Raw genomic sequence first — 56,548 nt, 5'->3', positions numbered from 1 at the left:
GCACCAGGTCAGCAGGGCAATTTCGATCAAAAAGCAGATACCCAAATAAACGCTTCCCCAGATAATCTGCTCGGATAAGGTCACCGGCGCCCATCCCCTCTGTTTTTAAGTCTCGTCACAATCGCTTCAAATGCAGGATTGGGCAACCCTGCGTCTGCGACGAATGGAAACGATAGCGCCATTGAACTGGACACCGCTTCGGTCGGCTGCAAATTGTGAGTGGCAGAATACAGGGCGCCTATGAATGCTGCTTAAAATAACTGATGTCCATAAATCATATGCAAACGGTCGACCGATTTTGAACGGAGTATCTCTGTCGTTGGACCATGGCCAAACGCTTGCCCTAACCGGGGAAAGTGGCAGTGGCAAAAGCACGCTTCTAAATCTCGCAGGTGCGCTGGACATATTCGATGCGGGCGAAATCTCACTGGGCGGAACCAACCTGTCCAAACTAGACGATACCGGGCGCGCAGCCCTTCGGCGCGAGCGTGTGGCGCTGGTATTCCAACAGTTCAATCTGATCCCGTCGTTGACGGTCGGCCAAAACCTGTCCTTCCATGCCCGGCTTGCCAGTAAACATGATCCGGACTGGTGCGATCATCTTGCTGACAAACTGGGATTGCGGGACCTGCTGGACCGCTTTCCCGAGAACCTGTCAGGCGGCCAGCAGCAACGCGTTGCCATCGGACGCGCCCTTGCGCCGCGCCCCAGTCTTTTGCTCGCGGATGAACCAACAGGAAATCTGGATGAGGTCGCAAGTACCAATGTATTGGATTTGATGCTTGCGCTGGTCGCCGAAACCAGCGCAGCCCTGCTTTTGGTGACACATTCGCAGGACATAGCAGCCCGTCTGGACCAACAGGTCCGCCTGTCCGGCGGTCATATCTCGTGACTTTGGCCGTCATACAGGCGTTGGTGTCGCACTGGCGTGCCCATTGGCTTCAGCTGTTAACCTTGTTGAGCGGCATTGCGCTTGCGACCGGGCTATGGTCGGCAGTTCAAGCCATAAATTCCGAGGCCCGGGCAAGCTATCAACGGGCCAATGATCAACTCTCATTTGGTCAATACGATGAATTGCACGCCACCTCGGGGAATTTGACGATCGACCATTATGTCAGCTTGCGTCGGGCTGGCTGGCAGGTCGCTGCGGTGCTTGAGGGTCGTTGGCGCCATAGCGGGCGCAATCTGCAGGTCATGGGGGTCGACATGGTCGCCTTTCCACCCCTACCGGCCCTCAGCCGTTTGGAACAAAGCGATACGCCGCCCGATCCCGCAGACATGCTGACCGCGCCCGGCAGGATACTGGTCGCGCCGAAACTGGCCCAGATTCTGCAGCAGGCCAGCGACCTGCCTCCGATCCTGTCCAGCGACGCTTTGCCGCCTGATCTGGTCTTTACCGATATTGGCGTCGCCGAACAGCTGCTTGACAAAAAGGGCCAGATTTCACGTCTGGTCATTTTGCCCGGTCAGCCCCGGGCGATCCCGCCGCTTGAGCAGATCGCCCCCGATCTGACACGCGTTGCAGCCTCGACCAGATTGGACACGGCGCAACTGACAGAGAGCTTCCACCTCAACCTGTCTGCCTTTGCTCTTTTGTCCTTTGCCGTCGGGCTGTTCATCGTCCATGGCACCGTCGGGCTGGCCTTTGCACAGCGCCGAGCAATTATCAGAACAATACGTGCGCTGGGCGTTCCGATGCGTCAGATCGTATGGATCATTCTGGGCGAACTTTCGCTGCTGGCCCTGATTGGAGGGGGCGCCGGTCTGGTACTGGGTTTCCTGCTGGCCGGGGCCTTGCTGCCCGACGTGGCATCGACCCTACGCGGGTTGTATGGTGCACCAGTTGAAGGTCAGCTTTCGCTTCAACTGCACTGGGTTCTCGCGGGCTTGGCCATGGCCCTGTTTGGAACGCTGTTGGCCAGCTCTCAGGCTTTGTTCCGATTGGCTCGGCTGCCGCTGTTATCCAGCCCGGGTCCGCAGGCCTGGCGGGGGGATGACACTGCAACCAAAAGATTGGCTCTGATCGGAGTATTCCTGATTGGGTTGGGGATCGTTTCAATCTTTGTGGCCGACGGTTTGGTCGCAGGGTTCGTGCTGGTTGCCGGAATCCTGACGGGTTCTGCGTTGATTTTACCGTTTCTCTTGCTGATCGCAGTAACCGGACTTCAGAAGCTACAGAACGGTCCGGTCAGACAATGGGTATTCGCCGACATGCAGGCGCAACTGCCCGGTCTCTCTTTGGCCCTGATGGCATTGATGTTGGCATTGGCCGCAAATATCGGCGTTGGAACCATGGTGTCGAGTTTCCGGCTGACATTTACTGGGTGGCTTGACCAACGACTGACATCAGAACTGTACATAACCGCAGCCGACGAACAACAGGCGCAGGACATCAAGAAATGGCTGCTGCCTCAGGTCGACGCCGTTTTGCCGATCCGCAGCGTCGAGCTGGCGCACGGAAGCGGCCCCTTGTTTCTTTACGGGGTGGTGAACAATCCGGTTTATCAAGAAAACTGGCCGCTGATCGCCTCAGTGCCCGGAGTATGGGATCAGGTGATGTCCGGAACCGCCGTTCTGATCAACGAACAGCTTGCGCGCAGATCCAGTCTGTGGCCCGGAGATCAAATCACGCTCCGCCCGGGTCACAAGCTGGTCATTGCAGGGGTCTATTCTGATTATGGCAATCCAACCGGACAGGCCATCGTGTCGATGGAGCTTTTGGAAGATATCGCACCCAATACCGAGGAACGGCGATATGGCGTTCGCATGCCCCCTGATCAGGCCAGCGATGTTGCCGAAAGGCTTCGGGCGGAATTTGACCTTCCTCCGCAGGCAGTCGTTCATCAAGCAGACATGAAGGCCCGATCCACGGAAATCTTCGAAGACACATTTGTGGTGACCTCTGCGCTGAATATCCTGACGCTCGGGGTTGCTGGATTTGCAATTCTGACCAGCCTGCTGACGCTTTGGACACAACGGCTGCCTCAGATCGCACCGGTCTGGGCGCTTGGCCTGACGCGGGCGCAACTGGCGCGGTTTGAACTGACGCAGAGCGTGCTTCTCGCCTCTCTGACCGCCGCGCTGGCCTTGCCGCTTGGGTTAGTTCTGGCCTGGACGTTGCTGACGGTCATCAATGTCGAGGCGTTTGGCTGGCGGTTACCAATGTACCTATTCCCAAGCGACTGGTTCTATCTATTTCTTCTGACCTTACTGGCCGCTGTTATCGCCGCTGCGGTTCCAGCCCTTCGGTTGCTGAGCATCCCGCCTGCCGAGTTGTTAAGAGTGTTTGCCAATGAACGCTAAAGTCTGGTTCCTAATTCTGGCCCTGCTATTGCCCGCCCAACTTCGGGCGCAGGGCTTTGCCGGTCTTGGAGGTGAGGCCGACGGGTTCGACGTCCCCCAGCTTGGGTATCAGTTGAGCTTTCCGCAGGATCACGGTCCCCATCCCACTTTCAAGATCGAATGGTGGTATCTGACCGCGAACCTGAAAGGAGAAGACGGGCGCGATTACGGAGTACAATGGACTTTGTTCCGCTCGGCGCTGAAACCCTATGAAGAGCAATCCTGGCAAAGTCCGCAGTTGTGGTTGGGCCATGCCGCCTTGACCACCCCTGATGCCCATTACTTTGCTGAACGCCTGTCGCGGGGCGGTATCGGTCAGGCCGGGGTAACCGCCACCCCATTCGAAGCCTGGATCGACGAATGGTACATGCGCGGACCCGACTTTAATGCGCTGAAGATTAGGGCCAACGGTTCTGAGTTCGGATACGATCTGTCAATGCGCGCAACGGGGCCTTTGGTCTTTCACGGGGATGCCGGGTATTCGGTCAAGTCTACGCAGGGGCAGGCAAGTCATTACTATTCACAGCCGTTTTTCGACCTGACAGGCACAGTGCATCTGCCGGATGGGGATGTTGCTGTAACCGGACAGGGTTGGCTGGATCGGGAATGGTCCTCTCAGCCCTTGGCCGAGGATCAAAGCGGATGGGATTGGTTCTCGCTCAGCTTTGAAGGCGGCGATAAGTTAATGGCCTTTCGCCTGCGCGGAGAGGCTGAGGATTTCACCTCTGCCACGTGGATCGGCAAGGATGGCGAAACCACCGCGCTTGCCGATGGCTCTGTTTCTTTTGAACCGCTTCAGACCGCCCATGTCGCTGACCGGGATATCCCGATTGAATGGCGTGTCACACTCCCCGCCCGCGGGGTGGATGTTGTCGTCAGCGCCCTGACACCCAAAGCCTGGATGGCAACGCGCTTTGCCTATTGGGAGGGGCCCGTTACGGCCTCAGGCACCCATTCAGGCCGTGGCTATCTTGAAATGACCGGGTATTAGATCATCGCACCACGTAGACCGAGACTGTCGAATGCCGCACGACGCGCGCAGCATTCGGACCCAGCAGGTAATCCTTGAAGTCCGGCTTATGTGCGCCGATGACGATCAGGTCGGACCCTGCGCCTTCTGCCGTCTTCAGGATCTCTTGGTAGGCCGTGCCCGTGGCCACCACATGGCGGATCTTTTCATTGCGCTCACTGCCCAATGTTGATGCGCACAGCTCGGTCAGTTGTTTCTGCGCCTCAGCCAAAGCCTTTTCATGGAAATCCGCCTGGAAAAAGCCGGACACCCAGCTTTCTCCAAAATCCGGCAGAACGCTGACCACATCCAGCTGCGCCCCCTCCAAATCGGCCAATGCAGCGGCCTTTTGAAGGACCGGGCCATCAATTTTGCCATTGCTGATATCAACAGCACACAGAACAGAACGTGTCATGCAGGCACCCCTTGTCTGGCGGCACGGCCGCGTTGCAGGAAGGCGATCAGACCCAACAGGATCATCGCCGGGATATAGACCAGCTGCTTAGGTGGCTGGCTTGACGGCAGGCTGACCGAGGTCAGGCGCACGGCCTCATCCCCGTAATAGTCGAAGATGCTCAGATCATCGGCAACAGGCGCGCCGAACAGCGGCTCTTCCAGCTTGATCAGACCGTCCTCTTCGATCAGCAGTAGACCCATCGCATCAACCCGTGCAGGACCGCCGTCTTCGTCGCCGACAGAGACGACAACCGTGGTATCCACCATCTCAAGCGTGTCGAAATCCGGGCCGCTGATGACCAGACGCACCTCGGTTCCGGGCGGTGTTTCCCCGATCGTTTCGGTGAAAGCTGCCGGTTCAACGGTCTGATATGGGGGTGAAATCCTGTCCATAAAGTAATCCGGACGGAATAGTGCGAAAGCAACCGCGACCAAGGCAACGCTTTCATAGATCCGGCTGCGGGTCAGGAAGTAGCCCATCGTGCCCGCCGTAAAGACAAGGATCGCTATCGTCGCAAATATCGCAACGATTATCCCTTCGACCCAGGTCACATCAATCAACAGAAGGTCTGTGTTGAAGATGAAGACAAACGGCAACGCGACCGTGCGCAGGCTATAGAAGAAGGCGATGAATCCGGTCTTGATCGCATCGCCCCCCGATACAGCCGCAGCCGCGAAACTGGCCAGCCCCACGGGCGGTGTCACATCCGCCATGATGCCAAAGTAGAAGACGAACAGATGCACCGCGATCAGCGGCACAATCAGCCCGCTCTGCGCGCCCAGCTCCACGACCACACCGGCCATCAAAGAACTGACGACGATATAGTTCGCAGTGGTCGGCAGGCCCATGCCCAGGATCAGGCTGAGGATACCGACCATGATCAGCATCAGGATCAGATTGCCACCCGACAGGAACTCGACCAGATCGGCCATCACCTGGCCCACACCGGTCAGGGTCACGGTACCAACGATCACACCCGCCGTGGCCGTCGCCAGCGCGATACCGATCATGTTGCGCGCGCCGTCGATCATGCCCTGCCACAGATCCGCGACACCGTCGATGAACGCGTTGTAGAGGTTGCTTTGCCCCCGGAACATCGCCTTCAGCGGTTTCTGCGTCAGCAGGATCACAAACAGCAAGGACGTGGCCCAAAAGGCCGAAAGACCGGGCGATTTCTGTTCAATCATCAGGAAATAGACCAGCACGATGATCGGCAGAAGGTAGTGCAGGCCCGCCTTGTAGATCTCGCTAATGACCGGCAGCGTCACCTCTTTGGCATTCGGGTCATCGGGTTCCAGATCGGGCACCTGTGCGGCCAGGTACAGCAGCGCCACGTAAATTGCGCAGATGATCAGGCTGAGGACCAGACCGGCCGAGTTCGGCATCCAATTTGTCACTGCTTCCACAGGGAATTGAGAGCCATAGCAGAGCCCAGCAAAGACAATGAAGAACGAGAACATACCAACCACGGTACGTGCCAGTTTCACTTCGCGGTCGCCCAACGTGGGCATGTTCCGCTTTACGGCTTCGAGATGCACGATATAGACCAAAGCAATGTACGAGATCGCCGCTGGCAGGAAGGCGTGGGTGATCACCTCGACATAGGAAATTCCCACATATTCTACCATCAAGAAGGCTGCAGCGCCCATGACGGGTGGCATGATCTGCCCGTTCACCGAAGAGGCAACCTCGACCGAACCTGCCTGTTCGCTGCTGAACCCAACGCGTTTCATCAATGGAATGGTGAAGGTACCAGTGGTCACAACGTTTGCGATGGACGAGCCCGAGATCAGGCCGGTCGCAGCTGAGCCCACAACCGCCGCCTTGGCGGGGCCGCCGCGCAGGTGACCCAGCGCGCCAAAGGCCATCTTGATGAAATAGTTCCCTGCCCCGGCCTTATCCAGCAAGGCGCCAAACAGAACGAACAGGAATACAAACTTGGTCGAAACACCCAAGGCGATTCCGAACACGCCCTCGGAGGTGATCCACATATGGCTCATCGCCTTTTTCAGGCTGGCGCCCTTCCAGCGGATGACTTCGGGCACCCATTCGGATGATCCAAAGAAGACATAGGCCAAAAAGATCGTCGCAATAATCGCCATCGCCGGGCCAAGCGCGCGGCGCGCGGCCTCGAACAACAGTAATAGCCCACCCAGGGCGATCCATTTGTCTGTATCGTCTGCCAGCCCTCCGGCATCAACGATCTTGGTGTAGAAGAAATATCCGTACAGCGCCACAAACGCGCCCAGCAGCCCCATGATCCAATCATGCACAGGGATATAATCCCGTGGGCTGGATTTCAGCGCCGGATAGGCTGCAAAGGCCAGAAACATCGCAAAGGCCAGGTGAAACTGACGCGAATTGTTAACCACGCTGCCGGGCAACACATAGTTCGCCAGAGGCGAAGCAAGTACGACCTGAAAGATCGACCAGATCGCCGCCACGATCGCAAGGAAAACGCCTACATTCCCAACCGGATTACGCCCTCCGGCATCTGAAGATGCGACCAGATCCTGTAGTTCTTCTTCGGATAGCGGGCGGTTCGATTGTGTCTCGGAACTCATGAAAATGTCTCCCCGTCGTGGCCATTTGCGGCCTTCTGAATCACCCGCTTGATACGGGTTTTGTGCGGGGCGCCCGACGGGCACCCCGCGTCAGGTCTGGCTTATTGAATCCAGCCTTTTTCTTTATAGTACTTCTCGGCACCCGGATGCAGCGGAGCTGACAAGCCGTCCGCGATCATCTCTTCGGGCTTGAGGTTGGCAAATGCCGGGTGAAGCTTTTTGAAGTCATCAAAGTTCTCGAAAACCGAGCTGACAACCGCATAAACCGCATCATCCGACACGTCCGCCGAAGTCACGAAGGTCGCGCCAACGCCGAATGTCGCGGTATCACCATCCGACCCGCGGTACATGCCGCCGGGAATAGTAGCTGTACGGTAGAACGAGTTGTCGTTGACCAGCTTGTCCACGGCCTCGCCGCTGACATTGACCAGAACCGAGTCGCAAGCCGTGGTGGCTTCTTGAATCGAGCCCGAGGGGTGACCCACGGTATAGACCATTGCGTCAATCTGGTTGTCGCAAAGCGCCGCAGACTGTTCCGCCGCCTTCAACTCGGTCGCCAGTTCGAAATCGTCAGTGGACCAGCCCATTTCGCCCAGCAGAACCTCCATGGTGCCACGCTGACCGGAACCGGGGTTACCGATATTTACGCGCTTGCCTTTCAGGTCTTCGAAATTGGTCACACCGGAATCGGCACGGGCCACAACGGTAAACGGTTCGGGGTGAACCGAGAAGACGGCGCGCAGGTTTTCAAACGGGCCCGCCTCTTCGAATTTCGAGCTGCCGTTATAGGCATGGTACTGCCAGTCGGACTGCGCAACACCAAACTCCAGCTCGCCTTCGCGAATGGTGTTGATGTTGTACACGGAACCGCCGGTCGATTCGACCGAGCAGCGCACACCATGTTCCTTACGCCCTTTGTTGACCAGACGACAGATTGCACCGCCAGTTGGGTAATACACCCCGGTCACGCCACCTGTGCCGATCGTGATAAACTCTTCGGCATAGGCCGCAGGCGCCATCAGAGCCGCCGTGACAACCGCGCCGAGGCTAAGCTTGCTGCTGTTTTTCATAAGTGAACTCCCATTATTTTTCTGGTGGGAGACACATCAAAGCGCCGGATAAATGGCCCTGCGATATGCAACAACGCCCGCTATGCAGCAGGCATATCTTTGATTTTTCAGAATCTCCCAACCCGTAAGAGGTTTCATTCTGAGCATTAGCTTGTCAAGGCCAGCAGGTCACCAAAGCAGGCGTATCCTCAGATTTGACAAGCCCTCCTGAATTTTCCCCGCCTTTGACGCTTTTCTTGCGCATCTGCCCCGCAGTGACCGCAAACAAATCCAATTATGCGCTTTTGACATCGGGAATTCTGACCAGAACGCGAACGTGTGAGTTGGGAATGCGAGCAATTAGAACTGCCGGAAAGAAAAAACAGAAGGCAGGTTCCCCTAACCCTCTGTTTTTACTTTGGTACCCAAGGCCGGACTCGAACCGGCACGGTATCACTACCGGGGGATTTTGAATCCCCTGCGTCTACCATTCCGCCACTTGGGCCACGGACACTGAATTAGCGTTCAAAATCGAGAAGGTCCAGAGGCAAAAAACACCCTGATTGAGGAATGTTCCAGCCTGCAAGGTTGACGGCCTGCGGGGCGCATGATTTGGCTTACCCAACACATGTACAGGGAAATTGCACCTGATGCTGCGACCTCTTTATGACTGGACCATTCGCCTGGCAGAACACCCGAATGCCTTGTGGGCGCTGGCTATTGTTTCCTTCATCGAAAGCTCTTTCTTTCCGATACCGCCGGACGTTCTGATGATTCCCATGATCCTTGCCCGACCCTCCCGGGCCTGGCTGATTGCTTCTGTTGCACTGGTAGCTTCGGTTTTGGGCGGAATGTTAGGCTATGCAATCGGCGCGTTCTTTTATGAAAGCCTCGGCCAGCCCATCCTTGAATCCATGGGCAAAGCCCACGCCATGGAAGAGTTCAACACACGGTTCAATGACTTTGGTTTCTGGGCTGTTCTGGCCGCTGGGGTTACGCCTTTTCCCTATAAGGTCATCACCATCATGTCCGGCTGGACAGGGATGCCCCTGGGCACCTTCATTGCCACCTCGATTCTGGCCCGAGCGATCCGGTTCTTCATCGTCGCAGGTTTGCTTTGGGGCTTCGGAGAGCCGATCCGCAGCTTTATAGAAAAGCGGCTGGGCCTTATGTTTACCCTGTTCATCATCCTTCTGTTCGGCGGGTTCCTAGCGGTGAGATTCCTATGACAAGACGAAATTTACTGGTCCTGGTTGCCACGTTTGGATCTGTAGCATTGCTGCTTGGGGCCTTTGCGTTTCAGTATCTCGGCGGGCTTCCACCCTGCAAAATGTGCATCTGGCAACGCTATCCGCATGCTGTCGCCATCCTGATCGGTGCTGCGGCGCTTGCGCTACCTCGGCTGGCGATCCTCCCTCTTTTAGGCGTCATGGCGGCGCTGACCACTGCGGTCATTGGTGTCTATCACGCTGGTGTAGAACGCGGTTTGTGGGAAGGTCCGTCAAGCTGCACATCAAGCAGCATCGGCGGTCTGTCGGCAGAAGAACTGCTGGATCAGATCATGTCGGCACCACTGGTACGCTGTGATGATATTCCATGGGAGTTATTTGGTGTTTCCATGGCCGGATGGAATGCCGCTTTGTCTTTCGTTCTGGTTCTGCTCTGGTTCGCCGCGTGGCGTGAAGGCCGTTAGAGCTCGTCCAGTTCCGCATCCCAATAGAGAAAGTCGATCCAACTGTCATGCAGGTGGTTCGGTGGGAATTTTCGTCCAACGTTGCGCAAAGCCTCGGCATCTGGCTGCCGCGGAGGCTTGCGCAATGTCATTCCTGCTTGCCGCAGTGATTTAGACCCTTTGCGCAAGTTACATGGGCTACAGGCCGCAACAACGTTCTGCCAGCTTGTCACCCCGCCCGCCGCGCGCGGGATCACGTGATCAAAGGTCAGATCCCCACGGCTGCCACAGTATTGGCAGCGGAATTCATCCCTCAGAAATAAATTAAAGCGCGTGAAGGCCACGCGCTTTCTGGGTTTTACATAATCTTTCAGCACAACGACCGAGGGTATTCGTATTTCGGTGCTCGGGCTTCGGACAACTTCGTCATATTCGGCGACGATATCCACCCTGTCCAGCCAGGCAGCTTTTATGGCCTCCTGCCACGGCCAGAGCGATAGTGGATAGTAGGACAAGGGGCGGTAATCGGCGTTCAAAACCAATGCCGGATGATGCTTGAGCGCACCGGGTTCCCTGACAAATTCGGTCCTGAAGTCTCCGTCCATATCAGAATCGCTCCACGCTCTGCTCTGCCTATTTTGACATCAGAGCGGAGAACCCCCGCCCCGGCCTTAGCTTTACTATATATCGTGTTAAAGCTCTGACAAGCCCTGAGTTTCCACAATATCTCGGGGATTGAGTATTCCGAATCCGTAACAGGCCGATGACAGTTATCCACAGGTTGCACCAATTCGATCGCCGGGCTATGGCGGGTAATGTCCTGGTTCATCCGCTTCAATAAACCATTCGATGTATTGCCACAGTTCACGGATCGCGCGAATGCGGAGTCTCCACGCAGGACGCTGTCGGATTTCATTGATCTGCCGGATGTGTATCCGGCCGGGCGATTGGACCGCGATAGCGAAGGTTTGATGCTGTTGACCGACAATGGTCGCCTTCAGGCGCAGATAGCCGATCCCAAGCATAAAATGGCTAAGACCTATTGGGTGCAGGTCGAAGGAGAGCCAGACGCCTCCGCCCTAAAAGCCCTGCGCGATGGTGTTGAGCTGAAGGAGGGCTTGACCCGCCCTGCCAAGGCGCGATTGATGGATCAGCCCGAGGCATTATGGCCGCGCGACCCGCCGATCAGAGTGCGGCAGACGGTGTCGGATTGTTGGGTCGAACTGGTCCTTCGAGAAGGTCGAAACAGGCAAGTGCGCCGGATGACGGCGGCCGTTGGGCACCCGACCCTTCGACTGATCCGCGCCCGGATTGGCGACTGGACATTGGACGGGCTTGAGCCGGGGCAATGGGATAGCCTATCTATGCCTGCCCTTGCGCCATCTTCTTCGCGCAAACGGGACCGGCGCCCACGTCGGTGACCGAAACGCCTATTTGTGATAGGATAGAGGAATGAAGGTATCACCTGACATTCCGCAGCCAACCGGCCTTTTAGAAGCGTCACTTTATGTCGACGACCTGGATGCTGCAGAGCATTTCTATGGGGACGTTCTGGCGCTTGAGCAAATCCAGCGTGCCGCCAACCGGCATGTGTTCTACAAGGTGGGTGGTTCAGTGTTGCTGCTATTCAATGCGGCAGAGACCGAAAAACCTCCGGACAACCCGCGCCTGCCTGTTCCCGCCCATGGCGCCCAAGGTCCGGGTCATGCCTGCTTTGGCATGGCGCGCGCGCAAATCGCGGTGATGCGAAAACATCTTATAGACTGGAACGTGCCCGTAGACGCTGAATTTGAATGGCCGAACGGAGTACTGTCTTTATACGTTCGCGACCCGTCCGGGAATTCCATCGAATTCGCCGAGCCTTCCTTATGGGACTAGGATCACCGCAGCGGTTTCTTGTCACCTCCCGTGATCCGATAGATTAGACTTTCAGTCACTCCGACCTTGCCTAGCACCGCCTGAAATGTTGCCATGTGCGGTGTGGCAAAATGCGCCTCGAGCGCGGCCTGACTTTCCCATTCTTCGTAGATCCGAAACCGATTGGCATGACCCAGAATCTGGCTGAATTCATAGACCGTGCAGCCTGCTTCCTTCACCGTCTCGGCAACCATTTCCTGCGCAGCTTTTCTGGCAGCCTCGACACCTTCCGACGTAATTTCGATAGTTCCGGTTACGATCAGCATGGTATCTCCAATCTCAGATCAATCCGTTTGGTAATCCTATCGACCGGCGTGCCGTCACGAAGGGGCACACCAAAATCAACCGAGTAATCTTGGAATCCCATCTTCTCGTAATAGTTCAGGCCCATCCGGTTATCAGCCCTTATTGTCGCGCTGATGGAACCGAGCCCAACCCCTACGGCAAATTTGGCGGTTTCTTCAAACAAGGCACGCCCTGCCCCCTTCAAAACCGGTTCGCGGCGGGTGAAGGTCGCAATGTCAGCACAATCGTCGGGCAGTGCGTCATTCACCCCAAGCCATTGAAACCCGGCAACCTCACCTTGCGCGTCCATCGCCACATGGCTGCAAATCTTATCGAGACCCAATAGATAACTCTGCGCAAACTGCGCCTCGGAGAAAGGGGTTTCGAACGCAGTCGTACCACCAATGGCGATGATCTGGTTGAGCAAATCGCAAGCTGCTGCGACATCCTCGGGCATCATGGGGCGGACCGCAATCATCGCTTAAAGGCTCAGCTTGTCACGCATGAAAGCCAGTGCGACGCTAAGACCATCCGGGGCAATACCGTGGCCGGTGCCCTTCATGACATGGGCATAGACCTCTTTGAACTCAGCCGCTTGCAGGGCCTCGGCGGCTTCGGGCAAGGATTGTGGCGGCACGACGTCATCGGCGTCGCCATGTACCAGTAGGACCGGCATGCGGCTGACTGTTTCATCCGGCAGCAGATCGGGTTCCAGAAGGCGTCCTGAAATGGCTACTATCCCGGCCACTGGGTCCTCGCGGCGCGGGGCGACATGCAGGCTCATCATCGTGCCTTGCGAAAATCCGAACAGAACAACCTGCTCGGGCAGAACGTCTTCGTCCACCATCAACGCATCGAGGAAAGCGTCGAAGTCATCCGCCGCCATTTCCATCCCGCGGCGCGATTCTTCTTCGGAAGAGCCATCAATCCACGGGATCGGAAACCATTGAAACCCGTTGGGCATACCCGGGATCTGCTCGGGCGCGTCAGGGGCAACGAACAGAGTGTCCGGTAGATGCTCACCTAACACATCGGCCAGCCCCAGCAAGTCGGCCCCGTTGGCGCCATAGCCATGCACGAACACCACGACCGAGCGCGTATCGCCCGAAACCGGCTCTTTTCGGAGCGCATTCAAAACCCGTGTCATCTGATCCCTTCTCGTTCTTTTGCGACCCGGTAATAGGCCCACAACACCCGCGCTGCAACCGACCGCCAGGGTGACCACGCTTCGGCCATCTGGCGCAGTTCTTTATCCGTAGGTCGCTTGGGTAAATCATAGAGGATGCGCGCGGCCTCTTGCAGCGCAAGGTCGCCCGGCGCAATCACATCGGCACGACCCAGAGAAAACATCGCGTAAATCTCGGCAGTCCAGACGCCTATGCCTGATACTTCGGTCAGGATCGCCACAACATCCTCATCAGGTGCGTCGCGTAACGCTTTGTAATCAATACGAGCCTCCGCAAGCGCCCGGGCATATCTGATCTTTTGGCGGCTTAGGCCCACCGCGCGCAAATCCTCATCCATGGCCCACATGATTTTGCGTGGACCGGTCAACTTTGCATCCTGCAGGCGTTTCCATATGGCATTGGCCGAGGCCACGCTGACCTGTTGGCTGACGATCGCGCTGAGCAGCTGGGCAAACCCGTCAGGTTTACGGCGCAGCGGCAAAGGCCCGGTCTGGTCCATCGCATAGGCCATGCGCGGACAGGTCTCGGCCAGCCACTTGGCCCCCTCGGCCACGCAATCGGGGGTTTCAATGATACGTCCGACGGACATGCGCGCTCCGGCAAATTGGTCAGCAGCACGTTAGGGTGCTTTGTCGCAGATGCAACCGTCTTGTATGACCCTGCTTTCATCGCTACGCATTGGCGCATGACAATGACACCCACGATCCCGGATAACAGTCAGGCCAAGCGTAATGTCGCTGTTCTGGTCGCAGCTCAGGCCATTCTGGGATCGCAGATGCCGATGATCTTTATTGTTGGCGGTCTGGCCGGGCAGTCGCTGGCCACCAATGCCTGTCTAGCAACCCTGCCCATCTCGCTGATCGTGCTGGGGTCAATGCTGGCGGCAACACCGATTTCGGCCATAATGCAACGCTGGGGACGGCGCGCAGGGTTTCTGGTTGGGGCAACGGCAGGTGCCTGCGGGGGGCTGGTTGGGGCCTACGGTTTGTATCTGGCCTCGTTCCCGGTCTTCCTGGCGGGCAGTCTGCTGACCGGCATCTATATGAGCGCGCACGGATTCTATCGCTTTGCCGCCGCGGACACAGCCTCGGACGCCTTTCGCCCTAAGGCAATCTCATACGTCATGGCCGGCGGTCTGGCCGCCGCGCTCATTGGCCCCCAAATCGTTAAGCTGACCTCAACCGCCTATGTGATCCCATTCCTGGGCACCTATCTGGCGGTGATTGTGCTCAACATTCTGGGTTCGGTCTTGTTTTTCTTTCTGGACATCCCCACGCCTGCAAAAGCCGCTGAGGGGGGCCCGACCGGACGCACCCGGCTTGAGATGCTAAAGACGCCGCGCATCGCCGTGGCCATCATCTGCGCAATGGTTTCTTATGCGTTGATGAATCTGGTCATGACATCCACTCCGCTGGCAGTGGTTGGTTGTGGCTACACAGCCAATGACGCGGCAGATGTGGTCTCTTTTCACGTTCTCGCCATGTACATCCCCAGTTTCTTCACCGGCCAGTTGATTGCCCGTTTCGGCGTCGAAAAGATCGTAGCTCTTGGTCTGGCAATCCTTGCCGGTGCTGGCGTTGTCGCCTTGCAAGGGGTTGAGCTCGAAAACTTCTTCATCGCTCTGATCTTGCTGGGCGTCGGTTGGAATTTTGGCTTTATTGGCGCGACCACCATGTTGGCGGCATCGCATGACATCAACGAGCGTGGCCGTATGCAGGGTCTGAACGACCTGCTGGTATTCGGTGGCGTCACACTGGCTTCACTTGCTTCGGGTGGGTTAATGAACTGCTCTGGCGGCTCACCGGTTGAAGGCTGGACCGCGGTAAACCTTGCCATGGTTCCATTGTTGACTCTGGCCGGGGGCGCATTGCTTTGGTTGGTTCTGCGCCCGTCCGATCCCGAAACGGTCTGAGGTCTACCAGCGACCCCGGACCACCTTCCACATCAGGGAAACCCGGCGCCGAACCTCACCCTGCATCAAATTCCCTGCGGCCACGCGATCTGGCTGAGCAATCGCCTTGCGCAACACCCATTCAGATTGCCAACCCGCCAAAAGCGCCGGGCGCGCCTCTGGTGAAATCGCCAGACGCTGTCCCTGTGCGCGCCGCAACCGGTTCAGAGCCTTTTGCGCCAGATCGCGCACTGCATCGGGTGTTCCATCCAACAAAGGAATACGCCCGCGCGCCTCAAGATCCGGGATTGCGCGCAACCAGTTCGCCACGCCAACGGCATAGCCGAACTCTCGTAACACAGGCTCATCGGCCTCACCCAAAGATTGCGCCGACGCCACCATCAAACTGGCCGAGCTGTGATTTAGGTAGGCCTCGAAATGGGCCTCGTCCTCAAAAGGATCGCGATAGATATCCCAGCGCCTTACGGCCACGTATTCATCCAGCATCACCGCCAGATGTGGGGAAAGAACCTGCGATAACGGCGTCACGACCTCATGTCGACGCACAGTCGGACCTTCAGCAATTTCCTGCAATGCATCGCGCCACCATTGCAGGCGCATTTCGGCAATCATCGCCTCTTGCGTGACCCAGGGCGCTCGGGCGACCTCGACATTCAGGGCATAGATCGGAAACAGAACCGAACGTGCGGCAACCGGCGCGGCCATCGCCGCCATGAACCGGTCCGGATCGGCGCGATGCACCAATGCAGCACAAGCCTTCAGATCGTCATTGAACTGCACCGTCACTCGGCCACCACCGCCCGAGGACGGCAATCCCGTACAAGCTTCCATTGGATCGCATCCAATAGGGCCTCAAACGACGCATCCACTATGTTCGCGCTGACCCCGACAGTTGACCAGCGCCGCCCCTGCCCATCTTCGCTGTCGATGATGACCCGCGTCACGGCCTCGGTTCCGCCTTGGGTGATCCGCACCTTGAAATCGACCAGATGCATGTCGTCCAATATCCGCGAATATTGCCCCAGATCCTTGGCCAGAGCCTTGGCCAAAGCGTTCACCGGACCCCGGTCGCTGCCATCTTCGTCCAGAGATTCACTGACCGACAGCTTCTTTTCCCCGTCGACCTTCACCACGACAACCGCCTCGGACAGGCTGACCATCTTGTCATACTTGTTCTTCCGCCGCTCAACCGTGACCTTATAGCGTTTGACCTCGAAAAAAGCGGGCAACTGGCCCAGCTCATCGCGCGCCAACAGCTCAAAACTGGCCTGGGCGGTGTCATAAGAATAGCCTTCGGCCTCGCGCTGCTTGATCCGGTCAAGAATGCGCCCCAGCGCCGGATCACCACTTTCCACGCTCAGGCCGGCCTCAGTCAGGCGTTTACGCAGATTCGACTGCCCCGCCTGGTTCGACATCGGGATGATCCGTGCATTGCCGACAGTCGCCGGATCGACATGTTCGTATGTCGACGGATCCTTCAGGATCGCGCTGGCATGCAGCCCCGCCTTATGCGCAAAAGCAGACGCCCCCACATAGGCCGCCTGCTTGCTGGGCACCCGGTTCAGGATTTCGTCCAACATACGGCTGACCCGAGTCAGACCCGCCAAGGCCTCGACGCTGACCCCAATATCAAACTGCGACACATAAGGTTCTTTCAGCAGCAAAGTGGGGATCAAAGCCGTCAGATTTGCATTCCCGCAGCGTTCGCCCAACCCGTTCAGGGTTCCCTGAACCTGACGCACGCCCGCATCCACAGCAGCGAGCGAGCACGCAATCGCGTTTTCCGTGTCATTATGAGTATGAATGCCCAAACGATCACCTGGCAAACCTGCGGCAATCACCTCGGATACAACCCGCGACACTTCACCGGGCAATGCGCCCCCATTGGTGTCACACAGAACAACCCAGCGAGCTCCGGCCTCTAAAGCGGCCTTGCAAACCTGGACCGCATATCCGGGATTGTCTCTGTAGCCGTCAAAGAAATGCTCAGCGTCAAAAAGCGCCTCACGCCCCTGCGCCACGATATGCGCAACCGAGGCGCGCACGTTCTCGACATTCTCCTCCAGAGTGATCCCCAGCGCCTGGGTCACATGGTAATCATGCGACTTGCCCACAAGACACACTGCCTTCGTGCCAGCGTTCATCACCGCCGCAAGAACATCGTCATTCTCAGCCGACCGACCCGCGCGTTTGGTCATCCCAAAAGCGGTCAACCGCGCCGCAGTTTTCGGCGCGGCATCAAAAAACGCACTGTCAGTCGGGTTCGCACCGGGCCAACCACCTTCGATGTAATCCACACCCAACTCGTCCAGCGCCTGCGCGATCTGCACCTTCTCAGCGGTCGAGAACTGCACGCCCTGCGTCTGCTGCCCATCGCGCAAGGTGGTGTCGTAGAGGTAGAGGCGAGTTTTTGTCATAACACTCCCTCCAACTTGGTGAGGTCAAAGCCGGTACCAGGAACCAACTCTACACCTTCTTTGCTCATCCGCACTTCAAGGCCAGCGGCCACATATACTGCTTTCAGGCGATCCACCTCTGAGAAATCCTTGCTCTGCATCGCCCCGGCCCGCGCTTCTGCAAGTCTATCCGCATACGACCCTAAATCCACTGAGGCCAGATCGGCCCATGCACCCATTTCGGGCATCAACAGACCCATAACCTGGGCGCCAGCCAACAGGCTTGCATGGTCACCTTCGGACGCCAACCGGTATAGCTCGGTGATGGCGCCCGCTGTGTTCAGATCATCGCTCAGCGCAGCGATGACCGCGGGCGCCGCGCTGGCGGCGGGCTCGATGCCTGATGTCAGCGCCCGCCACTTGCGCAGCGTTGCTTCCGCTTCACGTGCCTTTTTCTCTGTCCAGTCCATCGGTTTGCGATAATGCGTCTGCAAAAAGACAAAGCGGATCACCTCACCGGGCACACCCTGCTCCAGAAGATCGTGCACGGTAAAGAAGTTGCCCAGCGATTTGGACATTTTCTTGCCTTCGACCTGCAACATCTCATTGTGCAGCCAAACGCGCGCAAACTCGCTATGCGGGTGGGCGCATTTGCTCTGGGCGATCTCGTTTTCATGGTGCGGGAACATCAAATCGTTGCCACCACCATGAATGTCAAAGCTCTCACCCAACAGCTCATAGCTCATGGCCGAGCATTCGATATGCCAACCCGGACGCCCTCGGCCCCAAGGAGACTCCCACCCGGGCAACTCGTCGGTAGACGGCTTCCACAGAACGAAATCCATCGGGTTCTTCTTATACGGCGCAACTTCGACCCGGGCACCCGCGATCATGTCATCCACGGACCGACCGGACAGGGCTCCGTACTGCTCTTTCCAACTGTCCACCGCGAACAGAACATGCCCTTCGGCCGCATAGGCGTGACCCTTGACAATCAGATCCTCGATCATCGCGACCATCTGCGCGATGAATTCAGTGGCGCGCGGCATATGATCGGGCTGTAGCGCGCCAAGCTCACCCATGTCGCGCAGATACCAGCCGATGGTCTCATCTGACCGTTCCTTCACCAACTCTTCCAACGTCCCCGCGGCCCCCGCCTTTTGGCGTTCCAGGGCGGTCGCGTTGATCTTGTCATCCACATCGGTGAAATTGCGCACATAGGTCACATGATCTGCGCCATAAACATGCCGCAGCAAACGATAGAGCACATCAAACACGACCACGGGCCGCGCGTTACCCAGATGGGCAAGGTCATAGACGGTAGGTCCACAGACATACATCCGCACATTGTCGGCGCTGATCGGAACGAAATCCTCTTTTGTCCGTGTCCGTGTGTTGTGCAGTTTGATCGTCTTCATCTGTCGGCTCCTAAGAACGGCATAGCGTCTCGCGTTGGCGCGGGCTTAGCAACTTGTCTCAGGGAAGAAAACGAAAGAAACCGGCCCGCTTGAAAAATCAGCAGGTAATGCAGCAGATAATGATGCAGGTCATCCGGTTCATGGATCATCCTCTAGCACGGCTATCCCGCCGCGCCAAGCCTTACGTTCTATCATGACCAGGGAGTGATTGGCGAACGCCTTGAATTGGAATAGGAAATTGACGCCATGTTCCGCAAGCACCTGACCTTCTTGGTCGTGAATTCGGCAGCTCAGATCAGATTCAATCTGGAAATCTTGCTAGAACCGGAATGTCGTACGCAGGTTGAACACATTCGAATCCAGCCCCCCATTCGATCGGGTAACGTCATTGAAATTCTGGCGCAGCGCCTCACCGCTGATGACGAAATTATTGCCAATCGGATAAGCGACACCAATGCCATAAACCGCTGCGGTATCGTTTTCGACCGTAGAATCCACGCGCGCCGCACCGATAACTACATATCCCAACGCATTACCGAAATCGTATCCGCCGCGCAGTTTCAGCCGGGTCATGCTATCCAGACTGCCTTCGCCCTGACCAAGATTCAGCGACAGCCGGTTATACTCAAGCTCACCACCCAACACGAACTTGCCGAAATCAAAGTCATACCCGAGATGAGGACCAAAGCTGGTGTCGCTGCCGCTTGAACCATTCGGCCCGTCTGCATCAGCATAGCCAAAGCTGAATCCCGCATAGGCACCGCTCCAATCCTCGGCCAAAGCCGGTGAGAAGCCGGATGTCGCCAGAGCAACAATTAATGCGATATGCACCTTCCTACGATTCACCAAAAACCTTTCAGCAATGCTTTCGAGTATTCAGATCAATTTGCTACAAACTGGGCCGCATTCGTTAAAAAAGTGTTTAGCCTAGTGGCCCAATTCAAGTAAGCACAGGAATTATAGCAGATTTCGACCGCCTCGGGGAAAAATATCTTTAGGCAACAATCACTTGAGAATTTGCTTCGCTTTTCGGCATCAAGGTCGCAAATAGAACAGATAATGCCGTTCTGAATTGGAACACTGCGGCCACTGGATGAGGAACCAAATGCAGAACGAATTTTGGAAAATCCAACTGATCAGCCGCACAATTGGCGCGGATCGGGGACGTGCTGCCAGGGGGCGGCCGTCAGGCTTTTTGTAAGGCCTCTCAAAATACGTTTCTCACTACTGGATCCTAAACATGAACGACCAACCCCGTAACTCTTCCCGCAGTGGCGGACGTGCTGCGCGTCGTGCTGCCCGCGCATCTGCTCTGCCTGATCATCTGCGCCCTATCCGCCCGGGAATGGAGGGCGGACGCTACAAGCCACTGACTCAGCCACAAGTCGAACGCATTCACGAGGCCGCGCTGCAGGCGCTTGAAACCATAGGTCTGGCGGATGCTCCGCAAAGCGGGATCGACTATCTGGTTGGCGCGGGCTGCACACTTGGCGACGACGGACGCATCCGGTTTCCGCGCGCGCTGGTTGAAGACACCATTGCCAAAGCCAACCGCTCGGTCACATTGTTCAGCCGGGATGGTCAAACTGACCTGGAATTGTCGGGGGCAAAGGTTCACTATGGGACCGCCGGTGCCGCTGTCAGTATGGTTGAAGTCAATGGCCGCGAATACCGCGATTCGACTGTGCAGGACCTGCACGATGCCGCGCGGATTTGCCAACAGCTGGACAACATCCATTTTGTCCAGCGCCCGATGGTTTGTCGCGATATTTCCGACAATCTCGAGATGGACCTGAACACGATTTACGCTTGTAGTTCTGGTACTTACAAGCATATCGGCACATCGTTCACCGATCCTAGTTATGTCGCGCCAGCGATGGAACTAATCCACATGATCGCAGGCGGTGAAGACAAGTGGCGCGAGCGGCCATTCATCTCGAACTCGAACTGCTTTGTCGTACCGCCCATGAAGTTTGCCACAGAAAGCTGTCAGGTGATGGAGGAATGCATCAAGGCAGGAATGCCTGTTCTTCTTCTTTCGGCCGGAATGGCAGGTGCAACTGCTCCGTCCACAATCGCAGGCGCCATTGCCCAGGCGACAGCAGAATGTCTTGCCGGTTTGGTTTATGTAAATGCCGTAAAGCCAGGTGCACCGGCGATTTTTGGAACCTGGCCCTTTGGGTTGGACCTTCGGACAGGCGCCATGTCCGTAGGATCAGGTGAACAGGCTCTGCTCAGCGCAGGCTGTGCCCAAATGCACAAGTTTTATGATCTGCCAGGCGGAGCCGCCGCAGGCGCGTCGGATTCCAAATTGCCCGATATGCAAGCGGGATGGGAGCAGATGTGCTCGAACGTCATGGTCGGCTTGTCGGGCCTGAATATGGTTTATGAATCCGCCGGGATGCACTCGTCTCTGTTGGGTTTTTGCTTTGAAAGCTTGATCTTAGGGGATGATCTTATCGGACAGGCGATGCGCTGCGTCCGCGGGATCGAAGTATCTGACGAAACACTGGCATTGGATCAGATGGCCGAGGTTTGCCTTGGTGGGCCCGGTCACTATTTGGGAACCGATGCCACACTTGGGCGCATGCAGGCCGATTATGTGTATCCCGCACATGGAGATCGAACGTCTCCGAAAGAATGGGTCGAGCTTGGCAAACCTGACTTGATCGAAAAAGCGACCGCGCGAAAACTGGAAATCCTGTCGACCTCTTCTCCGGCACAGTTCGATCCGGCATTGGATGCGCAGATTCGCAGTAAATTCAACATTCACCTACCCAGATAAACACTTAGAAAGGCGGCCAGAATTTTCGTCTGGCCGCCTTGATAATTTGTTGATCAGCCGTTTGTAGATGGCAGCAACCCGGCTTCCTGCGCGATTGCAATTTCATCCTGATCCAGCGCGCCGTCGCCATTTGCATCCATTGCTGCAAATCCGTTTGCATCAACGTCTGGCACGACGGCCTGAACTTCTTCGATTGTCAGAACGCCGTCCCCATTGGTATCCGCCGCAGACTGCGCGACAGCCAAAGTCGGCAGAGCAAAAGCAAGTGTGGAAAATGTGACCAGAGTATTCAGTTTCATTGTGATGCCTCCTGATAGAGTTTGTGTGTTTTGTGTCCGGACAAGCATCAAGAACACGCAATCACCACCAGTTGTCAGCCACTGAGTACCATCGCTTTGATTTCGCGCCAAACTCCGCGTGTTTGCCAGAGTCGCATCCGCGGTCTGTCGCTGGGTAAAACTCCCCCAAACACGGTCGGCGGTTCTTGCCCGATGGGAAACAGGCAATATGGCGAGGCTCTGCCGAGTTAACGACTTTAGGACAAAAAGAAAGGGGGCCGAAGCCCCCTGTCAGTTTCGCCATCCAGGCTCCATTCGTTGACCGCCCGGTGTTTTGTTTGCCTGCGGCCTGGACGTCGCATGGAACGAGCGCACCCGTTCCGTGAAAGAGTGGGAAAGAGCAAATATTCCGCCCCACCCTGTTCCCGGCCAACACGGGCATGTCGGCCGAGTGGACCAAGGCATCGAAGGTAAGTCTCTGCGCCTTGCTCCGTATTCGTCGGGGCCGGTAACTGTGGCAGCTTCCGACCCCTGCGCCCCGGGTTGCCGGGGCGCTTAACTCAGCTACACCCGCTTGTTGAGCCGCAGGTGTTGCATTTCATGCAGGTGCCGTTGCGCACCAACGTGTAGTTTCCGCATTCACCGCAAGGATCGCCCTCATAGCCCTGCATCTTGGCTTTGGTGCGGGCATCCATTCCGGTTGCGGCGGCGGATTCAACCACCGGAGCTTCAAAAGTGGCTGCGGTTTCGGCCATGCCGTTCACCACGTTCTGTCCGCCGTTCAGAACCATCAGTTCCTGCGGCATCCGTTTGCGCAGATACCCGGTCGAGCTGATTTGTTTCAGAACTTCCAAAGACTTGGATGCAGCGCTTTCGCTGATCTCGGACACGTTCGAGACACCCTCTTCCTCACCCCGACCCAGATCGTCAAAGCTTGCGCCTTCGGGTTTCACATGGGCCAGATCAGTACGATCAAGGTAGGACACGGCCAGTTCGCGGAAGATGTAATCCAGGATCGACGTCGCATTCTTGATCGAGTCGTTGCCCTGTACCATTCCCGCCGGTTCGAACTTGGTGAAGGTGAAGGCATCCACGAACTCTTCCAGCGGCACGCCATATTGCAGACCGACCGACACGGCGATGGCAAAGTTGTTCATCATCGCACGGAAGCCAGCGCCTTCCTTGTGCATGTCGATGAAGATCTCACCCAATTGGCCGTCTTCGAACTCGCCCGTGCGCAGGTATACCTTGTGGCCACCCACGATTGCCTTTTGAGTGTAACCCTTGCGGCGATGCGGCAGTTTCTCACGATGGCTGCGGATGATTTCCTTGACGACGACCTTCTCGATGACCTTCTCGGCCAGAACGACGGCTTTTTCCTGCGGCGTCCCGGTTTCCAGAACTTCTGCTGCCTCTTCGTCATCCTCGACCAGCGCGGCTGCCAATGGCTGCGACAGTTTAGAGCCGTCGCGATACAGCGCGTTGGCCTTCACACCCAGCGACCAGGACAGCTCATAAGCTTTCTGGCAATCCTCGATGGTGGCGTCATTCGGCATGTTGATCGTCTTGCTGATCGCACCCGAAATGAAGCTCTGCGCTGCAGCCATCATGGTGATGTGGCTGTCAACACCTAGGAAACGCTTGCCTTTCTTGCCGCACGGGTTGGCACAGTCGAAGATCGAATAATGCTCTTCCTTCAGATGCGGCGCGCCTTCCAGCGTCATGGTTCCGCAAACGTGGTCGTTGGCCGCGTCGATATCCGCTTTGGTAAAACCCAGATGGCGCAGCAGATCGAAGGTCGGGTCATTCAGCTTGGTCGCAGGGATGCCGAGAACCCCGGTGCAGAAATCCTCGCCCAGAGTCCACTGGTTGAACACGAACCGGATGTCGAAGGCGCTTTCCAGCGCGGCATCCACTTTGGCCAGTTCATTGGGGCCAAAGCCGTGACCCGTCAGCGAGGTGTGGTTGATCCCCGGAGCGTTGCCGATGGTGCCATGACCAACCGCGTAGCTGACGATCTCTTCAATCTGAGCCGAGGAATACCCCTGCTTTTCCAGCGCTGCAGGCACCGAGCGGTTGATGATTTTGAAATATCCGCCACCGGCCAGTTTCTTGAACTTTACCAAAGCAAAGTCCGGCTCGATCCCAGTGGTGTCGCAATCCATCACCAGACCGATGGTTCCGGTTGGCGCAATCACAGTGGCCTGCGCATTGCGGTAACCGTTCTGCTCACCCAGGCTCAGCGCTTCGTCCCAAGCTGACATCGCCAGATCAACCATACGTTTATCCGGGCAGTTGCCATGGTCCAGAGGTACAGGCTTCACTGCCAGTTTCTCATACCCTTCAGTCACACCCTGAGATGCGCGGCGATGGTTGCGGATGACCCGAAGCATGTTATCGGCGTTGCGCTCATAGCCATTGAACGGACCCAATTCACCAGCGATCTCGGCCGAGGTTGCATAGGCTACACCGGTCATGATCGCGGTCAGCGCGCCACAGATCGCGCGGCCTTCATCCGAGTCATAGCTATAGCCCATGTTCATCAGCAGACCGCCGATATTAGCATAGCCCAAACCCAAAGTGCGGAAGTCATAGGACAGCTGCGCGATTTCCTTGGACGGGAACTGCGCCATGGTCACCGAGATTTCCAGCGTTAGGGTCCACAAGCGCGAGGCATGCATATAGTCCACTGCCTGGAACTCATCATCCTTGAGGAAAGTCAGCAAGTTCATCGACGCAAGATTACAGGCCGTATCATCGAGGAACATATATTCCGAACATGGGTTCGATCCGCGAATCTCCCCATCTTTGGGGCATGTATGCCACTCGTTGACTGTGTCGTGAAACTGGATGCCGGGATCGGCGCAGGCCCAGGCCGCGTGGCCAACCTTTTCCCACAGGTCGCGCGCCTTGACGGTCTTGGCGACTTTCCCGTTTGTGCGGTTGACCAGTTCCCAGTCCGCGTCCTTCTCGACAGCGGTCAGGAAGGCGTTGGTTACGCGAATCGAGTTGTTCGAGTTCTGGCCCGAAACCGAGCTGTAGGCTTCCGAATCCCAATCCGTATCGTAGGTCGGGAATTCGATGCTATCGTGGCCCTGCTTGGCGTAATCCAGAACGCGTTTGATGTAAGTCTCGGGGATCGCAACATTTTTCGCCTCGCGAACCGCCTTTTTCAGGCTGTCATTCGTCTTGGGATCATACGCGTCTTCCTGTGCGCCGTCCCAGCTGCGGATGGCCTCGAAAATGCCGTTCAGCATCTTCTCGTGCATCTTCGATCCGGCAACGATCGAGGCCACCTTCTGCTCTTCGATCACCTTCCATTCGATGAATTTCTCGATGTCTGGGTGATCTGCATCGACGATGACCATCTTTGCTGCTCGACGGGTCGTGCCGCCTGATTTAATCGCGCCAGCGGCGCGGTCGCCGATCTTGAGAAAGCCCATCAAACCCGAGGATTTACCGCCACCCGACAGTGCCTCGCCCTCGCCACGCAGGTGGCTAAAGTTGGTCCCGGTTCCACTTCCGTATTTGAACAGGCGCGCCTCGCGGACCCACAGGTCCATAATGCCACCCTCGTTCACCAGATCATCATCTACAGACTGGATGAAACACGCATGCGGCTGCGGATGCTCATAGGCGGATTTCGATTTGGTCAGCTTGCCTGTCTTATAATCGACATAGTGGTGCCCTTGGGCCGGGCCATCGATTCCGTAAGCCCAGTGCAGGCCGGTATTGAACCATTGCGGGCTGTTCGGCGCAGCGCGCTGAGTCGCCAGCATATAACGCATCTCGTCGAAATAGGCGCTCGCGTCATCCTCGGTCGAGAAATAGCCACCTTTCCAGCCCCAATAGGCCCAGGCGCCGGCAAGACGGTCAAACACCTGCTTGGACGAGATTTCGCCCCCAAATTCAGCGTCCTCAGCCGGAACAGAACGCCACAGGAATTCAGGGACATCCTTTTCCTTGACCTTCTTCAGCTTGGTCGGAACGCCTGCCTTGCGGAAATACTTCTGCGCGATGACGTCGCTTGCGACCTGGCTCCAGCTGGTTGGAACCTCGATATCGTCCAGGCGGAAAACGATGGTCCCATCCGGGTTTCGGATTTCTGACGTCGCAGAAGCGAACTTAAGCTCTGCATAAGCATCCTGTCCCGATTTGGTAAATTTTCTGTCAATCTTCATGTCCGCCGCCCTAGATTCAATCAACTTGTCCCTTGGCTTTTGATCCCAATAAACGGACCATCTGCCCTAACCGAAAATCTTGGGCGCAGGAAACCGGCCGCTGCCCGAAGCAACGTGACCCCGTTCCGACGGACGCACGTAAGTATGATGTGCTCTCCAGCCCTCGCCCTGTGCCACGTTCTGGATTTTCTACCAGATTTAGTGGCAGCACTTTCGGCCTATACAATCTGGCGTATTCACACATAGATCGTCAACGGCCTTTTTCCGCCATTTTTGGAATCTTTTATGTTGACCGATCCGCATAGACAAACTGGTGAAGGACAGTTTCCGATTCCTCCACAGAGTTATCCGCCATGGTTCGCCATCACCTAGCCAAGTCCGTAATACGATTAACCGTTCTTTCCGGCTTACTTATCGCGATTTGATAAACCAGCCTTAAGATGTCTAAGCTGAAATAGAATCAGCATCCGGCCGATTTCGACATTATTCAGAGGTGCGCGTAAAAGCACATCCAACAAAGGGCAGACCGATCAATGACCGCGTTTCGAATAATTTCCCTGTTTGCCCTGATCGTGGCCTGCACACCACAAGAAACGCCCGCCACATCGCGCAGCGCGCAGTTCTCAGCCTTTCCCGACAAGTTGTTTGCTACGTTCGAGACATCTTGCAACGGCCCGGGTGAGGAATTTAGGAAAATCGGAAATCGTCAGTTCGAGTGTCAGGAACTTCTGCCTCCGAAGACCACAGCCTACCTGATTCTCAACTATGACGGCTATCCACAGAACCTACCCAAAAGTGTGACTCGGCTGACCGCCGAAAAAAATACAGGTGGCTATCTGGTTGAAGCGGATCTGTTTTTTAATGTGCCGCGCGAAACAGGGCCTGCTGCAAAAGTCCCTGTAGAAAGCAAAGAATTGGATAAAACCCTTAGCGCCATCTATCGAACGATGGGTGGGTCGCCATTTTAATTTTTGAAGAAGTGGTCGGGGCGGCAGGATTCGAACCTACGACCCCCTGTACCCAAAACAGGTGCGCTACCAGACTGCGCCACGCCCCGAACCGTGCGCCTTCCTAACCGTGCCGTTCTGATTTGAAAAGCCCTAACAGGGCCAAATTGCCGGACCATGTGAAAAAACTTTGTGCTGGATCTGTGTTCCAGGCGTGATCAGATAACGATCTGCGAGACCAGCGTTGATTTCCAACACCGCGAATACCGAATCGCCCCCTCCGATGGGGGTCAAATCACCGGGAATCGCGTTGTGATGAACTTTCGTTACCATACCCGTCTTATCTATGAAGATCAGGTCCAGAGGAATCAGCGTGTTCTTCATCCAGAACGCAACAGGTTGCGGCGGGTCAAATACAAACAGCATCCCTGAACGTACCGGAAGCGATTCTCGAAACATGAGTCCGCGCGATCGCTCCTGTGGCGACACGGCGAGTTCAATATCAAAGCCGATTTGGGACTTATCATTTTTCAGGCTAACACGATCTGTACGACAGGCGGCGTCTGCGCCACCGGCCCAAAGTAACAAGACAACAGTCAGAACCTTGAAAAGCCCTGCCATGACAGATCAGTCATCCATAGCTGCTTCCCAGGCCATAACCTGGGCCGCCATCCGACCACGCTGTCCGTCTATGACCCGCATGGCCAATGCTTCACCGGGTTGCAGATCCGCAAGCCCCGAACGGCGTAGAACCTCAATATGCAGGAACACATCCTCGCCACGCCCGAATACATTAGCGAAGCCAAACCCTTTGCCCTTGTCGAACCACTTAACCCGCGCAGCCACCAAAGGGGCCGCTGCAATCTCAACTGGATCAAGTTCAGCAAAATCCGCGAGCATCATCGTATCGGCGCGCGCTGGCGGATCGACGCTGATGACTTCGACAGCCTGCACACCGCGATCAGTGCGATGCGTCATAATTTCGATGCCCGCCCCGTCTGCAACCGAGCTTTGACCGAAATTACGCAAAACGTTTACGTGCAGCAGAATATCCGGCCCACCTTCATCCGATACGACAAAGCCGTATCCTTTGGCAGGGTCGAACCATTTAACGTGTCCTCGGACGCGGTACATGTTGTTCAGATCTTCTGGCACTGTGGTCCCACTGCGTTTTTTTTCACTTTATTAAGGGTCCGATGTGTATGGGATTGACGCGCAAATTCAAGGTGAAAAATCCCTTTGTTATCTGCGCATTGCAATTCGCGACACGTGAACGTCATGGATTCAACCTCTGAATCTGCCATTCGGAAGCAGCGTCATCCCGGCACCACCTGAACCTGTCATGCAGACGAAATGCGCCGTCTGCCCAGAATTCAATTTCCGTCGGCACAAGCCGGTAACCACCCCAAAATTTAGGGCGCGGAGGGTTAGGGCCAAGCCTTGCGGTCACTTTCGCCACATCCGCCATCAGCGCGGAACGGCTGCTAAGCGGCTGAGATTGCTTGGACGCCCATGCACCAAGCCGACTTTTCAATGACCTGGAGGCATAATATTCATCAGCCTTTGGTCCATCCTCGCGCGTGATTGTACCACGAACGCGGATTTGACGCCGCAAAGATTTCCAATGCATCACGAAGGCCGCCTTGCCAGCATTGTCCAACTCGCCTGCCTTGGCACTTTCGTAATTTGTGTAGAAAACGAAGGCGTCGGCTTCGATCTCTTTCAACAGCACCATTCGTACATTGGGCATACCATCTTCGCCCACGGTTGCCAGTGCAATCGCGTTAGGATCGTTGGGTTCACTCTTCACAGCTTCGCCCAGCCACCGCCCTGCTATTGCAAATGGGTCGGTTCCTGCGAAGATGCCATCACGTTCGCTCATTTCCATCCCCTGGAAACTATTGAGGGATACCCTAGGGCGAGTTCCCGCCACGGGCAAGAGTGCACGACCTTGAAGCAGACCAGCCAATGGCATAAACCAACGCAACATAACGCGAAGACAGGCGGAGAACCGAACATGTCAAATCAGTTGATGGCCGGAAAGCGCGGCCTCATCATGGGACTGGCCAATGACAAATCAATCGCATGGGGAATCGCCCGCGCCTTGTCCGAGGCCGGGGCCGAGTTAGCATTCTCATATCAAGGGGATGCCTTGAAAAAGCGCGTTGACCCTCTGGCGGCACAGCTGGGTAGTGAAATCGTCCTGCCCTGCGATGTCAGCGATGAAGCCTCGATCGACGGATTGTTTGATGCGCTATCCGAGAAATGGGGAAAGCTGGACTTTGTTGTCCACGCAATCGGGTTTTCAGACAAGAATGAGCTACGCGGGCGCTACGTTGATACGTCGCGGGCGAATTTCAACCTCACGATGGACGTGTCGGTTTATTCCTTTACCGCCGTGATGCAGCGTGCCGAAAAGATGATGACCGAAGGCGGCAGCGCCATCACCCTGACCTATTACGGCGCCGAACAGGTGATGCCGCATTATAATGTCATGGGCGTTGCCAAAGCCGCGCTGGAAGCATCGGTCAAATATCTGGCCGAGGATTTAGGCAAGGACGGCATTCGTGTGAATGCGATCTCGGCCGGGCCGATCAAGACACTGGCCGCCAGCGGCATCGGCGACTTTCGCTATATCATGAAGTGGAACGAATATAACTCACCCCTGCGCCGCAATGTGACCATCGACGATGTGGGCAACTCGGCGCTGTATCTGCTTTCCGATCTAAGCGGCGGTGTCACTGGTGAGAACCTGCATGTGGATTCGGGATACCACATCGTCGGTATGAAAGCCGTTGATGCTCCAGACGTTGAGAAGGGTTGAATCATGAGTGCCAAGGACCGCCTGCCCCACGAAAAAGGCTTTCACATCAGCTGGGATCAGATTCACCGCGATTCCCGAGCGCTCGCTTGGCGGCTGGATGGGCAAGGTCCGAATGATGGGGCCTGGCGTGGCGTCGTTGCCATTACCCGTGGCGGTATGGCACCGGCGATGATTGTCAGCCGCGAGCTGGACATTCGCACAGTCGACACGATCAGCGTGCGCTCCTACCATCACCAGGATCAAGGCGAAGCCGAAGTGCTCAAAGCACCCGACGCTGACCTCATGGGCGACGGCACCGGAATCCTGATTGTCGACGATCTGGTCGACAGTGGCAAAACTCTGGAACTGGTGCGGGCGATGTATCCCAAGGCGCATTTCGCGACGGTTTATGCCAAGCCGAAAGGCCGCCCGATGGTTGACACTTTCATCACCGAAGTCAGCCAGGACACCTGGATTTTCTTCCCGTGGGATATGGCTTTGCAATATGTCGAACCCTACCGGGGCACGGATTGATCCGGCCCAAGCGCAGCAACTGACTGGGGCGCAGAGATGACCCGGACACGCACCGCCGCCACCTTTCCGCCCCCAGTCATGGAGGCGCGCCGGTGGATCGAAGGCGTGACCTTCCCTGAAGAGCGGCCCTTGATAAACGTAAGTCAGGCGGCCCCCGTCGATCCGCCTCCACTTGAGATGCGTCAGGCGATGGCGGCTTATGCGTCGACCGAGGATTCCGCTCATCTCTATGGCCCGGTTCTGGGCAACAGCGCCCTCAGGTCTGAACTGGCCAGCCAGATTACGGTTCATTATGGCGCACCTGTCGCACAGGAACAGGTTGCCATTACTTCTGGCTGCAATCAGGCCTTCGCCGCTGCGATTTCCTCCATCACAGACCAAGGGGATGAGGTCATTCTGCCCACGCCGTGGTATTTCAACCATAAAATGTGGCTGGATATGACAGGTGTTAATGCCATTGATCTGAGAACTGATGATGACCTGTTGCCAGACGCGAACGCGGCAAGAGATTTGATCACCGAAAGGACTCGGGCCATTGCCCTGGTCACCCCGAACAATCCCGGAGGCGTCGAATATCCCGCCGAACTGCTAAGCGCATTCTTCGACCTGGCACGCGAAACCGGTATTAAGCTCTTGGTGGATGAGACCTACCGCGATTTTGACAGCCGCAGCGGCCCGCCCCATGATCTGTTCGCTCAGCCGGGCTGGGATGACACTCTGATTCATCTATATTCGTTTTCAAAGGCCTACCGTCTGACCGGTCACCGAGTAGGTGCTGTTGCGACCAGTCCGTCTCTGCTGTCTGAGATTGAGAAATTTCTGGATACCGTCGCGATCTGTCCAAACCAAATCGGTCAGTTTGGTGCGCTCTGGGGGATGCAAAACCTGTCGCAATGGCTGGCCGATGAACGAAGGGAAATCCTCGACCGTCGCGCTGTCATTACAAGACAACTTCCCAAACTGACCAGTAAAGGATGGCGGTTGCTTGGGTTGGGCGCCTATTTTGCCTATTTCGAACACCCGTTTGACATCTCTTCGGATGATTTAGCCCGTCGGCTGGTCACGGATGCCGGCATTCTGTTGCTGCCAGGCACGATGTTCATGCCCGACCACGACCCGGCCGGGAAACGACAAGTCCGCATCGCATTTGCCAATCTTGATCGCAACGGAATTACGGAATTGTTTGACCGCCTGCACGCTCTCTCCTTCTAAGCTTGCCCCTCGGCGGTGCGCGTCGTATTCAGGGCCGCAACCGACAGGGCAAATACTTGCCGAATAAAACAAGAGGGCACCATGGCCGCAGGCATGAAAAATCTATCAAAGACCTTTGTCTGGATCCTCATGGGTCTTTTGATGCTGGGCCTTGCAGGATTTGGCGCCACCAGCCTGACTGGAACTGTGCGCACTGTAGCACAGGTGGGCAACGAAGATATCTCGATTGACGATTACGTCCGCGAACTTCAGCGCGAAATCCGCGCGGTCGAAAGCCAGACCGGCCAGCCCCTGCAAATGTCACAGGCCCGCGATTTTGGCTTGGACCAGCTGGCTCTGTCGCGCCTAACCGCGCTGGCGGCTCTGGATAACGAAGTTGGTCTGCTGGGTATTTCGATCGGCGATGAAAATTTGCAGGAAGAAATCGTCTCGATCCCTGCGTTTCAGGGGCCTGATGGTTCTTTCGACCGTGAGGCATATCGCTTTCAGCTTGAACAGGTTGGTATGACCGACACCGAGTTTGAAACCGATCTGAGGAAAGAATCCGCACGGACCATCGTGCAGGATGCCGTGGTCAGCGGAGTAGAAATGCCCTCGATCCTGACTGAAGTTCTGACAGACTTTGTCGGTGCCCGCCGCAGCTTTACAGTTGCAACCGTTTCACCCGAAGCTTTGGCAGAGCCGGTTGCAACCCCAACCGATGAACAAATCCAGGCCTATTACGACGAGAACCAGGACCAGTTTTCCCTGCCCCGCACCAAAAAGCTGACCTATACGATTCTGTCGCCCAATATGCTGCTGGATAGTGTCGAGGTGGACGAAGATTCAGTTCTCCGGCTTTTCGAACAGCGCGCAGACGAGTTTCAGCAACCCGAACGCCGCCTTGTTGAACGCCTTTCTTTTTCTGATGATGCCGCTGCGCAAGATGCCATGGCACAGATTGAAGTTGGCGGGACAACCTTCGAACAACTTGTCCGTGACCGTGAGCTTGAGCTGAGCGACGTGGATCTGGGCGACGTTACCCGCGACGACCTAGGCGATGCGGCCGAGGCCATTTTCGCGGCTGAACTGGACACTGTTGTTGGACCTCTGCCCTCGGTATTCGGCCCTGCCCTTTTCCGTATCAACGGCTCGCTGGCTGAGAACAACACTCCCTTCGAAGACGCCGCCCCAGCTCTGCGCGAAGAGTTGGCCGCAGACCGTGCGCGCCGCCAGATCGAGGCTCAGTCCGAAGACATCAATGACCTGCTTGCAGGCGGGGCAACACTTGAGGAGTTGGCAGCCGAGACTGGGATGGAGCTGGGACAGATCGACTGGACTCGCGCCAGTCAGGATGGCGTGGCCGCATATGACGGTTTCCGCAGTGCAGCCGAAGCCGTGCAAGACGGAGATTTTCCCGAGATTGCATTCCTTGAGGACGGTTCGATCTTTGCGCTGCGCCTGAACGAAACGCTTCCTCGTCGGCCTGAACCGCTGGAATCAGCGCGTGATCGCGTTGCGGCGGCCTGGACACAGGTTCAAACTGACAAAGCGTTGGAAGACCACGCGAATGCCGTGTTGGAGCAGTTGCAGGAGAACGGGGATTTCACCACGACCGGTCTACCTCACCGCGTGGAAAACGCTCTGACACGAACTGCATTTCTAGAAGATGTACCCGCAGGGTTCATGCCGGAAGTGTTCGACATGGAACTAGGAAGCTATCGCGTCGTTCCCGGTGCCGGGGTCGCGTTGATCGTTCGACTTGACGAATTGTTGCCCCCTGCCGAGACCGATGAACGCCGTCAGGTTCAACAAGCGCTGGCCGCTCAGCTGAATCAGGCTCTGGCACAGAACATTTTCGATGCCTATGTTCGCGACGCCCAGGCCCGCGCCCGTCCTGTGGTGGATCAGCAAGCACTGAACGCCGTTCAGGCGAGCTATTAATTAAGAGACCGAATATGGCCCTGACCCCCGAGTTTGACAGCTTCGCCCGCGCCTATGAGGCCGGCGAAAACCAGGTCGTTTACACCCGTCTGGCAGCCGATCTTGATACGCCTGTCTCCTTGATGCTGAAACTGACCGGCGCGCAAAAAGACGCCTTTATGCTCGAGTCGGTGACTGGTGGCGAGGTCCGCGGACGGTATTCGATCATCGGTATGAAACCCGACCTGATCTGGCGCTGTCGCGCTGAGACCTCGGAACTGAACCGCTCGGCCCGGTTCGACCCGGACGCTTTCACGGCGCAGGATGGCGATCCTATGGACAACCTTCGGACGCTTCTGGCCGAAAGCCGGATCGAGCTGCCTGATGACCTTCCACAAGCTGCGGCGGGACTATTTGGCTATCTCGGTTATGACATGGTGCGCTTGGTCGAGTATCTGCCGAACATCAACCCCGACCCTTTGGGCCTGCCGGATGCCGTCATGCTGCGTCCTTCTGTCGTCGCGGTTCTGGATGGTGTGAAGGGCGAAGTCACGGTCGTTTCCCCCGCCTGGGTCAGCGATGGCCAGTCGGCCAAGGCTGCATATGCCCAGGCCGCCGAGCGCGTCATGGACGCAGTGCGCGATCTGGAGCGGGCGATGCCTGCTGAAACACGTGACCTTGGCGATGCGTACGAAGTCGCCCCGCCCGTCTCGAATTTTACCAAATCCGGTTATCTGGAGGCGGTCGAGAAAGCCAAGGAATACATCCGCGCTGGTGATATCTTTCAGGTAGTGCCAGCGCAGCGCTGGACGCAGGATTTCCCGCTGCCTCCATTTGCGCTGTACCGGTCGCTGCGGCGAACAAACCCGTCGCCCTTCATGTTCTATTTTAACTTTGGCGGGTTTCAGGTGATCGGCGCCAGCCCGGAAATCCTGGTGCGCGTGTTTGGCAATGAAGTCACCATACGACCCATCGCCGGGACGCGTCCACGTGGAGCGACCCCGGAAGAGGACAAGGCTTACGAAATTGAATTGCTGGCCGACAAGAAAGAACTGGCCGAACATCTGATGCTGTTGGATCTAGGCCGCAATGACACCGGGCGGGTTTCAAAGATCGGAACGGTGCGCCCGACCGAAGAGTTCATCATTGAACGGTACAGCCATGTTATGCACATCGTTTCAAACGTTGTGGGTGAGCTGGCCGAGGGTAAGGATGCGCTGGACGCCTTTTTTGCGGGAATGCCTGCGGGGACGGTCTCGGGCGCGCCCAAGGTACGAGCCATGGAAATCATTGATGAGCTTGAGCCGGAAAAACGCGGTGTCTACGGCGGCGGCGTCGGCTATTTCAGCGCCGGCGGAGACATGGACATGTGTATCGCCCTGCGAACGGCCATCGTTCAGGATCAAAAGCTATATATTCAGGCCGGTGGTGGCGTTGTGTATGATAGCGATCCAGAGGCTGAATTCATGGAAACCGTCCACAAGTCCAACGCGATCAGACGCGCTGCGGCTGACGCGGCCCGATTTACGCTGTCCGGCAAGAATTGATAAAGGCAGCCCGTCTGGGCTGCCTGTTTCGGGGAAGGATGTGATCGGGCTTATTGTGCCCCTTGCATCATCACCGCCGAAATAGGCGCCATTGCTACGCGGCCTCCGCGATCTTCCAGACCCCAAAGCAGCAAGGCGGATATGGTATCCGGGCGCAACCGGCCCAACATGACAACAGTGCCCTCCTGCCCGGCCCGGAACGCAGCCTGGTCCAGGAAACGTCGCATGATTTTTGCATCCTGCCGCGCGCCGTCGATATCTCTGAAGATTACCGCAGACGGAATTCCATTACGGGAGGCCAACTTCTGTACCGTGTTGAGCCCGTTATCCTGAGTGATCAGTCCTCGACCCGTTCCACCGGCGATGGCGGCGACCTGATCCGCCAGTTTCCGGTTACCCTGGATGCCGGATCCATCACCTTCAAGAATTCCTACCGTTTCGGGCAACGCTTCAAGCCACACCGAAAGCGATACTTCAGCATCCTGTGCGCTGGCCGCCTTGGGCAGGTCAGCAGTGACCATCACTTCGAACCCGGCCGCCCGATGTCGAGCCATTTTCTCAGCTGCATCGGGGTCTGATGGGCGCACCGCAAACGTAAGCGGATATGGGAAATCCTGAAGCGCCTCGGCGCCATATGCACCCTCATCGTCAATCAGAATGATCGACATGAGGGGTTTGGAATCCGGATTGTCAAACTTCTCTGCGAAGGCCTCGATCGGTTTACCTACAGGAACCTCTTCCTGCGGATCTTGGGCTGCTTCATCATCTCGTTCAGTCAAAGGCACTACACGACGCCCGATAGTGGTATTTCCCGACGAGTTGTCCTCTGCGCCGATCTGCGGAACCGAGGCGATACGCGGTAGAGGCTGACTGGGCAGCGTGTCCTCGTCCCCTTCCACTGCGATTGGGCTATCCTCCGGATTCACCTCCAGCTCGATTGATTCCGAAGGCGAGACTTCGGGCAAGGGCTCGGCAAGAGCAACCTGATCAGCCGGTGGCTCAGGGGCATCTTCTGCGGCATCTGGGCTGAGGTCGGCAAGCGGCGCAGGCTGAACGGGGACAGGCATTCGCGGAACGACCGGGGCCTCACTCGAGATGCTTACGGAATCCGCCTCGCTCGGCGTCGGCGCTTCGACCGGAACGCTTACGTCATTCACTACCGGCTGGCTGTCCGGGGCGTTCTCTGCTTCGGATAAACCGGCCAGAGAATCCTCTTCTTCGACTTCATTCTCGGGCGTCTGCGCAGGGAGTTTGAGCAGATCGGCATCTGCACCCGCCTCAGCGACAACCTCGGAGCTCTCCGACGTCTGCACCGGTGCAGGTTCTGGTGCGACTGTCGCTATGGACGGCTTTTTCGACAGCGGCGCGTTGAGCGATAAGACTGCCCCCAGCACCACAACGACAACTGCGCCTGCGATCATTCCGCCGACAAATCCGCCCATAATATTTGCCTCTCGCCTTAGTCCTGCTGCCTTGCCCTTGCACCATCTGTTGTGGCACCTGCCTGCAGGACCGCCAAGTTCGGGATGCACCCTTGACGCTGCCCCACAAGCCTGAGCATGTATGTGCCAACACTATACCGTGGCCTTGGGTTGCATCGCCAGCCCGAAATGACCAACACGAGACAAGAGCCAAATGCTGCTGCTGATCGACAACTACGACTCATTTACCTACAACCTCGTACATTATTTAGGCGAACTTGGCTCGGAAATGGTCATTCGAAGGAATGACGCGCTGGACGTGCAAGAAGCGATGGCCATGAACCCCGCTGGCATCCTGCTCAGCCCTGGCCCTTGCGACCCTGACCGGGCAGGCATTTGCCTTGCCCTGACTGAGGCAGCCGCCGAAACACGGACGCCTTTGTTGGGTGTCTGCCTTGGCCATCAGACCATAGGTCAGGTTTTCGGTGGAAAAGTCACGCGTTGCCATGAGATTGTGCATGGCAAAATGGGAACAATGCACCACACCGGTAAAGGTGTGTTCGCGGGCCTGCCCACGCCGTTTGAGGCGACGCGCTATCATTCGCTGATTGTGGATCGCGATACCCTGCCCGATTGCCTGGAGATTACGGCGGAATTGGAAGATGGCACCATAATGGGCCTCCAGCACCGCGAACTGCCCATTCATGGCGTACAGTTCCACCCGGAATCCATCGCTTCCGAGCACGGCCACGCGTTGCTCAAGAATTTCCTGTCCGAGATGAAAGTTCCCGCATGAGCGACGCCCTGAAACCGCTGATCGGAGTTGCCGCCGACCGCCCCCTGACACGCGCCGAAGCGGAAGAAGCCTTTGGGATCCTGTTTGACGGCGCCGCAACACCCAGCCAGATCGGCGGGCTATTGATGGCTATGCGCACACGCGGAGAGACCGTCGATGAATATGCCGCCGCCGCTGCCGTGATGCGTGCAAAATGCAATGCAGTTCAGGCACCAGCTGGCGCGATAGATATTGTGGGCACCGGCGGTGACGGCAAGGGAACGCTGAATATCTCGACCGCGACCGCCTTTGTGGTTGCGGGTGCCGGTGTCACCGTGGCCAAACACGGCAACCGGAACCTGAGTTCTAAATCCGGAGCCGCAGATGCGCTAGGCCAGCTGGGTATCAACGTTATGGTCGGCCCGCAAACCGTTGAAAATGCACTGCAAGATGTCGGCATCGGATTCATGATGGCCCCCATGCATCACCCGGCGATTGCGCATGTCATGCCCACCCGGCAAGAGCTTGGGACACGGACGATCTTTAACATTCTCGGTCCGCTGACCAATCCGGCAGGCGTCAAGCGGCAGTTGACCGGAGCCTTTAGCCGAGAGTTGATCCGCCCGATGGCCGAAACGTTGGGCCTGCTTGGGTCCGAACGCGCATGGCTGGTGCACGGATCGGACGGCACAGACGAATTGACCATCACGGGTATCAGTTGGATTGCGGCCCTCGAAGACGGCACAATTAAAGAGGTCGAGCTTCACCCAGAAGATGCAGGGCTGCCGGTACATCCCTTCGAGGACATTCTCGGCGGAACCCCCGAGGAAAACGCAGTAGCCTTCCGAGCTCTTCTAGACGGCGAGGCCTCCGCCTATCGCGATGCGGTATTGTTGAATGCCGCAGCTGCCCTGGTCGTCGCAGAGGCCGCTGCTGATCTGCGCGAAGGTGTCGCAAAAGCCGCTGAAAGTATCGACAGCGGAAAAGCCAAAGACAAGATCGCGGCCCTGGCCCGCATTACTCAGGAGGCCGCATGACCGAAACGGTTCTGGACAAAATCAAAGCTTACAAGCTCGAAGAGGTCGCTTCGGACAAGGCCAATAAGTCTCTGGAAGCTGTTGAAAACGAAGCAAGATCAGCCTCTGAACCACGCGGATTCGCATCAGCCTTGCAAATGGCTGTACGTACTGGGTACGGGCTGATTGCAGAAGTCAAAAAAGCCAGCCCCTCCAAAGGTCTGATCCGCGCTGACTTTGATCCACCAGCACTTGCTCAGGCTTACGAAGAAGGTGGCGCTGCCTGCCTTTCCGTGTTGACCGACACGCCCAGCTTTCAGGGTGCCAAAGAGTTTCTGGTTCAGGCACGCGCAGCCTGTTCTTTGCCGGTTCTACGCAAAGATTTCATGTACGATCCCTATCAGGTGGCCGAAGCCCGCGCTCTTGGGGCGGATTGTATTCTGATCATCATGGCATCGGTTGATGACAGCCAGGCGTCTGAGTTGGAACAGACCGCCTTTGACTGGGGCATGGACGTTCTGATTGAAGTTCATGATGAAGCCGAGCTGGAACGTGCAACGCAGCTCAAAAGCCCGTTGATTGGGATAAACAACCGTAATCTCAAGACCTTCGAGACCACTCTTGATACGACACGCCGCCTGTCAAAACTAGTTCCCGCTGACCGGACCATCGTTTGCGAAAGCGGGTTGAGCACTCCAGCAGACTTGGCCGATATCGCCCGTTTCGGTGCGCGTTGTTTTCTAATTGGCGAGAGCCTGATGCGTCAGGATGACGTCGCAGAAGCGACACACGATCTGCTGTCGCGTCCGCTCAGCCCGGGTGTGATGTGATGCCGCTGACTCACTTTGATGCCCAGGGACAGGCTCATATGGTCGATGTGTCGAACAAGCCCATCACGGATCGTGTCGCCGTCGCAGCGGCTCATATCACGATGGCACAAGATACGTTCGACTTGATCGCAGAAGGTCGCGCCAAAAAAGGTGACGTCTTGGGGGTTGCACGTCTGGCCGGTATCATGGGGGCAAAGAAGACACCCGATCTGATCCCGCTATGTCACCCACTGCCAGTGACCAAAGTTACCGTAGACCTGACACTGGACCCAGAATTACCCGGCATACAGGTACAGGCAACCGTCAAGACATCTGGTCAAACCGGCGTGGAAATGGAGGCGCTGACAGCGGCCTCAACTGCCGCACTGACCATATACGACATGGCCAAAGCCGTCGATAAGGCAATGGAAATTGGCGGCATTCGCGTCTTGCTAAAAGATGGTGGTAAATCAGGTCGTTACGAGGCGAAATGATAACCGTTGAAAGCGCCCGGGCGCAGCTATTCGATCTTGTAAACACCCTCCCCTCCGAGCCGGCTCCCTTGATGGATGCGGCGGGTAGAGTACTGGCCGAGGATGTAGCAGCCACACGCGATCAGCCGCCATTCGCTTCGTCTTCGATGGATGGCTACGCGGTAAAATCGACCGAGGTAGAGCCGCACGCCATGTTCAAAGTCATTGGCGAGGCTGCGGCCGGTCGGCGATTTGACGGTCAGGTTGGACCCGGACAGGCGGTTCGGATCTTCACTGGCGCCCCTATTCCTGAAGGTGCAGATTTTGTTGTCATTCAAGAGGATGTTGATCGCCGAGGTGACCTAATCACCATTTCTGATCTGCCGGGCCCTAAATCCAACATTCGTCCAAAAGGCGTCGATTTCGAAATTGGCGCCAAGATTACGGCTCCACGTCGTTTGCGCCCCGAGGATCTGGCGCTTTTGGCGGCGATGAATATCCCCATGGTGCCGGTTGCACGTAAACCCGTGGTCGCACTGATCGCAACCGGGGATGAATTGATCATGCCCGGCGAAACACCGGGACCGGATCAGATAATCGCCTCAAACACCTTTGGTATCAAAGCGTTGTTAGAGAATGTTGGAGCGCATGTTCGGGTTCTGCCTATCGCCTCTGACACGGTTTCGTCCCTTGAGACCGCCTTTGCTCTAGCAGCCGACGTTGATTTGGTGGTTACGATCGGCGGTGCCTCGGTTGGGGATTATGATCTTGTCTCTCAGGTCTCCACCGCACTGGGGTTGGAGCGGAGTTTTTACAAAATCCGCATGCGCCCCGGCAAACCGCTGATGGCCGGTCGCTTGGGCGATAGCGTGATGGTTGGACTTCCGGGTAATCCGGTCAGCGCAATGGTTTGCAGCTATCTGTTTCTTGCCCCGATGATCCGTAAGATGCTGGGCCTGGAACAGGTTCTGACCCCGCTTCAAAGCGCCAATTTAACTGAGGCAATCCCCGCGAATGGGCCGCGCGAGCATTACATGCGCGCTATCGTGACTGGTGATGGAATTAAAGCCTGCCAAAACCAGGACAGTTCGCTGCTCAGCGTGCTTGCCGAAGCAAACGCGCTTTTGGTTCGGCAACCCAATGACCCGGCACGCCTGGCCGGAGACGAAGTGATGTTCCTCCCGATCTGAGTCCCTACAAGATCATTGACACAAAACGTGAACATGCGTAGAACAAAAGAAAACGTATGAGCGACGAGGTGTGAGCAATGCTGACCAAGAAGCAGTTGGATTTGTTGGAGTTCATCCATAAACGCGTTCAGGCGGATGGCGTCCCCCCAAGTTTCGATGAAATGAAAGCTGCGCTGGACCTGCGGTCCAAATCCGGCATCCATCGGTTGATCACAGCGCTTGAAGAACGCGGCTTTATCCGTCGTCTGGCCCATCGTGCCCGGGCCATCGAAATCGTCAAACTTCCTGAAAGCCTGGGAGGAGAGCCAACAGTCGCTTTCAAGCCCCGTGTTATCGAAGGTGACAAACCCGAAGGCAGACGCCCCGCGAATTTCGAACCAGTGACCGTAGACGCAATGGAATTGCCGGTCATGGGACGCATCGCAGCAGGTGTTCCGATCGAGGCGATCAGCCATGTCTCGCACCGCGTTGCCGTTCCCGGCAGCATGGTTTCCGGCAGAGGTGAGCATTACGCGCTTGAGGTGCGTGGCGACTCGATGATTGACGCTGGTATCAACGACGGTGATGTGGTCGTCATCCGCGAAACCTCTGCGGCTGATAATGGCGATATCGTTGTCGCGCTGGTCGAAGATCAGGAAGCAACGCTCAAACGGTTCTATCGGAGAGGTCAGGCGATAGCGCTTGAGGCTGCCAACCCGGCCTACGAAACGCGTGTACTGCCCGAAGATAAGGTCAAGGTTCAGGGCCGTTTGGTTGGGCTGATCCGAAGCTATTGATCTTTAGCTGTCTGGCGACCACAGCCTTTTGCCTATGACTTCGGCACTGGTCATTACGTTTCCGATGGACAGTGCAATACTTCCTGTCTTGTTCAGCAACTCGGGATCAATCACCATACAGGTGCCGGACAGCTGGACCGGAACAGCAGAGATGACGATTTGGTCATCTCCACATTCGCTGAATTCGCGCGCAGATCGTTTGCCGGTGAGGTGAATCAGCTCTTTGCCCTGCCAGAAATATCTTTGCGACAGATCTTTCCCATCGGGCCAGCGATTTGCGGCAGTTTTCTGGCTCGCGCCGTCTCCGTCGTTTTCAAGCCATACGGTTGCAATAAATTTGCTGCCCTTTTCCTTACTCAGCGCGCGCCCCTGATCAGTCATCACACCAACCAACCCACCGGAGGCTGCGACCAAGACTTCCGGACGGTTACCCTGCCCCCAAAGCGCAATCGCAACCATGCAAGGTGCGACGCCGACCCATCTTGCCCCACCGCGCCACAAGGCGATCCACAGCGAGCCCAATGCAAATATGGGCAAGGCGTAGGGCGGTGGACTGACCACATAACCTTGCGCACCTTCCAGTCCCGAGATCCAGTCTGAAACCGCCAGAATCCATTCCAACCCTGCCCCCATGACCGCCAGCCCAAACCACTCGAGCCCGAATGGCGCCAGGATTGCGGCAATAACGGCCGCAGGAACCACGACGGCTCCCATCACCGGGACCGACAGCATATTCGCAACCAGCCCATAGTGAGACAGTGAGTTGAAATGCGCGGCCCCAATCGGTGCGGTTGCAAGCCCGGCTATGGCAGAGGACATCAATACCCCGATAATGGGCCGTAGCCATTTCGGCCCGAAAGCGGAACCGAAACCGCGTAAGGCTCCGAAAACGGCCACAAGTGCCGTTGTTGCAGCAAAGGACATCTGAAAACCGGGGCTTAACAGAGATTCCGGGCGCAACGACAGCACGATAAGGGCAGCGACGGCCACCGCGCGTAGCGAAATTGACCTTCTGTCGATCAAAATGGCCCCCAGCATTACGCTGACCATGATAAAGGCCCGCTCTGTTGCGACATTCCCGCCAGACAGCAATAGATAAACAACCGCCGCGACCAAGGCGCAAACCGCTGCAATCTTGCGGACCGGAAGTCTAAGAGCGAGCACCGGGACAGCAGACAGCGTGACCCTGCAAATCAGATAAACAAAACCTGTCAACAACCCCATATGCAATCCGGATATCGCCAACAGATGAGCCAGATTAGATGCCCGTAGATTGTTCAGCGTTTCCTGACCCATTCCGCTGCGATCACCCGTCGTGACAGCCGCGGCGAAACCTCCGACCTCTCCAGGCAGCAAAGCGCGCACATGTTCAGAGATCGCCATCCTCCACGCCGTGATGCGGAGATTGGCCCTGTCCGGCGGGGCAACCGACAACACCGGTACGCGCGTGTATCCGACTGCCCCTAAACGTTGAAACCATGCGTGGCGACGGAAATCGAAACCGCCGGGCTCTACCGGCCCCTGAGGCGGCGACAGATGACCTGTTGTCATAATCCTTTGCCCAGGAACCAGCGCGACATCCCCACCATGCAGGGAAAGTCGGACGCGCCGCGGTCGTCGATCCAAGGGCACGTCCCCTAATCGCACCCGATCGAGCGTCACCCGCAGCGCATCCGACGCAGAGCGGTCTATGGCGACAACACGTCCCTCGACCGGGCCATAGTACCGCCAAGACAGAACCGGCTCTGCCACCGTATGGGCACGTGCGCCGGCCAGGATAAACCCGGCAGCGATCAGCGTCCCCCCGATTGCCAACGAAGCCCAGCCAGACCGCGATTTGCGGGCCATCCCCATAGCCGCAACAATCACCGCGCTGAAACAAATGTAAATCTGCCACCCCGGCTCGAACCGGAGCGCGAAATACAGGCCGATGCCAATGGCCAAGCACACTGGTGACCACTGAAACAAATAGCCTGTCTGGTTCAGCAATGCGGTCTCGACCCGTGCCAGAACACGCATGGTTGCCCCCGTCCTTCGGGCTCGTTAGACAGGCGCCAAGTTAAGCCCGACACGGTTACCAAAAGGTTAATCCACACTATGTCCGATCAGGTCGTCACCCGTTTTGCACCTTCACCCACTGGTTTTCTTCACATCGGCGGCGCGCGCACTGCATTGTTCAACTGGCTCTTTGCTCGGGGACGTGGTGGCAAGTTCTTATTGCGGATTGAAGACACGGACCGCGAACGCTCAACCCCAGAGGCTACTGCAGCAATTCTTCAGGGGATGTCCTGGTTGGGCCTGGACCATGATGGCGATGTGATCAGCCAATTCGAAGGCGCCCCGCGTCATGCTGAAGTGGCACATCAGCTGCTAGCGGACGGCAAAGCCTACAAATGTTTTTCGACCCAGGACGAGATCACAGCCTTTCGCGAACAGGCGCGTGCAGAGGGAAAATCGACGCTGTTCCAGAGCCCCTGGCGCGACGCTGACCCTTCGACCCAACCTGACGCCCCATATGCGATCCGCATAAAGGCACCGCGGGACGGGGTCACCGTGATCCGCGATCAGGTTCAGGGCGACGTGACAATCCGCAACGATCAGTTGGACGACATGATCCTGCTGCGCTCGGACGGAACACCGGTTTATATGCTGGCGGTTGTTGTGGATGATCACGACATGGGTGTGACCCATGTTATCCGGGGCGACGATCACCTGAACAATGCCGCACGCCAGATGATGATCTATGAAGCCATGGGTTGGGATGTTCCGGTCTGGGCACATATTCCGCTGATTCATGGTCCGGACGGCAAGAAACTATCCAAACGTCACGGAGCTTTGGGTGCCCAAGAATATCAGGCGATGGGGTACCCGGCCGCGGGTATGCGCAACTATCTAGCCCGTCTCGGCTGGAGCCATGGGGATGACGAATTCTTTACAGATGAGCAGGCGAAAGAGTGGTTCGATCTGGCTGGAATCGGTAAAAGCCCTGCACGGTTCGATCTGAAAAAGCTCGAGAATCTATGTGGTCAGCATATTCCAATCACTGGCGATGCCGCATTGCGGCAGGAAATTCAGGGATACCTGGCGGCGGCGGGACTGCCCGCTCTCACCAATGCACAATCAGGTGATCTGGAACGTGCGATGTATTGCCTCAAGGATCGGGCACGCACTTTCCCGGAACTCCTTGAAAAAGCGCATTTTGTGCTGACGTCACGCCCGATTAAACCTGATGAGAAGGCTGCAAAGGCGCTGTCCTCTGTATCCGACGGTATACTGAGTGAATTGACGCCGCACGTGCAAAATGCTAGCTGGACCCGGAACGAACTGGAGAGTGCCCTGAACTCGTTTGCAGAAGCGAAAGGGCTAAAGTTTGGCAAGCTAGCAGGGCCATTGCGCGCTGCATTGGCTGGTCGGGCTGTAACGCCTTCGGTTTTTGATATGATGCTTGTGCTTGGGCGGGATGAAACCCTGGCACGGCTCTCCGACGCAGCGACATAACCAAAGGTTTCACATTTGGGTAACGCTGCTCCGCTAACACCCGGGCTGCGCCCCTGTGCGCAACCGTTGCCCGCCGAAACGGACGACGATCCGTTTCACGTATGAATGAGGAAGGGACATTATGACCGACAGCAATAAATCAGCCACTTTGACCGTACATGGTAAAACATACGAGTTGCCGGTTCATTCGCCTACCGTGGGACCTGATGTCATCGACATCCGCAAGCTGTACAGCGAAGCGGATGTGTTCACCTATGACCCCGGCTTCACCTCGACAGCCAGCTGCGACAGCACCATCACCTATATCGACGGCGAAAAAGGTGAACTGCTGCACCGTGGCTATCCGATCGACCAGTTGGCCGAGAAATCGCATTTCCTCGAAGTGTGCTACCTGTTGCTTTATGGAGAGCTGCCGGCGGCCAAGGAACTGGAAAAGTTTGAAACCACGATCACCCGCCACACCATGCTGCACGAACAGATGCAGTATTTCTATCGTGGCTTCCGCCGTGATGCGCATCCGATGGCGATCATGGTTGGTGTCGTGGGCGCGATGTCTGCGTTCTATCACGATTCGACCGATGTTTCGGACCCGCATCAGCGTGAGGTCGCATCCCATCGTCTGATCGCCAAGATGCCGACCATCGCTGCCTGGGCTTACAAGTATCACACCGGTCAGCCCTTCGTGTACCCGCGCAACGATCTGGATTATGCTTCAAACTTCCTGCGCATGTGCTTCAGCGTCCCTGCCGAAGAATATGAGGTGAACCCAATCCTCAGCCGCGCGATGGACCGCATCTTTACTCTACACGCGGATCACGAACAGAATGCCTCGACTTCGACTGTGCGTTTGGCCTCCTCCTCGGGGGCGAACCCGTTTGCGTGTATTGCCGCTGGTATCGCGTGTCTTTGGGGCCCTGCCCATGGCGGCGCAAACCAGGCCTGCCTTGAAATGCTGGAAGAAATTGGCACGGTTGACCGTATCCCGGAATATATCGCCCGCGCCAAAGACAAGGCTGATCCGTTCCGCCTGATGGGCTTTGGTCACCGCGTCTATAAGAACTTTGACCCGCGCGCCAAGGTTATGAAGCAATCCGCCGACGAAGTGTTGGATCTGCTGGGGATTGAGGACAATCCCAAGCTGCAAGTCGCCAAGGCGTTGGAAAAACAGGCGTTGGAAGATCCGTATTTCTCCGAAAAGAAACTGTTCCCGAACGTGGACTTCTATTCAGGGATCATCCTCGAGGCGATGGGTTTCCCGACGTCGATGTTCACCCCGATTTTCGCACTGTCGCGCACCGTTGGCTGGGTCAGTCAGTGGAAAGAGATGATCGCAGATCCACAGAACAAAATCGGCCGCCCGCGCCAGCTCTATCTGGGCGAAACCAGTCGCGATTACGTGGACATCGAAAAACGCTGATTTCGATCCCCAACAAACCAAACAGCCCCGGACCAGAATCCGGGGCTGATTTGTTAGAACAGCGTCAACTGGTCCCCGGCTTGGGGCGGGATATCGAACAAATCGCACCGCAGCTTCGGGGTGCGCGTTGCAAGGCCCAGTCGCTTTACAGCCAGTGAAAACCGCTTAGCCACCATCTCGGCATATTCGCCCTCACCGCGCATTCGGTGGCCCCAACGCGGATCATAGTCCCTGCCCCCGTGCATTTGCCGAAGCTTGGACATGACTTTTTCGGCGCGCGTTGGCTCTTGCTCTTGCAGCCAGGTTTGCCAAAGTTGCGAAACTTCGCGCGGCAGCCGCAGCATAATCCAGCTTGCTGCATCCGCCCCGGCATCCCTGCCCGCCTCTAACAGACTTTCCATCTCATGATCTGTCAAACCGGGAATAGAAGGAGAGGTCATGACCCGCACCGGAACCCCCGCTTCGGTCAGCCTGCGAATGATTTTCAAGCGCCGATTTGGCGCGGGCGCGCGTGGCTCCATTCGGCGCGATAAATCCGCATCCAACGTGGTCAGAGATATCCCGACCCGAACCAAACCCTGTTCCGCCATCTGTGCGAGCAGATCGAGGTCACGTTCGATCAGTGCCCCCTTGGTCACAATCGCAACCGGATGGCGAAACTCAGTAAGCACCGACAAACAAGACCTTGTGATTCCAAGGTTTTTTTCAACTGGCTGATAAGGGTCGGTATTGGTTCCAATCGCAATCGGCGCAACACTGTAACCTTTCGCAGAAAGCTCTTTGCGAAGAAGCTCGGCCGCATTGGGTCGGGCAATCAAGCGCGTCTCAAAATCCAGCCCCGGCGACAGACCCAGATAGGCGTGGCTGGGCCGTGCAAAGCAATAGATGCAGCCGTGCTCACACCCCCGATAGGGGTTGATCGAGCGATCAAATGGCAAGTCGGGGGAGCGGTTATAAGTGATTATGCTGCGTGCCGTTTCGTGCCTGACTTCAGTCCGCAACGGAGGAAGATCGTCATCATACCCCCAGCCGTCATCGCAGGGGATTGTGTCAAACCGTTCGAATCTGCCTGCCGTATTTTCCGTGGCTGCTCGCCCCTTGGGAATGGCCGAAGGTAGGTTTGTTCTACTTTTGTTCATGTCATTTGGTATATGGAATATCGGCCGGTCCAGCAAGCGGCACATTTACCTTGCTGAGGCATCATCAGAACCCCAATCAGGCCCTGAACAATTGGTACATTTGAACGAATTGCAGGATGTTCATGTGTAAAATGACGTCGAGATAACGACAAATTTGGCCTATAGGTCGGTCTCGGAACTGCCAAGGTCGCAATCGTCACAGTAGTATTACGGCGAAATGGCCAAAACGGAAAAAATGCCACCACGGGCGCAAGGCCCGAACAGCTCAGGGAAACGCCCCATGTCCGATGAAGAAGACATCGTCCTGTCCGAACTGAACGACGACGAACTGGTCGAACAGATGTTCGATGACCTTTACGACGGTCTGAAAGAAGAAATCGAAGAAGGTGTGAACATCCTGCTGGAGCGCGGCTGGACACCTTATGACATCCTGACCAAGGCACTGGTCGGCGGCATGACGGTCGTGGGCCACGACTTCCGTGACGGCATTCTGTTCGTACCCGAGGTCTTGCTGGCCGCAAACGCAATGAAGGGCGGCATGTTTATCCTCAAGCCGCTGCTGGCCGAAACCGGCGCACCGCGCGTTGGTAAAATGGTGATCGGCACTGTTAAAGGCGACATTCACGACATTGGCAAAAACCTGGTGTCAATGATGATGGAAGGCGCCGGATTCGAGGTTGTTGATATCGGCATCAACAACCCCGTCGAAAACTATCTGGAAGCGCTTGATACCGAACAGCCCGATATCCTGGGCATGTCGGCCCTGCTGACGACGACCATGCCATATATGAAAGTCGTGATCGACACACTGATCGAACAGGGTCGGCGCGACGACTATATCGTTCTGGTTGGCGGCGCGCCCCTGAACGAAGAGTTCGGCAAGGCGATCGGTGCTGATGCCTATTGCCGTGACGCAGCCGTAGCGGTTGAGACCGCAAAGGATTTTGTCTCGCGCAAGCACAATCAGCTGGCGGGTTGATCGACGTCTAGACCATTTCAGGGCCGTCCGGTTTTCGGGCGGCCTTTTTCATTTATTCACCCTACCCTGATCCGAAGCTGACATTATGTGTCGAATACGGGCTTGCCAGCCACCGAATATGCCGATTTTCTAGATAACGAGAAAGAGGCGCGAAATGACTCAGGACCAACTTCCCGACGACGCCAGCCTGACAACACAGGGCTATTCAGACCATCACGGCGCAGGGCGAATTCTGCTATTGGCCTGCGGTGCGCTGGCGCGGGAAATCCTGGACCTAAAGCGTCGTAACGGCTGGGATCATATGGAACTGACCTGCCTGCCCGCCATCTTGCACGTCCACCCGGAACGGATCACGCAGGCGGTGGAAGAGGCCGTTGCCAAACACCGCGACCAATACGATAAAGTTTATGTCGTCTACGCAGATTGCGGCACCGGTGGCCTGTTGCAGAAAGCCTGCGAGGAGATGGGCGTGGAGATGATTAAAGGGCCCCACTGCTATTCTTTCTTCGAGGGGAACCAGGTCTTTGAAAATCGCGGCGAGGATGAAACTACAGCGTTCTACCTAACAGATTTCCTAGCACGTCAATTCGATGCCTTCGTCTGGAAGCCGCTGGGGCTGGATCGGCACCCTGAGCTTAGGGAAATGTATTTCGGCAACTACACGAAACTGGTTTATCAGGCACAGACTGATGATGCGGTTCTGACCGAACGGGCCAAGGAGTGCGCAGACCGAATGGGCCTGGCTTTCGAGCGCCGTTTTACCGGCTATGGTGATCTGCAATCCACGCTGAGCGACTGGGCCAGCCGCCCGCTTTAGGCGGCCTCTATCGCGACCTCGCGGATACGGTCGATCATCGCCCTCAAACCGTTAGATCGTTGCGAGGAAAGATGATCGTTTAACCCCAGCCGCGCCAGTTCGCCTCCTGCGTCAACCTGCGGGACTTCTTGAACCGGCAGGCCGTTATATAGGGATCGCAGAACCGCAATTAGCCCCCTCACGATCAGAGCATCACTGTCGCCGTCAAAATGAAAGGCCCCTCCCTCGACACTGGGATGCAGCCAGACCTGGCTGGCGCAACCATGGACTTTGGTTGCAGGCACCTTCAACGCATCATCCAATGGCGCCATCGCTTTCCCCTGCTCGATGACATGGCGGTACCGGTCTTCCCAGTCCTCCAGGAATTCGAAATCTTCGACGATTTCTTCAAAAGCAGGTGTCGCCATCTCGGGGCTGTCCTCTCATTGGGTTCACATTTTTGAACTATGATCCTGACCAGCATCTGTCCAGCCCCCCACGTGGCTTTTCAAACCCGGAAAAGTGCGATAACTCATTGCCATATAGACTGCTCTGGGTGTTGTGACGATGAAGAAATCACTGTCTGTTCTTTTGGCTGCTGCCTTGACCCTGTCGGCTTGCAGCGCTTGGCGTGATTCTCGGGTCAACCCGACAAACTGGTTTGGGTCCAGTACTCCGGCACCCTCTGAAGTCTCGGTGAACGATGCAAATGCGCTGGTTCCCCAGACAGACGATGGTGTTGGCCTGTTTTCCAAGAAGCCACCCGAGGATAAGAGCTTCCCGATCGCCAAGATCGAAGAATTGCGGATCGATCCAATTCCGAATGGAGCTATCGTTTACACGACTGGGATTGCTGCAAGGCAGGGTGCCTATAATGCGCGGCTTGTTCGTGTTGAAAGCGAAGAGAATGCAAAAAACGGCATTCTCGAATTCACGTTCCGTGTCGACTACCCGTCATATGCGACAAGCCAGGGGACCGAACGGTCCCGAAGAGTATCCAATGCAATCAATATCAGCCGAGACGAGCTTGCAAACATTCGGCTGGTCCGCGTCAAAGGGGAACAAAATGCCCTGGAATCCCGCCGCAGATAATTCCTGCTAAAGCTCTACGACCGTGACGGTCTGCCCTTTAGCTGCCAGGGCGATTTTGCCATCGCACAGTTTCAGGGCATCTTCGCCGAATACCTCGAACCGCCAACCGGACATTGCAGGTAATTCCCGTTCACCGGCTGCGATCTGATCCAGTTCGGAACTGGTAGCAATCAGTTTGGCGGCCACGCCCGAGCTTTCCGTTTTTGATTTCAGCAGCACCCGCAATAGGTCGGCGAGCGCAGGATTTACCTTCAACTTGTCACGGCTGATATCAATCTTGGGCAATTTTTCTGGTGGGCAATTAACACCCTTTTTGACGGCGGCCAGAATCCCATCCGCAATGACCCCTTTGCGGGCCTCGCGCAGCAGCAGGCGCGATCCACCCAAATCTGAGAGGGATTTCGGCTTGGTCGATGCCAGTTCGATCAGAGCGTCGTCTTTGAACACCCGGCTACGCGGTACGTTGTTTTCCTGCGCATAGGCTTCGCGAAACTCGGCCAACTCGCGAACAACAGCCAAAAACTTGGCCGAGTTCGTCCGGGTTTTGATACGCTTCCACGCATTTTCGGGCTGGATCTCATAGGTGCCGGATTGCGTCAGCGTGCGCAGCTCTTCGGCGACCCAATGGCTGCGCTTGGTTTTCGTCAACTCGGCCGACAGATACTCATAGATTTTCCGCAGATGCGTTACATCTGCCAGGGCATACGTCTTTTGCGCCTCGGACAGTGGGCGGCGTGACCAGTCGGTAAATCGAGAGGTCTTGTCCACGCCTTCCTTACAAATCTTGCGCACCAGGGTTTCATAGCCAACCTGCTCGCCAAATCCACAGACCATAGCAGCGACCTGGGTGTCGAACAGAGGGTTGGGGAACACACCCGCCTCAACCCAGAAAATCTCAAGATCCTGACGGGCTGCGTGAAATACTTTAACCACGCTTTCATCGGCGAAGAGCTCGTACAAAGGCTCCAGAGTCATCCCTTCGGCCAACGGGTCGACCAAAACGGCGCTGTCTTCGTCGGGCGACGGGACCGCCAGTTGAAGCAGGCAAAGTTTGGAATAGTAGGTCCGTTCGCGCAGGAACTCGGTATCTACGGTTACGTAATCAAAGGCCGCAGCCGCTTTGCAGAAATCGGCCAGCTCTTGCGTCGTCGTGAGGGTTTTCATTCGTGGTGCTATTCTTGCTTTTGTTTTTAATCACCCGTCAGTCCTACACGTTTCCGGGCCGTCGGGCGAACCATAGGCCGAATGGCAACCGCGTGTAAATCACCCCGCGGGATTCACGGCAAAAGCACCGGTGTGCGGTCATTTCCGGCAAAGCGGCGCAATACGGCAGGATAAAGCCTGTGTTCGTAGGTCAGAACGCGCGACGCCAAAGTCTCAGGAGTGTCTCCAGCCTCAATATTCAGGCGGGCTTGCCCCAAGATTGGGCCATCGTCCAGCGCTGCGGTCACTTCGTGAACCGAGCATCCATGCTCGATATCACCTGCTGCAATCGCACGGGCATGGGTGTTCAGACCCTTGTATTTCGGCAACAGTGACGGGTGGATGTTGAGAATCCGACCCTGAAAGCGCGAGACGAAATCACCGGTCAGCACCCGCATGAACCCAGCCAAACACACGATGTCCGGTTGTGCTTGCTCTAACGGTTTCAGCAGCTCGGCCTCAAAAGCTGCGCGGTCGCCCTTGAATGGCCGGTGATCTACGGCTGCGGTTGCAATTCCCCGATTAGCTGCCTTTTTCAGTCCCCCAGCCTCAGCATCGTTCGACAAGACCAAACAAGGTCTGGCCGGATGGTCACCGGTCATGCTGTCGACCAGAGAGACCATATTCGACCCCCCGCCCGAGATCAGAATGGCGACGCGCTTATGGCTCACAGCAATTTGCCCGAATAGGCCACTCCTGCGGTGTCGGTCACGGTGCCAATCCGCGAAACCGTCTCACCAGCTTGGGCCAGCAGTGCCGACAGGTCGTCGGCCTGCTCTGCGCCGCAAACCACGATCATGCCGATGCCACAGTTGAAAGTCTTGAGCATCTCGGATTCAGCAATACCGCCGGTTTCTGCCATCCAGCGGAATACGGGCGGCAAATCCCAGGAGTTCAAGTCGATCTGGGCACCCAGCCCTTCGGGCAGCACCCGTGGCAGGTTTTCGGTCAGGCCACCGCCGGTGATATGGGCGAGCGCATGCACCCCGCCTGTCCGGATCGCCTGTAGCGCAGGTTTCACGTAAAGGCGCGTCGGGGTCAGCAGTGCCTCGCCCAGCGATCCATCCCCAAAGGGCGATGCCGCATCCCAACCCAGGCCCGAGATCCCGACCAGCTTGCGCACTAGCGAATAGCCATTGGAATGCACCCCGTTTGAGGCCAGCCCAAGCAACACGTCACCCTGTTGAACATCTGCAGGAAGGTGTGCGCCGCGCTCCATCGCACCGACTGAAAACCCGGCCAAATCGAAATCACCATCGGGATACATGCCCGGCATCTCGGCAGTTTCGCCGCCAATCAATGCGCAATCCGATTGAACGCAGCCTTCGGCAATGCCCTCAATGATCTGTGCGGCGGTCTCGGTATCCAGTTTGCCTGTGGCGAAATAGTCGAGGAAGAAAAGTGGCTCGGCCCCCTGACAGATCAGATCGTTGACGCACATGGCCACAAGATCGATACCAACGCCATCGACCAGGCCTGTTTCAATCGCGATCCGCAACTTGGTGCCAACACCGTCGGTGGCACCGACAAGAATCGGATCCCGATAACCTGCATCCTTCAGGTCGAACAATGCGCCGAACCCGCCCAGCCCGCTCATCACACCGGATCTGCTGGTCCGCTTGGCAGCAGGTTTTATCCGGTCGACCAGAGCATTCCCCGCATCAATATCAACGCCCGCATCCGCGTAGGTGATTCCGTTTTTGCCTGCTGTCATGGCCAACCTCTTTTGAATGGTTCCCGCGCGGGTTAGTCGATTGTTGGAGATGTTGCAACGGTCAGGCTTGACGCGGGCGTTCACCATGATAGGCAAAGCGCCTAGGCGGGCCTGTAGCTCAATTGGTTAGAGCAGAGCGCTCATAACGCTTTGGTTGGGGGTTCGAGTCCCTCCGGGCCTACCAAAATCCGCAAATTTCCCTTTAAAAACAACGCTCGATTGGCCCGAAAATAGAGAGAGATGCTCCACGACCTAACAATAGGTTGCGAGGCAAGTGCCCCACGGTTTCAGGACATATCTTCGATTCCCGCCCGGGATATCCCGGTAACTTTTCAGGCGCTTGAATCAGTTTATCGGTCACTGAACATCCGACAATCCAAGATGAACTCACACCAGATTTGGCAGAGCAGAGGTCCGGTGCACGATGCTCTAGCGTCCGATGATAATATCGGCACACAGACCGCCCAGATGTTCGCTTTTGCCCAATCGAAGCACGCCGCCATGGGCTCGGGCGACATCTGCCACAATGGCCAACCCTAGACCAACACCGCTGCCCCGATTCTGGTTGCGCGCCGGATCCAATCGCGAGAAAGGTTTGACCGCTTCGGTGCGCTGCTCGGGCGGAATACCCGGACCATCATCTTCAACGCGGATACGCAGCGATTTGGAAGAGACCGACAGGCTGATTTCAGCGCGATTTCCGTACCTGACCGCATTCCCGATCAAGTTCTCTACCGCGCGACGAATAGCCGTCGGGCGCAACATTGCGGTTCCTGCGCCATCAACCTTTACCAGATCGACCTTATGCCCTGCCCTGCACGCATCCTTGACGATCTGCCGAAGGAACCTCTCAGGGTCTACGGATTCCGGCGCCACTTCTGCCGCTCCTTTGGAAAAGTCCAAAAACGCGTCCAGCAATAGCTGCATTTCATCCACGTCCTGTTGCAATGGCGCTGCCTCACCTTCGGGCAACAAAGACAGCCCAAGCTTGAGACGCGTCAAAGGCGTTCGCAAATCGTGGCTGACACCGGACAGCATCATGGTGCGCTGCTCCATCTGACGCTCAATCCGGGCGCGCATATCCAGAAACGCACTGCCAGCCGCTCGCACCTCGATCGCGCCGCCTGGCGAATAAGGAACAACCCGCCCGCGTCCGAACGCCTGTGCAGCCTCGGCCAGACGGGTGATCGGTCGTAGCTGGTTGCGCATGTACAAAAACGAAATGGTTGTCATGATGATCGCAAAGAACAAGACGGTCACAATCAACTGATGCGGCGCGGTTGGGGACAATCGCCGACGGTCGAAAGTTAGCTGCAATACACCCAAATCCGTCTGCAGATACAATCGAGCCTCCTGCCCGCTTGGCAAGGCGACCGCTACAAGATCGGGAAGCAGGGCGCGCAACTCGGATTCGACTTGAGGTGCAATGAAATCATACCAGCGGCGATTCCCGATGACTGGCGTTTCGTTTATCCCGAGAAACCGCAGTTTCATATCAAGCGCGGCCAGATCGGGCCGAAGTTCGGCCACCGCCTGATGCTGCGTTTCAGAATGTTCTATCACATCCGTAACCAGCGTAACCTCACGCGATGCGGCACGAGTCATTTGCGCAGTGACATCTTCTAGGTGCTTTTGCAAAAAGGCGACACTGATCACCAGCAGCATCACCACCACCGGCAAAATGAGAATCAAAGCCGCCCGAGCGTACAGGCTGCGCGGCATATAAAGTTTGAGCCATTGCGTCGTCATGGGTTAAACCTAACGGGCTGTTCAGACGAGAGAAAGAGTGCAGAATGCAAGCACCGGACGATTTCAATCCAATGCCAGGTCGAGATGACGAATTACAACCGGGCCTGAGGCGGATTCTTGCCCCCAACCCGTCTCCGATGACATATCGCGGCACCAATACATACTTGCTTGGCCAAACCGATCTTGCGGTGATTGACCCCGGCCCTGCCAACGCGGATCATCTGGATGCAATCCTGAACGCGGTTAAACCCGGACAACGGATCAGCCACATCATTGTCACACATTCTCATCTGGACCACTCTCCGCTTGCTGCACCGCTGGCCGAACGAACGCAAGCAAAGATCATTGCTTTCGGAGGCCCCGAAGCAGGCCGCAGTGAGGTGATGGCCGAATTGGCTACTCAGGGGCTCGCAGGCGGAGGTGAAGGGATCGACACGGCGTTCCGCCCGCATATCGAAGTCGAAGATGGTGATGTAATCGCCGCCGAAGGGTGGCAGTTGAATGTGATCCATACGCCCGGTCATCTTGGTAACCATATTGCGCTGGGTTGGGGGGATGTCTGCTTTACCGCCGACCATGTGATGGGTTGGGCCAGTTCACTGGTGTCACCACCTGATGGTGATCTGACCGATTTCATGGCGGCTTGCGAAAAGCTAGGGCAACATAACTGGTCCGTATTCCACGCAGGGCATGGCGCACCGATTAACGACCCTGCCAAAAGGCTCGATTGGTTGATCACCCACCGGCGCGCCCGGGAAAAACAGATTCTGTCCGCATTGGAAACCAGGCCAGGAACCGCCCGGGAATTGGCCGAGCGAATCTATACCGAAACCCCCGCCGCCCTGTTGCCCGCTGCCGAACGGAATGTATTCGCCCATCTCGTTGATCTTACGTGCCGATTTCTGGTTGCACCGCAGTCAAAATTATCTGTCGGCGCGATCTTCGCCAGAACCCCATAGATGCCGAGGTAAATTTTTTTCCAAAACCGCGCTTCCCCTCTGGACGGCGAAATTTCGGGTTGCTATATGGCGCGAACCGTTCCGGCGTAGCTCAGCGGTAGAGCAGTTGACTGTTAATCAATTGGTCGTAGGTTCGATCCCTACC

At 56.7% G+C, this 56,548-nt stretch carries 53 protein-coding genes and 4 tRNA genes (1 of these 57 cut by a window edge); 29 read left to right on the top strand and 28 right to left on the bottom strand.

The window, feature by feature from the left end; genetic code table 11:
* On the bottom strand, positions 1-84 hold the 5' portion of the coding sequence (locus AC2FFF_RS16705; RefSeq protein ID WP_142633682.1) for an ion channel. It extends 351 nt beyond the left edge of the window; 84 of the gene's 435 nt are visible here — the first part of the coding sequence; its start codon is at positions 82-84; its stop codon lies off the left edge, out of view.
* Between the two features lie 160 nt (positions 85-244).
* Here AC2FFF_RS16705 and AC2FFF_RS16700 point away from each other — a divergent pair, with 160 nt between their 5' ends.
* Genes AC2FFF_RS16700 through AC2FFF_RS16690 form a run of 3 tightly spaced genes read left to right on the top strand, consistent with a single transcriptional unit; the run spans position 245 to position 4,333 of the window.
* A complete protein-coding gene (locus tag AC2FFF_RS16700; protein WP_281972067.1) occupies positions 245-892 on the top strand; it encodes an ABC transporter ATP-binding protein in 648 nt (215 codons plus the stop codon).
* Positions 889-3,303: an ABC transporter permease gene (locus tag AC2FFF_RS16695; RefSeq protein WP_496708475.1), complete on the top strand. Its 2,415-nt coding sequence runs from the start codon at positions 889-891 to the stop codon at positions 3,301-3,303. Before AC2FFF_RS16700 ends, AC2FFF_RS16695 begins: the two co-directional genes overlap by 4 nt.
* On the top strand, positions 3,293-4,333 hold the full coding sequence (locus AC2FFF_RS16690; protein WP_496750461.1) for a lipocalin-like domain-containing protein: 1,041 nt from the start codon (positions 3,293-3,295) through the stop codon (positions 4,331-4,333). The genes AC2FFF_RS16695 and AC2FFF_RS16690 overlap by 11 nt, the downstream gene beginning before the upstream one ends.
* Before the next feature lies 1 nt (position 4,334).
* Here AC2FFF_RS16690 and AC2FFF_RS16685 read toward each other — a convergent pair whose 3' ends face one another.
* The 4 genes from AC2FFF_RS16685 to AC2FFF_RS16670 form a co-directional block, all read right to left on the bottom strand.
* Positions 4,335-4,766 (bottom strand): universal stress protein, encoded by a 432-nt coding sequence (locus AC2FFF_RS16685; protein WP_496704564.1) that lies wholly within the window; start codon positions 4,764-4,766, stop codon positions 4,335-4,337.
* Positions 4,763-7,372 carry a TRAP transporter permease gene (locus tag AC2FFF_RS16680; protein ID WP_496707788.1) on the bottom strand — a complete coding sequence of 870 codons (2,610 nt, stop codon included), beginning with the start codon at positions 7,370-7,372 and terminating at the stop codon, positions 4,763-4,765. The genes AC2FFF_RS16685 and AC2FFF_RS16680 overlap by 4 nt, the downstream gene beginning before the upstream one ends.
* 101 nt (positions 7,373-7,473) lie before the next feature.
* Positions 7,474-8,442, bottom strand: coding sequence for a TAXI family TRAP transporter solute-binding subunit (locus AC2FFF_RS16675; RefSeq protein WP_142633669.1), 969 nt, complete (start codon positions 8,440-8,442; stop codon positions 7,474-7,476).
* A 398-nt stretch (positions 8,443-8,840) separates the two neighbouring features.
* A tRNA-Leu gene (locus tag AC2FFF_RS16670) sits at positions 8,841-8,926 on the bottom strand.
* 145 nt (positions 8,927-9,071) lie between these two features.
* Between AC2FFF_RS16670 and AC2FFF_RS16665 the strand changes: the two genes are divergently transcribed.
* Positions 9,072-9,650 carry a YqaA family protein gene (locus AC2FFF_RS16665; RefSeq protein WP_142633667.1) on the top strand — a complete coding sequence of 193 codons (579 nt, stop codon included), beginning with the start codon at positions 9,072-9,074 and terminating at the stop codon, positions 9,648-9,650.
* A complete protein-coding gene (locus AC2FFF_RS16660; protein WP_271947233.1) occupies positions 9,647-10,114 on the top strand; it encodes a disulfide bond formation protein B in 468 nt (155 codons plus the stop codon). The genes AC2FFF_RS16665 and AC2FFF_RS16660 overlap by 4 nt, the downstream gene beginning before the upstream one ends.
* Here the strand turns inward: AC2FFF_RS16660 and AC2FFF_RS16655 are convergent.
* Positions 10,111-10,698: an HNH endonuclease gene (locus AC2FFF_RS16655; RefSeq protein WP_142633663.1), complete on the bottom strand. Its 588-nt coding sequence runs from the start codon at positions 10,696-10,698 to the stop codon at positions 10,111-10,113. The two genes, AC2FFF_RS16660 and AC2FFF_RS16655, sit on opposite strands and share 4 nt — an antisense overlap.
* A 210-nt stretch (positions 10,699-10,908) precedes the next feature.
* Here AC2FFF_RS16655 and AC2FFF_RS16650 point away from each other — a divergent pair, with 210 nt between their 5' ends.
* Together AC2FFF_RS16650 and AC2FFF_RS16645 are read left to right on the top strand one after the other, a co-directional pair.
* Positions 10,909-11,514 (top strand): pseudouridine synthase, encoded by a 606-nt coding sequence (locus tag AC2FFF_RS16650; RefSeq protein WP_142633661.1) that lies wholly within the window; start codon positions 10,909-10,911, stop codon positions 11,512-11,514.
* A 31-nt stretch (positions 11,515-11,545) separates the two neighbouring features.
* Positions 11,546-11,971 carry a VOC family protein gene (locus AC2FFF_RS16645; RefSeq protein ID WP_281972060.1) on the top strand — a complete coding sequence of 142 codons (426 nt, stop codon included), beginning with the start codon at positions 11,546-11,548 and terminating at the stop codon, positions 11,969-11,971.
* A gap of 2 nt (positions 11,972-11,973) precedes the next feature.
* Here the strand turns inward: AC2FFF_RS16645 and AC2FFF_RS16640 are convergent, their stop codons facing one another.
* From AC2FFF_RS16640 to AC2FFF_RS16625, 4 genes are read right to left on the bottom strand one after another with little or no spacing between them, the layout of a single operon-like run.
* The gene (locus tag AC2FFF_RS16640) at positions 11,974-12,276 is read right to left on the bottom strand and encodes a putative quinol monooxygenase (RefSeq protein ID WP_281972059.1); all 303 of its coding nucleotides are present in this window, start codon (positions 12,274-12,276) and stop codon (positions 11,974-11,976) included.
* Positions 12,270-12,773, bottom strand: a complete 504-nt coding sequence (locus AC2FFF_RS16635) for a GNAT family N-acetyltransferase (protein WP_281972058.1) — start codon at positions 12,771-12,773, stop codon at positions 12,270-12,272. The genes AC2FFF_RS16640 and AC2FFF_RS16635 overlap by 7 nt, the downstream gene beginning before the upstream one ends.
* Positions 12,774-12,776: 3 nt before the next feature.
* On the bottom strand, positions 12,777-13,442 hold the full coding sequence (locus tag AC2FFF_RS16630; protein WP_142633653.1) for an alpha/beta hydrolase: 666 nt from the start codon (positions 13,440-13,442) through the stop codon (positions 12,777-12,779).
* The gene (locus tag AC2FFF_RS16625) at positions 13,439-14,071 is read right to left on the bottom strand and encodes a DNA-3-methyladenine glycosylase family protein (RefSeq protein ID WP_281972057.1); all 633 of its coding nucleotides are present in this window, start codon (positions 14,069-14,071) and stop codon (positions 13,439-13,441) included. The genes AC2FFF_RS16630 and AC2FFF_RS16625 overlap by 4 nt, the downstream gene beginning before the upstream one ends.
* A 96-nt stretch (positions 14,072-14,167) precedes the next feature.
* Between AC2FFF_RS16625 and AC2FFF_RS16620 the strand changes: the two genes are divergently transcribed.
* On the top strand, positions 14,168-15,394 hold the full coding sequence (locus AC2FFF_RS16620; protein ID WP_281972056.1) for an MFS transporter: 1,227 nt from the start codon (positions 14,168-14,170) through the stop codon (positions 15,392-15,394).
* A gap of 3 nt (positions 15,395-15,397) precedes the next feature.
* Here AC2FFF_RS16620 and AC2FFF_RS16615 read toward each other — a convergent pair whose 3' ends face one another.
* From AC2FFF_RS16615 to AC2FFF_RS16600, 4 genes are all read right to left on the bottom strand, one after another.
* Entirely contained in the window at positions 15,398-16,225 is an 828-nt protein-coding gene (locus tag AC2FFF_RS16615; protein ID WP_281972055.1) for a squalene/phytoene synthase family protein, read from the bottom strand.
* Complete coding sequence (cimA, locus tag AC2FFF_RS16610; protein ID WP_281972054.1) at positions 16,177-17,811, bottom strand: citramalate synthase; 1,635 nt, start codon at positions 17,809-17,811, stop codon at positions 16,177-16,179. The genes AC2FFF_RS16615 and cimA overlap by 49 nt, the downstream gene beginning before the upstream one ends.
* Positions 17,808-19,208 (bottom strand): cysteine--tRNA ligase, encoded by a 1,401-nt coding sequence (cysS, locus tag AC2FFF_RS16605; protein ID WP_281972053.1) that lies wholly within the window; start codon positions 19,206-19,208, stop codon positions 17,808-17,810. Before cysS ends, cimA begins: the two co-directional genes overlap by 4 nt.
* Positions 19,209-19,526: 318 nt before the next feature.
* Positions 19,527-20,039, bottom strand: a complete 513-nt coding sequence (locus AC2FFF_RS16600) for an outer membrane protein (RefSeq protein ID WP_142633643.1) — start codon at positions 20,037-20,039, stop codon at positions 19,527-19,529.
* 409 nt (positions 20,040-20,448) lie between these two features.
* Between AC2FFF_RS16600 and AC2FFF_RS16595 the strand changes: the two genes are divergently transcribed.
* Positions 20,449-21,993 carry a trimethylamine methyltransferase family protein gene (locus AC2FFF_RS16595; RefSeq protein WP_281972052.1) on the top strand — a complete coding sequence of 515 codons (1,545 nt, stop codon included), beginning with the start codon at positions 20,449-20,451 and terminating at the stop codon, positions 21,991-21,993.
* Positions 21,994-22,046: 53 nt separating this feature from the next.
* Here AC2FFF_RS16595 and AC2FFF_RS16590 read toward each other — a convergent pair whose 3' ends face one another.
* Positions 22,047-22,292, bottom strand: a complete 246-nt coding sequence (locus AC2FFF_RS16590; protein WP_281972051.1) for an EF-hand domain-containing protein — start codon at positions 22,290-22,292, stop codon at positions 22,047-22,049.
* A 539-nt stretch (positions 22,293-22,831) separates the two neighbouring features.
* Positions 22,832-26,452, bottom strand: coding sequence for a vitamin B12-dependent ribonucleotide reductase (locus tag AC2FFF_RS16585; RefSeq protein WP_281972050.1), 3,621 nt, complete (start codon positions 26,450-26,452; stop codon positions 22,832-22,834).
* 533 nt (positions 26,453-26,985) lie between these two features.
* Between AC2FFF_RS16585 and AC2FFF_RS16580 the strand changes: the two genes are divergently transcribed.
* Positions 26,986-27,420, top strand: coding sequence for a hypothetical protein (locus AC2FFF_RS16580; RefSeq protein WP_281972049.1), 435 nt, complete (start codon positions 26,986-26,988; stop codon positions 27,418-27,420).
* A 12-nt stretch (positions 27,421-27,432) separates the two neighbouring features.
* Here AC2FFF_RS16580 and AC2FFF_RS16575 read toward each other — a convergent pair.
* The 4 genes from AC2FFF_RS16575 to pdxH form a co-directional block, all read right to left on the bottom strand.
* Positions 27,433-27,509 (bottom strand) — tRNA-Pro (locus AC2FFF_RS16575).
* A gap of 43 nt (positions 27,510-27,552) precedes the next feature.
* The gene (locus tag AC2FFF_RS16570) at positions 27,553-28,020 is read right to left on the bottom strand and encodes a DUF192 domain-containing protein (RefSeq protein ID WP_281972048.1); all 468 of its coding nucleotides are present in this window, start codon (positions 28,018-28,020) and stop codon (positions 27,553-27,555) included.
* Between the two features lie 6 nt (positions 28,021-28,026).
* Complete coding sequence (locus AC2FFF_RS16565) at positions 28,027-28,533, bottom strand: cold-shock protein (RefSeq protein WP_282021219.1); 507 nt, start codon at positions 28,531-28,533, stop codon at positions 28,027-28,029.
* Between the two features lie 142 nt (positions 28,534-28,675).
* Positions 28,676-29,281, bottom strand: coding sequence for a pyridoxamine 5'-phosphate oxidase (pdxH, locus tag AC2FFF_RS16560; RefSeq protein ID WP_142633627.1), 606 nt, complete (start codon positions 29,279-29,281; stop codon positions 28,676-28,678).
* A 135-nt stretch (positions 29,282-29,416) separates the two neighbouring features.
* Between pdxH and fabI the strand changes: the two genes are divergently transcribed.
* From fabI to trpE, 5 genes are all read left to right on the top strand, one after another.
* Positions 29,417-30,223: an enoyl-ACP reductase FabI gene (gene fabI / locus AC2FFF_RS16555; RefSeq protein WP_142633624.1), complete on the top strand. Its 807-nt coding sequence runs from the start codon at positions 29,417-29,419 to the stop codon at positions 30,221-30,223.
* Between the two features lie 3 nt (positions 30,224-30,226).
* The gene (gene gpt / locus AC2FFF_RS16550) at positions 30,227-30,736 is read left to right on the top strand and encodes a xanthine phosphoribosyltransferase (RefSeq protein WP_142633622.1); all 510 of its coding nucleotides are present in this window, start codon (positions 30,227-30,229) and stop codon (positions 30,734-30,736) included.
* 36 nt (positions 30,737-30,772) lie between these two features.
* A complete protein-coding gene (locus AC2FFF_RS16545; RefSeq protein ID WP_281972047.1) occupies positions 30,773-31,948 on the top strand; it encodes an aminotransferase in 1,176 nt (391 codons plus the stop codon).
* 81 nt (positions 31,949-32,029) lie between these two features.
* On the top strand, positions 32,030-33,871 hold the full coding sequence (locus AC2FFF_RS16540; protein ID WP_281972046.1) for a peptidylprolyl isomerase: 1,842 nt from the start codon (positions 32,030-32,032) through the stop codon (positions 33,869-33,871).
* Positions 33,872-33,885: 14 nt separating this feature from the next.
* Complete coding sequence (gene trpE, locus AC2FFF_RS16535) at positions 33,886-35,397, top strand: anthranilate synthase component I (RefSeq protein ID WP_281994570.1); 1,512 nt, start codon at positions 33,886-33,888, stop codon at positions 35,395-35,397.
* A gap of 50 nt (positions 35,398-35,447) precedes the next feature.
* On the opposite strand, the gene AC2FFF_RS16530 is transcribed toward trpE, so the two are convergent.
* Positions 35,448-36,839: a divergent polysaccharide deacetylase family protein gene (locus tag AC2FFF_RS16530; protein ID WP_142633615.1), complete on the bottom strand. Its 1,392-nt coding sequence runs from the start codon at positions 36,837-36,839 to the stop codon at positions 35,448-35,450.
* 193 nt (positions 36,840-37,032) lie between these two features.
* Here AC2FFF_RS16530 and AC2FFF_RS16525 point away from each other — a divergent pair, with 193 nt between their 5' ends.
* From AC2FFF_RS16525 to lexA, 6 genes are all read left to right on the top strand, one after another.
* Complete coding sequence (locus AC2FFF_RS16525) at positions 37,033-37,614, top strand: anthranilate synthase component II (protein ID WP_142633613.1); 582 nt, start codon at positions 37,033-37,035, stop codon at positions 37,612-37,614.
* Entirely contained in the window at positions 37,611-38,630 is a 1,020-nt protein-coding gene (trpD, locus tag AC2FFF_RS16520; RefSeq protein ID WP_142633610.1) for an anthranilate phosphoribosyltransferase, read from the top strand. The genes AC2FFF_RS16525 and trpD overlap by 4 nt, the downstream gene beginning before the upstream one ends.
* Positions 38,627-39,439: an indole-3-glycerol phosphate synthase TrpC gene (gene trpC / locus AC2FFF_RS16515; RefSeq protein ID WP_281972044.1), complete on the top strand. Its 813-nt coding sequence runs from the start codon at positions 38,627-38,629 to the stop codon at positions 39,437-39,439. The genes trpD and trpC overlap by 4 nt, the downstream gene beginning before the upstream one ends.
* On the top strand, positions 39,439-39,912 hold the full coding sequence (gene moaC, locus AC2FFF_RS16510) for a cyclic pyranopterin monophosphate synthase MoaC (RefSeq protein ID WP_142633607.1): 474 nt from the start codon (positions 39,439-39,441) through the stop codon (positions 39,910-39,912). Before trpC ends, moaC begins: the two co-directional genes overlap by 1 nt.
* Positions 39,909-41,081 carry a molybdopterin molybdotransferase MoeA gene (locus tag AC2FFF_RS16505; RefSeq protein ID WP_281972043.1) on the top strand — a complete coding sequence of 391 codons (1,173 nt, stop codon included), beginning with the start codon at positions 39,909-39,911 and terminating at the stop codon, positions 41,079-41,081. The genes moaC and AC2FFF_RS16505 overlap by 4 nt, the downstream gene beginning before the upstream one ends.
* Positions 41,082-41,158: 77 nt before the next feature.
* Positions 41,159-41,857, top strand: a complete 699-nt coding sequence (gene lexA, locus AC2FFF_RS16500; RefSeq protein ID WP_281972042.1) for a transcriptional repressor LexA — start codon at positions 41,159-41,161, stop codon at positions 41,855-41,857.
* Positions 41,858-41,860: 3 nt separating this feature from the next.
* Here lexA and AC2FFF_RS16495 read toward each other — a convergent pair whose 3' ends face one another.
* Positions 41,861-43,876, bottom strand: coding sequence for a ComEC/Rec2 family competence protein (locus AC2FFF_RS16495; RefSeq protein ID WP_496882999.1), 2,016 nt, complete (start codon positions 43,874-43,876; stop codon positions 41,861-41,863).
* Positions 43,877-43,954: 78 nt separating this feature from the next.
* Between AC2FFF_RS16495 and gltX the strand changes: the two genes are divergently transcribed.
* Together gltX and gltA are read left to right on the top strand one after the other, a co-directional pair.
* Positions 43,955-45,355, top strand: a complete 1,401-nt coding sequence (gltX, locus tag AC2FFF_RS16490) for a glutamate--tRNA ligase (RefSeq protein WP_496688195.1) — start codon at positions 43,955-43,957, stop codon at positions 45,353-45,355.
* A gap of 121 nt (positions 45,356-45,476) precedes the next feature.
* Positions 45,477-46,772, top strand: coding sequence for a citrate synthase (gltA, locus tag AC2FFF_RS16485; RefSeq protein ID WP_281972039.1), 1,296 nt, complete (start codon positions 45,477-45,479; stop codon positions 46,770-46,772).
* A 53-nt stretch (positions 46,773-46,825) separates the two neighbouring features.
* On the opposite strand, the gene AC2FFF_RS16480 is transcribed toward gltA, so the two are convergent.
* Positions 46,826-47,911 (bottom strand): PA0069 family radical SAM protein, encoded by a 1,086-nt coding sequence (locus AC2FFF_RS16480; RefSeq protein ID WP_281972038.1) that lies wholly within the window; start codon positions 47,909-47,911, stop codon positions 46,826-46,828.
* 280 nt (positions 47,912-48,191) lie between these two features.
* Here AC2FFF_RS16480 and AC2FFF_RS16475 point away from each other — a divergent pair, with 280 nt between their 5' ends.
* Positions 48,192-48,890: a corrinoid protein gene (locus AC2FFF_RS16475; protein WP_271947279.1), complete on the top strand. Its 699-nt coding sequence runs from the start codon at positions 48,192-48,194 to the stop codon at positions 48,888-48,890.
* A 154-nt stretch (positions 48,891-49,044) separates the two neighbouring features.
* The gene (locus tag AC2FFF_RS16470) at positions 49,045-49,707 is read left to right on the top strand and encodes a DUF1638 domain-containing protein (RefSeq protein ID WP_142633590.1); all 663 of its coding nucleotides are present in this window, start codon (positions 49,045-49,047) and stop codon (positions 49,705-49,707) included.
* On the opposite strand, the gene AC2FFF_RS16465 is transcribed toward AC2FFF_RS16470, so the two are convergent.
* Positions 49,704-50,114, bottom strand: coding sequence for a SufE family protein (locus tag AC2FFF_RS16465; RefSeq protein WP_281972037.1), 411 nt, complete (start codon positions 50,112-50,114; stop codon positions 49,704-49,706). The two genes, AC2FFF_RS16470 and AC2FFF_RS16465, sit on opposite strands and share 4 nt — an antisense overlap.
* A gap of 139 nt (positions 50,115-50,253) precedes the next feature.
* On the opposite strand from AC2FFF_RS16465, the gene AC2FFF_RS16460 reads away from it, so the two are divergent.
* The gene (locus AC2FFF_RS16460) at positions 50,254-50,778 is read left to right on the top strand and encodes a hypothetical protein (protein WP_271947285.1); all 525 of its coding nucleotides are present in this window, start codon (positions 50,254-50,256) and stop codon (positions 50,776-50,778) included.
* Between the two features lie 6 nt (positions 50,779-50,784).
* Here AC2FFF_RS16460 and rnd read toward each other — a convergent pair whose 3' ends face one another.
* The 3 genes from rnd to purM form a co-directional block, all read right to left on the bottom strand.
* Positions 50,785-51,942, bottom strand: coding sequence for a ribonuclease D (rnd, locus tag AC2FFF_RS16455; protein WP_281972036.1), 1,158 nt, complete (start codon positions 51,940-51,942; stop codon positions 50,785-50,787).
* A 113-nt stretch (positions 51,943-52,055) separates the two neighbouring features.
* On the bottom strand, positions 52,056-52,652 hold the full coding sequence (gene purN, locus AC2FFF_RS16450) for a phosphoribosylglycinamide formyltransferase (RefSeq protein WP_281972035.1): 597 nt from the start codon (positions 52,650-52,652) through the stop codon (positions 52,056-52,058).
* Complete coding sequence (purM, locus tag AC2FFF_RS16445) at positions 52,649-53,695, bottom strand: phosphoribosylformylglycinamidine cyclo-ligase (RefSeq protein ID WP_496882998.1); 1,047 nt, start codon at positions 53,693-53,695, stop codon at positions 52,649-52,651. Before purM ends, purN begins: the two co-directional genes overlap by 4 nt.
* 107 nt (positions 53,696-53,802) lie before the next feature.
* Here purM and AC2FFF_RS16440 point away from each other — a divergent pair.
* Positions 53,803-53,879: transfer RNA gene (locus AC2FFF_RS16440), tRNA-Ile, on the top strand.
* 245 nt (positions 53,880-54,124) lie between these two features.
* On the opposite strand, the gene AC2FFF_RS16435 is transcribed toward AC2FFF_RS16440, so the two are convergent.
* Entirely contained in the window at positions 54,125-55,444 is a 1,320-nt protein-coding gene (locus AC2FFF_RS16435) for an ATP-binding protein (protein ID WP_271947292.1), read from the bottom strand.
* Between the two features lie 44 nt (positions 55,445-55,488).
* Here AC2FFF_RS16435 and AC2FFF_RS16430 point away from each other — a divergent pair, with 44 nt between their 5' ends.
* Positions 55,489-56,403 carry an MBL fold metallo-hydrolase gene (locus tag AC2FFF_RS16430; protein WP_281972032.1) on the top strand — a complete coding sequence of 305 codons (915 nt, stop codon included), beginning with the start codon at positions 55,489-55,491 and terminating at the stop codon, positions 56,401-56,403.
* Positions 56,404-56,491: 88 nt separating this feature from the next.
* Positions 56,492-56,548, top strand: a tRNA-Asn gene (locus AC2FFF_RS16425).

This window comes from Ruegeria sp. YTSA226 (genome assembly GCF_059609905.1).
This window is presented reverse-complemented; position numbering and strand designations above follow the sequence as displayed.

Excerpts from the sequence above, each read along its gene's own strand:
- cysS (WP_281972053.1), bottom strand. The coding sequence starts at position 19,208 with ATGAAGACGATCAAACTGCACAACACACGGACACGGACAAAAGAGGAT.
- purM (WP_496882998.1), bottom strand. The coding sequence starts at position 53,695 with ATGACAGCAGGCAAAAACGGAATCACCTACGCGGATGCGGGCGTTGAT.
- AC2FFF_RS16570 (WP_281972048.1), bottom strand. The coding sequence starts at position 28,020 with ATGGCAGGGCTTTTCAAGGTTCTGACTGTTGTCTTGTTACTTTGGGCC.
- AC2FFF_RS16495 (WP_496882999.1), bottom strand. The coding sequence starts at position 43,876 with ATGCGTGTTCTGGCACGGGTCGAGACCGCATTGCTGAACCAGACAGGC.
- AC2FFF_RS16585 (WP_281972050.1), bottom strand. The coding sequence starts at position 26,452 with ATGAAGATTGACAGAAAATTTACCAAATCGGGACAGGATGCTTATGCA.
- AC2FFF_RS16635 (WP_281972058.1), bottom strand. The coding sequence starts at position 12,773 with ATGATTGCGGTCCGCCCCATGATGCCCGAGGATGTCGCAGCAGCTTGC.
- AC2FFF_RS16430 (WP_281972032.1), top strand. The coding sequence starts at position 55,489 with ATGCAAGCACCGGACGATTTCAATCCAATGCCAGGTCGAGATGACGAA.
- AC2FFF_RS16700 (WP_281972067.1), top strand. The coding sequence starts at position 245 with ATGCTGCTTAAAATAACTGATGTCCATAAATCATATGCAAACGGTCGA.
- AC2FFF_RS16530 (WP_142633615.1), bottom strand. The coding sequence starts at position 36,839 with ATGGGCGGATTTGTCGGCGGAATGATCGCAGGCGCAGTTGTCGTTGTG.
- AC2FFF_RS16525 (WP_142633613.1), top strand. The coding sequence starts at position 37,033 with ATGCTGCTGCTGATCGACAACTACGACTCATTTACCTACAACCTCGTA.
- AC2FFF_RS16625 (WP_281972057.1), bottom strand. The coding sequence starts at position 14,071 with ATGTCCGTCGGACGTATCATTGAAACCCCCGATTGCGTGGCCGAGGGG.
- AC2FFF_RS16690 (WP_496750461.1), top strand. The coding sequence starts at position 3,293 with ATGAACGCTAAAGTCTGGTTCCTAATTCTGGCCCTGCTATTGCCCGCC.
- AC2FFF_RS16640 (WP_281972059.1), bottom strand. The coding sequence starts at position 12,276 with ATGCTGATCGTAACCGGAACTATCGAAATTACGTCGGAAGGTGTCGAG.
- AC2FFF_RS16470 (WP_142633590.1), top strand. The coding sequence starts at position 49,045 with ATGACTCAGGACCAACTTCCCGACGACGCCAGCCTGACAACACAGGGC.
- AC2FFF_RS16540 (WP_281972046.1), top strand. The coding sequence starts at position 32,030 with ATGGCCGCAGGCATGAAAAATCTATCAAAGACCTTTGTCTGGATCCTC.
- AC2FFF_RS16620 (WP_281972056.1), top strand. The coding sequence starts at position 14,168 with ATGACAATGACACCCACGATCCCGGATAACAGTCAGGCCAAGCGTAAT.
- moaC (WP_142633607.1), top strand. The coding sequence starts at position 39,439 with ATGCCGCTGACTCACTTTGATGCCCAGGGACAGGCTCATATGGTCGAT.
- AC2FFF_RS16590 (WP_281972051.1), bottom strand. The coding sequence starts at position 22,292 with ATGAAACTGAATACTCTGGTCACATTTTCCACACTTGCTTTTGCTCTG.
- AC2FFF_RS16665 (WP_142633667.1), top strand. The coding sequence starts at position 9,072 with ATGCTGCGACCTCTTTATGACTGGACCATTCGCCTGGCAGAACACCCG.
- AC2FFF_RS16650 (WP_142633661.1), top strand. The coding sequence starts at position 10,909 with ATGTCCTGGTTCATCCGCTTCAATAAACCATTCGATGTATTGCCACAG.
- gpt (WP_142633622.1), top strand. The coding sequence starts at position 30,227 with ATGAGTGCCAAGGACCGCCTGCCCCACGAAAAAGGCTTTCACATCAGC.
- trpE (WP_281994570.1), top strand. The coding sequence starts at position 33,886 with ATGGCCCTGACCCCCGAGTTTGACAGCTTCGCCCGCGCCTATGAGGCC.
- AC2FFF_RS16460 (WP_271947285.1), top strand. The coding sequence starts at position 50,254 with ATGAAGAAATCACTGTCTGTTCTTTTGGCTGCTGCCTTGACCCTGTCG.
- AC2FFF_RS16545 (WP_281972047.1), top strand. The coding sequence starts at position 30,773 with ATGACCCGGACACGCACCGCCGCCACCTTTCCGCCCCCAGTCATGGAG.
- lexA (WP_281972042.1), top strand. The coding sequence starts at position 41,159 with ATGCTGACCAAGAAGCAGTTGGATTTGTTGGAGTTCATCCATAAACGC.
- AC2FFF_RS16435 (WP_271947292.1), bottom strand. The coding sequence starts at position 55,444 with ATGACGACGCAATGGCTCAAACTTTATATGCCGCGCAGCCTGTACGCT.
- gltA (WP_281972039.1), top strand. The coding sequence starts at position 45,477 with ATGACCGACAGCAATAAATCAGCCACTTTGACCGTACATGGTAAAACA.
- AC2FFF_RS16645 (WP_281972060.1), top strand. The coding sequence starts at position 11,546 with ATGAAGGTATCACCTGACATTCCGCAGCCAACCGGCCTTTTAGAAGCG.
- AC2FFF_RS16660 (WP_271947233.1), top strand. The coding sequence starts at position 9,647 with ATGACAAGACGAAATTTACTGGTCCTGGTTGCCACGTTTGGATCTGTA.
- AC2FFF_RS16675 (WP_142633669.1), bottom strand. The coding sequence starts at position 8,442 with ATGAAAAACAGCAGCAAGCTTAGCCTCGGCGCGGTTGTCACGGCGGCT.
- pdxH (WP_142633627.1), bottom strand. The coding sequence starts at position 29,281 with ATGAGCGAACGTGATGGCATCTTCGCAGGAACCGACCCATTTGCAATA.
- gltX (WP_496688195.1), top strand. The coding sequence starts at position 43,955 with ATGTCCGATCAGGTCGTCACCCGTTTTGCACCTTCACCCACTGGTTTT.
- fabI (WP_142633624.1), top strand. The coding sequence starts at position 29,417 with ATGTCAAATCAGTTGATGGCCGGAAAGCGCGGCCTCATCATGGGACTG.
- AC2FFF_RS16655 (WP_142633663.1), bottom strand. The coding sequence starts at position 10,698 with ATGGACGGAGACTTCAGGACCGAATTTGTCAGGGAACCCGGTGCGCTC.
- trpC (WP_281972044.1), top strand. The coding sequence starts at position 38,627 with ATGACCGAAACGGTTCTGGACAAAATCAAAGCTTACAAGCTCGAAGAG.
- AC2FFF_RS16565 (WP_282021219.1), bottom strand. The coding sequence starts at position 28,533 with ATGTACCGCGTCCGAGGACACGTTAAATGGTTCGACCCTGCCAAAGGA.
- trpD (WP_142633610.1), top strand. The coding sequence starts at position 37,611 with ATGAGCGACGCCCTGAAACCGCTGATCGGAGTTGCCGCCGACCGCCCC.
- rnd (WP_281972036.1), bottom strand. The coding sequence starts at position 51,942 with ATGAAAACCCTCACGACGACGCAAGAGCTGGCCGATTTCTGCAAAGCG.
- AC2FFF_RS16580 (WP_281972049.1), top strand. The coding sequence starts at position 26,986 with ATGACCGCGTTTCGAATAATTTCCCTGTTTGCCCTGATCGTGGCCTGC.
- AC2FFF_RS16680 (WP_496707788.1), bottom strand. The coding sequence starts at position 7,372 with ATGAGTTCCGAGACACAATCGAACCGCCCGCTATCCGAAGAAGAACTA.
- AC2FFF_RS16615 (WP_281972055.1), bottom strand. The coding sequence starts at position 16,225 with ATGGAAGCTTGTACGGGATTGCCGTCCTCGGGCGGTGGTGGCCGAGTG.
- AC2FFF_RS16465 (WP_281972037.1), bottom strand. The coding sequence starts at position 50,114 with ATGGCGACACCTGCTTTTGAAGAAATCGTCGAAGATTTCGAATTCCTG.
- AC2FFF_RS16480 (WP_281972038.1), bottom strand. The coding sequence starts at position 47,911 with ATGAACAAAAGTAGAACAAACCTACCTTCGGCCATTCCCAAGGGGCGA.
- AC2FFF_RS16630 (WP_142633653.1), bottom strand. The coding sequence starts at position 13,442 with ATGACACGGGTTTTGAATGCGCTCCGAAAAGAGCCGGTTTCGGGCGAT.
- AC2FFF_RS16505 (WP_281972043.1), top strand. The coding sequence starts at position 39,909 with ATGATAACCGTTGAAAGCGCCCGGGCGCAGCTATTCGATCTTGTAAAC.
- cimA (WP_281972054.1), bottom strand. The coding sequence starts at position 17,811 with ATGACAAAAACTCGCCTCTACCTCTACGACACCACCTTGCGCGATGGG.
- AC2FFF_RS16475 (WP_271947279.1), top strand. The coding sequence starts at position 48,192 with ATGTCCGATGAAGAAGACATCGTCCTGTCCGAACTGAACGACGACGAA.
- AC2FFF_RS16685 (WP_496704564.1), bottom strand. The coding sequence starts at position 4,766 with ATGACACGTTCTGTTCTGTGTGCTGTTGATATCAGCAATGGCAAAATT.
- AC2FFF_RS16595 (WP_281972052.1), top strand. The coding sequence starts at position 20,449 with ATGAACGACCAACCCCGTAACTCTTCCCGCAGTGGCGGACGTGCTGCG.